We start from the raw sequence: 47,894 nt of genomic DNA on the forward strand, positions 1-47,894 counted from the left end.
CGGACGCCGCCCCGCGCGCGTACGCCCGGCGGCGCGTACGCCCGGCAGGCGCACGCCCGGGACGCGCGCCCGGGCCACCCCGCCGGCCGCGCCGGCGCCCCGCCGCCTGCCCATGGCGCGAACTGATCGATCGAGGCCCAGGGCCGCACTCCCCAGCGGAGTGCGGCCTACCGCTTTTCCGCAGGTGAGGCGCGCGGGACGGGCACGGCCGGGGCCCTGCGTCAGAGATGTGTCAAGAGCGCGCCGATGGCCGTAAAAGAGCCGTCAACGGCAGCGGCGCCGCCCTCCCGCGAGAGGTTTCCTCAAAGGGTCCGTACCCGCACCGCGCGGGCCGGTCCCGCCGACGTGCCACCCGGCCCGCCGGCCCGGCCCCGCCGACCCCAAGGAGCCCACGATGGACGACGTGGCCTTCGTCGCCGTCACCCTGGCGGTGTTCGCCCTGGTGGCCCTCGCCGCCAAGGGAGTGACGAGACTGTGACCGCAGAGAACGTCGCCGGCCTGATCGTGGCCGTGGCCCTGCTGGGCTACCTGGTCCTCGCCCTCGTCTTCCCGGAGAGGTTCTGAGCGACCCGATGAGTCCCGTCCTCGCCGACGTGCTCCAGGTGTCCGTGCTCGTCGCGGCGCTCGTCCTGGTGCACCGTCCCCTCGGCGACTACATGGCCGCCGCCTACACCTCCGGCCGGCATCTACGCGTGGAGCGCTGGATCTACCGCTGTATCGGCGCCGACCCCGACGCCCAGATGCGCTGGCCCGCCTACCTGCGCGGCGTGCTCGCCTTCTCCGCCGTGGGCGTGCTGTTCCTCTACCTGCTGCTGCGCCTCCAGGACCACCTGCCGCTCTCGCTCGGTTTCGCGGCGATCAGCCCGGACCAGGCGTTCAACACCGCCGCGTCCTTCGTGACCAACACCAACTGGCAGTCGTACTCGGGCGAGTCGGCCATGGGCCACCTGGTCCAGACCGGCGGCCTGGCCGTGCAGAACTTCCTGTCGGCGGCCGTCGGCATGGCCGTGGCCGTCGCGCTCGTCCGCGGCTTCGTCCGGCACCGCACCGGCGACCTCGGCAACTTCTGGACCGACCTGGTGCGCGGCACCGTGCGCATCCTGCTGCCGCTGTCCGTGGTCGCCGCGATCCTGCTGGTCGCCGCCGGAGCGGTGCAGAACTTCTCCGACATCCACCACGTCACCACGCTCACCGGCGACCACCAGGCCATCACCGGCGGCAACGTCGCCTCCCAGGAGGCCGTCAAGAACCTGGGCACCAACGGCGGCGGCCCCTACAACGCCAACTCCGCGCACCCGTTCGAGAACCCGACCGGCTTCAGCAACCTGCTGGAGATCTTCCTGATGCTGGTCATCCCGTTCTCGCTGCCGCGCACCTTCGGCCGCATGGTCGGCAGCGTGCGCCAGGGCTACGCGATCGTCGCGGCCATGGCCGTCATCTGGTTCGCCGCCGTCGTCGCCGTCACCGTCCTGGAGTACCGGCACCCCGGCACCGCCGCGCGGCTGGCGGGCGGCGCCATGGAGGGCAAGGAGCAGCGGTTCGGCGAGGGCCCGTCCTCGCTGTTCGCGGTGTCCACGACCATGACCTCCACCGGCGCGGTCGACTCCTTCCACGACTCCTTCGGGGGCTTGAGCGGCGGCGTGCTGCTGCTGGGCATGATGCTCGGCGAGATCGCGCCCGGCGGCGTCGGCTCCGGCCTGTACGGCATGCTGGTCATGGCCGTCATCGCGGTGTTCATCGCGGGCCTGATGGTCGGCCGTACGCCCGAGTACCTGGGCCGGAAGATCGGCCCCCGCGAGATCAAGCTGGCCGCCTGCTACATCCTGGTCACTCCGGCGCTGGTGCTCACCGGCACCGCCGTGGCCATGGCCCTGCCGGACGGCAAGGACGCGATGACCAACATCGGGCCGCACGGCTTCTCCGAGGTGCTGTACGCCTTCACCTCGGCGTCCAACAACAACGGCAGCGCCTTCGCGGGCCTCGGTGCCAACACCGTCTTCTTCAACACCGCCCTCGGCCTGTGCATGCTCGTCGGCCGCTTCCTGCCGATGGTGTTCGTGCTGGCCCTGGCCGGATCGCTGGCCGGACAGCAGCCCGTGCCCGCCACCGCTGGCACCCTGCGCACCGAGAAGCCGCTGTTCACCGGGGTGCTGGTCGGCTCCATCGCGATCGTCACCGGGCTCACCTTCTTCCCGGCGCTCGCGCTCGGCCCCCTGGCGGAAGGACTGGCGGCATGACCACCCGGACCTCGAAGATCACGGAGAGCGCCGGGACCACCGTGCACACCGCCGCCCCGCACGCCCCCTCGCCCGCGCCGCACGACGACCCGCCGGGCGGCCGCGGGAAGGGCGGCGCCCGGGTGGGCGGCGGCCTGTTCGACCCCCGGCAACTGCTCGCCTCGCTGCCGGAGGCGCTGCGCAAGCTCGACCCGCGCGTGCAGGTGAAGTCCCCGGTGATGTTCGTGGTCGAGATCGGCTCGGCGCTGACCACCGCGCTGGCCGTGAAGGACCCCGGCGACTGGTTCGGCTGGGTGATCGCCGCCTGGCTGTGGCTGACCGTGGTGTTCGCCAACCTCGCCGAGGCCGTCGCCGAGGGCCGCGGCAAGGCGCAGGCCGACACCCTGCGCAAGGCCAAGACCGACACCGTCGCCCGGCGGCTGGCCGGCGACGGCGAGGAGCGGGTGCCGGGCACGGACCTGCGCGTCGGCGACCGGGTGGTGTGCGAGGCGGGCGACGTCATCCCCGGCGACGGCGACGTGGCCGAGGGCGTGGCGTCCGTGGACGAGTCCGCCATCACCGGCGAGTCGGCGCCGGTCATCCGCGAGTCGGGCGGCGACCGGTGCGCGGTCACCGGCGGTACGAGGGTGCTGTCCGACCGCATCGTCGTGAAGATCACCGCCAGGCCGGGCGAGACGTTCATCGACCGCATGATCGGCCTGGTGGAGGGCGCCGCCCGGCAGAAGACGCCGAACGAGATCGCGCTGAACATCCTGCTCGCCTCGCTCACCGTCGTCTTCCTGCTCGCCGTCGTCACCCTCCAGCCGTTCGCGGTCTACGCCGGCGCCGAGCAGTCCCTCGTCGTCCTCACCGCGCTGCTGGTCTGCCTGATCCCGACCACCATCGGCGCGCTGCTGTCCGCGATCGGCATCGCGGGCATGGACCGGCTCGTGCAGCGCAACGTCCTGGCCATGTCCGGCCGGGCGGTGGAGGCGGCGGGCGACGTGTCCACGCTGCTGCTGGACAAGACCGGCACCATCACGCTCGGCAACCGGCAGGCCGCGGAGTTCGTGCCCGTCCGCGGCACCACCGCGGCCGAGGTGGCCGACGCCGCCCAGCTGTCCTCGCTGGCCGACGAGACGCCGGAGGGCCGGTCCGTGGTGGTCCTGGCCAAGACGGCGTACGGGCTGCGCGAGCGGCACGGGGGCGAGCTGGCCGGCGCCGCGTGGGTGCCCTTCACCGCCCAGACCCGCATGTCCGGCGTGGACCTGCCGGACACCGGCGTACGCATCCGCAAGGGCGCCGCGGGCGCGGTCCTCGCCTGGGTCGCCGAGCGCGGCGGCGCCGTCGCGCCGGACGCGCGGCAGCTCGCCGACGACATCTCGGCCGCGGGCGGCACGCCGCTGCTGGTCGCCGCCGAGGACGGGGCGGGCGCCCGGGTGCTGGGCGTCATCCACCTCAAGGACGTGGTCAAGGAGGGCATGCGGGAGCGGTTCGAGGAGCTGCGCCGGATGGGCATCCGCACGGTCATGATCACCGGGGACAACCCGCTGACCGCCCGGGCCATCGCCGAGGAGGCCGGCGTGGACGACTTCCTCGCCGAGGCCACGCCCGAGGACAAGATGGCCCTCATCCGGCGCGAGCAGGCCGGCGGCAAGCTCGTGGCCATGACCGGCGACGGCACCAACGACGCCCCGGCGCTGGCGCAGGCGGACGTGGGCGTGGCCATGAACACCGGCACCTCGGCCGCCAAGGAGGCCGGGAACATGGTGGACCTGGACTCCAACCCCACCAAGCTCATCGAGATCGTGGAGATCGGCAAGCAGCTGCTCATCACACGCGGCGCGCTGACCACGTTCTCCATCGCCAACGACGTCGCCAAGTACTTCGCGATCATCCCGGCGATGTTCGCCGCCGCCTACCCCAGCCTCGACAGGCTCAACATCATGCGGCTGGCCTCGGCGGAGTCCGCCATCCTGTCCGCGGTGATCTTCAACGCGCTGGTCATCGTCGCGCTGGTGCCGCTCGCCCTGCGCGGCGTGCGCTACCGGCCGATGACCGCCGACCGGATGCTCCGCCGCAACCTGGCCGTCTACGGCCTCGGCGGCCTGATCGCCCCGTTCATCGGCATCAAACTCATCGACCTGCTCCTCTCGCTGATCCCGGGAATCGGGTGACCTGGCATGAACGCCTCCCTGCGCGGCACCGGCCGCCTGCTCGCCGCCTCCCTGCGCGCCCTGCTCGCCCTCACCGTCGTGTGCGGCGTGCTGTACCCGCTGGCCGTCACCGGCGTGGCCCAGACCGCCTTCCACGACAAGGCCAACGGCTCCCTGGTGGAGGCCGACGGCCGGCAGGTCGGCTCCCGGCTGGTCGGCCAGCGCTACGACCTGCCGCCCGCCAGGGGCGAGCAGGACCCCCGGCCCGACCCCCGCTACTTCCAGGGCCGCCCCTCCCACAGCGGCTACGACCCGCTGGCGACCGGTTCCAGCCAGCTCGGCGCGTCCGACCCCCGGCTGGTGGCGATGGTCCGGGCGGCCCGGAAGCAGGTGGCCGAGTTCAACGGCGTACCGGAGCCGGCGGTGCCCAAGGACGCCGTCACCGGCTCCGCCTCCGCGATCGACCCGGACATCTCCGAGGCGTACGCCCGCTTGCAGACGCGGCGGGTCGCCCGCGCCAACGGCCTGCCCGCCGCCGCCGTCGCGCGGCTGGTGAAGGACCACACCGCAGGCCGTGACCTGGGCTTCCTCGGCGAGCCGCACGTCAACGTGCTGGAGCTGAACATCGCGGTGCGCCGGCTCGCCGAGCGCTGACCGCCCCCGCCCGCCGGACGCGGACGTCCGGCGGGCGGTCCGGGGCCGTACAGTCGGGAGAACGGGGCGTGGGACACGGGAATCGGTCAACGAGCGAAAGCGGTGGTGCGCGGGCGCGCACCCGGATCCGGCAGGGCGGTCTTCCGGCCCGGGCAAGAAAATGGGGCCATGGCACGCGGCAAGTTCCGGATCTACCTGGGCGCGGCACCGGGCGTCGGCAAGACGTACGCGATGCTCTCCGAGGCGCACCGGCGCGTCGAGCGGGGCGCGGACGTCGTCGTCGGCTTCGTGGAGCACCACGGCCGCCCGCGCACCGAGGTCATGCTGCACGGCCTGGAGGAGGTGCCCCGCCGCGAGCTCGCCTACCGGGGCGCCGTCTTCACGGAGATGGACGTGGACGCCGTCCTGGCGCGCCGCCCCGCCGTCGCGCTCGTGGACGAGCTGGCGCACACCAACGTGCCCGGCTCCCGCAACGCCAAGCGGTGGCAGGACGTCGAGGAGCTGCTGCGCGCGGGCGTCGACGTGGTCTCCACGGTCAACATCCAGCACCTGGAATCGCTGGGCGACGTGGTGGAGTCGATAACCGGCGTGCGGCAGCGCGAGACCGTGCCCGACGAGGTGGTCCGCCGCGCCGACCAGATCGAGCTGGTCGACATGTCGCCCCAGGCGCTGCGCCGCCGCATGGCGCACGGCAACATCTACGCCCCCGACAAGATCGACGCCGCCCTGTCCAACTACTTCCGCCCCGGCAACCTCACCGCCCTGCGCGAGCTGGCCCTGCTGTGGACCGCCGACCGGGTCGACGAGTACCTCCAGCAGTACCGCTCCGAGCACAGCATCCGCTCCACCTGGCAGGCCCGCGAGCGGATCGTGGTGGGCCTGACCGGCGGGCCGGAGGGCAGCACCCTCATCCGGCGCGCCGCGCGCATCGCCGCCAAGGGCTCCGGCAGCGAGGTGCTGGCCGTCTACGTCGCGCGCAGCGACGGCCTCACCTCGGCCTCGCCCAAGGAGCTGGCGGTGCAGCGCACCCTCGTGGAGGACCTGGGCGGAACGTTCCACCACGTGATAGGGGAGGACATCCCCCGCGCCCTGCTCGACTTCGCCCGCGGCGTCAACGCCACCCAGATCGTGCTCGGCTCCAGCCGCCGCAGGCCCTGGACCCAGGTCTTCGGACCCGGCGTCGGCGCCACCGTCGCCCGCGAGTCCGGGCCCGACCTCGACGTGCACATCGTCACCCACGAGGCGGTCGCCAAGGGCCGCGGCCTGCCGGTGGCGCGTGGCGCGCGGCTCGGCCGCGCCCGGCGGGCGGCCGGCTGGCTGGTCGGCGTGGCCGGGCCCGCCCTGCTCACCCTGGGCCTGGCCGGCACCGGCACCGGAGGCGGCGACACGGGCCCCGGCTTCGCCAACGAGGTGCTGCTGTTCCTGTTCGTCAACGTGGTGGCGGCGCTGGTCGGCGGCCTGCTGCCGGCCCTCGCCTCGGCCGCGGCCGGCTCGCTGCTGCTGAACTACTACTTCACCCCGCCCACCCACACCTGGACCATCGCCGACCCCGAGAACATCGTCGCTATCGCCGTCTTCGTCGCCGTCGCCGTGTCGGTCGCCTCCGTGGTCGACCTCGCCGCCCGCCGCACCCACCAGGCCGCCCGGCTGCGCGCCGAGTCCGAGGTGCTGTCCTTCCTGGCCGGCAGCGTGCTGCGCGGCGAGACGTCCCTGGAGGCGCTGCTGGAGCGGGTCCGGGAGACCTTCGGCATGGACGCGGTCGCGCTGCTGGAGCGGGAGAGCGACGTCGCCCCGTGGACCCGCGCGGGCAGCGCCGGCGTCACCGGCGGCCCGCCGCCGCCCGGGCGGCCCGAGGACGCCGACGTCGACATGCCCGTCGGCGACCACCTGGCGCTCGCCCTCACCGGCCGGGTGCTGCCCGCCGAGGACCGCCGCGTGCTCGCCGCCTTCGCCGCCCAGGCCGCCGTCGTCCTGGACCGCCAGCGGCTGGTCGGCCAGGCCGAGCGGGCCCGCGAGCTGGCCGAGGGCAACCGCATCCGCACCGCCCTGCTCGCCGCCGTCAGCCACGACCTGCGCACCCCGCTGGCCGCCATCAAGGCCGCCGTCACCTCGCTGCGCTCCGACGACGTCGCCTGGTCGGAGGAGGACGAGGCCGAACTCCTCGCGGCCATCGAGGAGGGCGCCGACCGGCTCGACCACCTGGTCGGCAACCTGCTCGACATGTCCCGCCTCCAGACCGGCACCGTCACCCCCCTCATCCGGGAGATCGACCTGGACGAGGTGGTGCCCATGGCGCTCGGCGGCGTGCCCGAGGGCAGCGCCGCCCTCGACATCCCCGAGGAACTGCCCATGGTCGCCGTCGACCCCGGCCTGCTGGAGCGCAGCGTCGCCAACATCGTGGAGAACGCCGTGAAGTACAGCCCCGACGGCCATCCCGTCCTGGTCTCCGCCAGCGCCCTGGGCGAGCGTGTCGAACTGCGGGTCGCCGACCGCGGCCCCGGCGTCCCCGACAGCGCCAAGGAGCGGATCTTCGAGCCCTTCCAGCGGTACGGCGACGCGCCGCGCGGCGCCGGCGTCGGCCTCGGCCTCGCCGTCGCCCGCGGCTTCGCCGAGGCCATGGGCGGCAGCCTGGAGGCCGAGGACACCCCCGGCGGCGGCATGACCATGGTGCTCACCCTGCGCGCCGCCGCCGGCCGCGGCCCGGCCCGCCCCGAGATACCCGCCCAGGCCACGTCGTGACCGGCGGCGCAAGAACCGCCGGGCACGGCGACCCCGGCACACCCACCAGGTCCCACGGACCCCACCGGAACGGAAAGGCAGGCCGGACCATGACCCGGGTGCTCGTGGTCGACGACGAGCCGCAGATCGTACGCGCCCTCGTGATCAACCTCCGGGCCCGCAAGTACGAGGTCGACGCCGCCGCGGACGGCACCACCGCCCTCCAGCTCGCCGCCGCCCGCCACCCCGACGTGGTCGTGCTCGACCTCGGCCTGCCCGACATGGACGGCGTCGAGGTGATCAAGGGCCTGCGCGGCTGGACCCGGGTCCCGATCCTCGTGCTCTCCGCCCGGCACACCTCCGACGAGAAGGTGGAGGCGCTGGACGCGGGGGCCGACGACTACGTCACCAAGCCCTTCGGCATGGACGAGCTGCTGGCCCGGCTGCGCGCCGCCGTCCGCCGCGCCGAACCCGTCGGCCAGGCCGACGACGCCGTCGTCGTCAGCACCGACAGCTTCACCGTCGACCTCGCGGCCAAGAAGGTGGGGCGCGGCGGCCGGGACGTGCGCCTCACGCCGACCGAGTGGCACCTGCTGGAGGTCCTGGTCCGCAACACCGGCCGCCTGGTCAGCCAGCGCCAGCTGCTCCAGGAGGTGTGGGGCCCGTCGTACGGCACGGAGACCAACTACCTGCGGGTCTACATGGCCCAGCTGCGCCGCAAACTGGAGGCCGACCCCTCCCACCCGCGGCACTTCATAACGGAGCCGGGCATGGGGTACCGGTTCGAGCCGTGAGAGTACGAGCCGTGAGGGGCGAACCGGGGGTCCGCACAAGCGGTGATACGGTCACAGCCGCCCGGTACGCTGGCCGTATGAGTGCCGTATCCCGTGAGACCAAGCCCGTCAGCCGCTTCCGGCGGATGCTCGACCGGCTGTCGAGCTCCCAGGAGGAGCTGCACTCCGCCGAGCTCCAGCAGGACGCGGAGGCCGCGGGCTGCACCAAGATAGGGGACTGCGGCGACCGGCAGATCGTGACCGTCACCGGTACGCTGCGCACGGTCACCCTGCGGCCCCGGGCCGGCGTCCCGGCGCTGGAGGCGGAGCTGTTCGACGGCACCGCTGCCCTGGACGTGGTGTGGCTGGGCCGCCGTTCCATCATCGGAATAGAGCCGGGCCGCAAGCTGATCGCCAGCGGCCGGATCTCCGTGAGCCACGGCCGCCGGGTGCTGTTCAATCCCAAGTACGAGCTTCGACCGCTCGGGCAGGAGTAGCGGGTGACGTCCCACGACAGGCCGGTCCCGGCCGGCGAGGCCGCCGCGGGCGACGCGGCGGGCAGAGCGGCGGCGGACGCCGCGCTCCTGGAGGCGTTCGGCGGGGTGCGGGGCATGGTGGACACCACCGTGCCCGGCCTGGTCTTCGTCCTCCTCTACACGATCGAGCACGAGATCCGCCTCGCCGCCCTGGCGTCGCTCGGCCTGACGCTGCTGCTCGCGCTGGGCCGGCTGGCCCGCCGCGAGACCCTGAAGCACGCCTTCAGCGGCGTCTTCGGCGTCGCCGTCGGCGCGGTCTTCGCGATGGTCTCCGGCGACGCGAAGAACTTCTACCTGCCGGGCATGCTCTACATCCTGGGCCTGGGCGTGGCCTACGTGGTGTCGGCCCTCGTCCGCTTCCCGCTGATCGGTGTGCTGCTCGGTCCCATACTGCGGGAGAACCTCTCCTGGCGCACCCGCAACCCCGGCCGGCTGCGCGCGTACACCCGGGCCACCTGGGCGTGGGGGATCGTCCTGCTGGCCAAGTCGGCGGTCCTCTTCCCGCTCTACTGGTGGGGGGACGCCACCCAGCTCGGCTGGATGCGGATCGCCCTGGGCGTGCCGCCGTTCCTGCTGTGCGTCTACCTGACCTGGATACTGCTGGCCAAGGCCCCGCCGCCGATCGACGTCGTCGCCGAGCTGGAGGCCGCGGAGCGGGCCGAGCGGGAGCGGGCCGAGGGGGCGCGGCGCGAGCAGGCCGCGACCGCGGAGGTCGGGGCCGTCACCGAGCCGCTGCTGGCGGAGTGGACCGACCAGATCGTCCGCGAGGCGGACTCCGAACCGGCCGACCGCCGCCCGCCCGGCACCTGAGCGCGCCGGCGCGCACTGCGGCGCGGCGCCGGCCGTACGGGCCCGCCGCCGCCCGGCGCCCGCCCCGGTGGGGCCCGGCCGGGCGGCCCGCCCTCGCCGTCCGGCGGACGCACCCGGCGGCCGTCCGGTCCGCGGGCCGCCCGCCGCGTACGGGCACAGGCGCGCCGCCCGCGACGTACCGACCAGGCCCGTACGCGGCGGCGCGGCGCACCGCGCACCCCCGGCCGGGTCCGGGCCCGCGCGGCGGGCCGGCAAGCCCCGCGCGCCACGACCGCGCCCGGCCAGGGGGCCTCAGCCCGCCGCGTCCTCCCGCCGTACGGACAGCAGGATCTCCAGCTGCTCCTCGCGCGCCTGCGCCGCCACGAACAGCAGCTCGTCGCCCGCCTCCAGCACGTCGTCGGGGCTGGGCGTCAGCACGCGCGTGCCGCGGATGATGGTGACCAGCGTGGTGTCCTCCGGCCACGCCACGTCGCCCACGCGCGTGCCCGCCAGCGCCGACTCCGGCGGCAGCGTCAGCTCCACCAGGTTCGCGTCGCCGTGGCTGAAGCGCAGCAGCCGCACCAGGTCGCCGACGCTCACGGCCTCCTCCACCAGGGCCGACATCAGGCGCGGCGTGGACACCGCGACGTCCACCCCCCACGACTCGTTGAACAGCCACTCGTTCTTCGGGTTGTTGACCCGGGCGACCACCCGCGGCACGCCGTACTCGGTCTTCGCCAGCAGCGAGACGACCAGGTTGACCTTGTCGTCGCCGGTCGCCGCGATCACCACGTTGCAGCGCTGGAGCGCCGCCTCGTCCAGCGAGGTGATCTCGCACGCGTCCGCCAGCAGCCACTCGGCCTGCGGCACGCGCTCCACCGAGATGGCGGTCGGCGCCTTGTCGACCAGCAGCACCTCGTGCCCGTTCTCCAGCAGCTCGCCCGCGATGGAGCGCCCCACCGCGCCGGCCCCGGCGATCGCGACCCTCATCACGCGCCTCCCTCGGGGCCCTCGTCGAAGGCCGCCTCGACCTTCTCGACCTCGTCGGTGCGCATCACGACGTGCACCAGGTCGCCCTCCTGGAGGACCGTCTGCGAGGTCGGCACCATGGCCTCGCCCAGCCGGGTCAGGAACGCCACCCGCACCCCCGTCTCGTCCTGCAACCTGCTGATCTTGTGTCCGACCCACGCGGGCGAGGTGTGCACCTCCGCCAGCTGGACGCCACCGCTCGGATCGCGCCACAGCGGCTCGGCGCCGGACGGCAGCAGCCGCCGCAGCATCTGGTCGGCCGTCCACCGCACGGTGGCCACGGTCGGGATGCCCAGCCGCTGGTAGACCTCGGCGCGGCGCGGGTCGTAGATGCGGGCCGCGACGTTCTCCACGCCGAACATCTCCCGTGCCACCCGGGCCGCGATGATGTTGGAGTTGTCGCCGCTGCTGACCGCGGCGAAGGCCCCGGCCTCCTCGATGCCCGCCTCGCGGAGGGTGTCCTGGTCGAAGCCGACCCCGGTCACCCGGCGCCCGCCGAAGCCCGCGCCGAGCCGGCGGAAGGCCGTCGGGTCCCGGTCGACCACCGCGACCGTGTGGCCCTGTCGTTCCAGCGTCTGGGCGAGGGCGGCGCCCACCCGGCCGCAGCCCATGATCACGACGTGCATACGCCCCTTACCTCAGCCCTTCCTGTACAGCTGTGACCTGGGCAGACATCGTGCATCACCTTTCCGGGGGACCGTGCCGGGCCGCTTCGAACGGCTCCGGCGTCAACGCTACCGGGCGTACCCGCGCCCGCGCCCACTCCGTTCCCCGCGGGAGGCCGCTTCGCGCGTTAAGAACGCGGTAAGACGGCGTAAGGATCGCGAAGATTCCGTGGCGGGACCCGTCCGGAGGGCTCCGCACGGCGCGGCGGCGAATTTGTGACGGACGTCGGACAGCCGGTCACGGCCGTGGCTAAGATGATCCGCCATATTCCGTTCACGGACAGGACGCGTTCGGCGGGCGGGACTCCGGCACCAGGCGACTGAATCGTTCCTTCCGCCCCCCACGCCCCACCACGGCCCGAGGTTTCCTGATGACACATCACATATTAGAGGCGGTGACCTGGGCGCTGGCCGCCGCCGTCCTCGTGGCCCTGCTGCTCCTGCTGCGCCAGCGGGGGATCGCCGCCCGCGCCCGCCGGCGCGCCGCGGAGCTGGAGGAGGACGTGCGGGCCCGGGACGCGGAGCTGCGCCACCTGGTGGCCGTGCGCCTGCCGGCCGCCGCCGACTCCGTCACCCGCGCCACCCCCGTCCCCGGCCCGCGCGAGGCGGGCCTGGAGGGCAGCACCTACGCGCAGAGCACGCAGGCCGTGCTCGACCTGTTCACCCGCTCCCTGGAGAAGGCCCACGGCCGCGCCGACGTGGCCACCCGGGCCGCGCTGAAGTCCACGATGCGAGCGTTGCAGGGCCTCGCCCACGAGCAGCAGGCGGCCATCTCCGCCATGCAGGAGCGGCACGACGACCCCGACGTCCTCCAGGACCTGCTGGAGATCGACCACACCAACTCCCAGTTCGGCCGGCGCGCCCAGGCCATCTCCGTGCTGTGCGGCTCCTGGCCCGGCCGCCAGCGGGCCGTCTCCTCGCTGATCGAGGTGGTGCGCGGGGCGACCTCCCGGATCCGCGACTACCGGCGCGTACGGGTGCACAGCGAGATCGACATCGCCGTCACCAGCCGGGCCGTCGAGCCGGTGGTGCTCACCGTCGCCGAGCTGCTGGACAACGCCGCCCGCCACTCCCAGCCCAACACCACCGTCGAGGTCCAGTGCCGGCCGGTGCACAACGGCGCGTGCGTGATCGTCGACGACGCGGGCGTGGGCCTCGGGGAGCAGGACATGCGGCGGGCCGCCGAGCTGCTGTCCGGCGAGCGGCCCGTGGACGTCTCCCGGCTGGGGGATCCGCCGCAGTTCGGCTTCGCCGCCATCGGCGTGCTGGCCGCGCGCTACGGCTTCACCGTCTCGGTGGACACCCGCTCGCCGTACGGGGGCGCGCGGGCCGTCGTCTTCCTGCCCAGCGCCCTGCTCACGCCCTTCGGCGCCGACGGGCCCTCGGTCTGGCCGACCCGCCGGCCGCCCGGCGCGCCGCGCAGCCACGCCGGGCGGGAGCGGCCCGTGCTCTCGCCGCTGGCCCACCCCGCCGTGGACGACGAGGAGGAGGACGACGTCTTCCCGCGCGCGCCCGGGCGGCCGTACGAGTCGACCGCGGGCGGCCTGCCCAAGCGCCGCCGCAGACCGCGCCACGGGCGGGACCCGGGCGGCCACGCCCGGCCGGGAGCGGAGGAGGGGGAGCCTTCGGGCGCCTACCGCGTCCGGTCGGCGGAGGAGGCCGCCCAGCGCATGGGCGCCTTCGCGCGCGGCACCCGGTCCGGCCGGGCCGCCGCCGAGGACCCCGCTCACCACCACGACGAAGGGAACCACGAGGCATGACCGACCACGTGACCACCACCACGACGGACAACGGGCTGGGCTGGATGCTCGACGAGGTGGTGCGGGTCCCCGAGGCGCGCCACGCCATCCTGCTGTCGGCGGACGGGATGCTGCGCGCCTACTCCGAGGGCATCCACCGGGACGAGGCCGAGCGGCAGGCCGCCGCCCTGTCGGGGCTCCAGTCGATCAGCCGCAGCACCGCCGAGTTCTGCGAGGGGGAGGAGAGCCCCTGGCAGCAGACCCTCGTGGAGTTCGCGGGCGGGTACGTCTTCCTCATCGCCGCGGGCCCCGGCGCGTACCTCGCGCTGTCCGCCACCGCCGAGGTGGACATGGAGGCCATCACCTACCGGATGCAGAAGCTGGTCGACCGGCTCGGCCGGGAGCTGACCGCCCCGCCGCGCCAGGACCTCAGCCGCCAGGGCATAGGCAGTCCGGTATGAGCCGCTCACCGTGGTACGAGCGGGGCCTGGTCCGCCCGTACGTGGTGACCGACGGCCGCGCCCACCCCAGCCGCAACACCCTGGACCTGGTCACCCTGGTCGTCGGGCAGCGCGACCGGCCGCTGGCCGGCCTCAGCCCGGAGAAGCGCGAGGTGATGGAGCTGTGCCTGGGCGGGCCGCTGTCCGTGGCCGAGGTCGCCGGGCGGCTGCGGCTGCCCGTCAGCGTCGTACGGGTGCTGATCGGCGACCTGGTGGACAGCGGGCACATCACCGCGCGGTCCCCCGTCCCCCCGGCCGACCTGCCCGAGACCCGGCTCCTTCAGGAGGTGCTCGATGGACTCCGTGCTCGCCTCTGAGGACGCGGTCTACCTGCCCCAGACCGTGCGCGCGGCGGTGAAACTGCTGATCGTCGGGCACTTCGCCGTCGGCAAGACGACCCTGGTCGGCACCCTGTCGGAGATCGAGCCGCTGCGCACCGAGGAGACGATGACCCAGGCGGGCAGTTACGTCGACGACCTGTCCGGCACCGAGGAGAAGACGACGACCACCGTCGCCATGGACTTCGGCCGGCTCACCCTCAGCGACTCCCTGGTGCTGTACCTGTTCGGCGCGCCGGGCCAGCAGCGGTTCACCCGGCTGTGGCAGGACATGGCCCAGGGCGCGCTCGGCGCGCTGGTGCTCGCCGACACCCGCCGCCTGGAGCGGTCCTTCGACGTGATGGGCCTGCTGGAGGACCACGACCTGCCGTACGCGGTGGCCGTCAACCTCTTCGACGGCGCCCCCCGCTACCCCGAGGAGGAGGTCCGCGAGGCCCTCGACCTGCTGCCCGACACGCCGCTGGTCACCTGCGACGCCCGCGACCGGACCTCCTCCACGCACGCCCTCATTTCCCTGGTCCAGTACCTCCAGACCCACCCCTCCCGCGCCCGCCAGGAGCCCGCGTGACCCACCGCCCCGACCCCGGCGGCCCGCCGCCCGGCTGTCCCGCGCACACCGCCACCACCGCGACCGCCGGTGCCACGGCCGCCGCCGCGCCCGCCGCGAGCGGCAGGCCGACGTACCGGATCCCGATGTACGGGCCGGAGTTCGCCGCCGACCCGCACGCCGCCTACCGGCGGATGCGCGCCTACGGGCCGGTCGCCCCGGTGGAACTCGCCCCGGACACCGACGCGATGCTGGTGACCTCCTACCAGGCGGCGCTGGAGGTGCTGCGCAGCCCGGAGCGGTTCGTCCGCGACCCGCGCCGGTGGAAGGCGCTCGCCGAAGGCCGCATCGGCTACGACAACCCGGTGGTGCCGATGCTGCACTACCGCCCCAACGCCCTGTTCGCCGACGGCCCGGAGCACCAGCGGCTGCGCCGGGTGATCAACGACGGCCTCGCCCGGGTGGACCCGAACGCGCTGCGCGGGTACGTCGAGCGCATCGCCGACACGCTCATCGACCGGTTCGCGGGCGACGGCGAGGCGGAACTGCTCAGCGCCTACGCGCGCGTCGTGCCGCTGATGGTCTTCGACCAGCTCTTCGGCTGCCCGCCGGCGCTCGGCGACCGGCTGATGGAGGGCATGTCGGGCATCTGGGACGGCGTCGACGCGGAGCGGAAGAACGCGCTGCTCACCGAGACCCTGGTGGAGCTGGTCACCATCAAACGGCGGCGGCCCGGCGCCGACGTCACCTCCTGGATGCTGGCCCACCCCGAGCGGCTGACCGACGAGGAGATGGTCCACCAGGGCATCCTGCTGATGGGCGGGGGCACCGAGCCGCAGTCCAACCTCATCGCGGGCGCGCTGCGGCTGCTGCTGTCCGACGACCGGTTCGCCGGCAGCCTCTCCGGCGGCAGCCTGCCGGTCGAGGACGCCCTGGACGAGGTGCTGTGGCTCGACCCGCCCGCCGCCAACTACGCCGCCCACTACCCCGTACGCGACCTGGACTTCCACGGGGTGCGGCTGCTGGCGGGCGAGCCGGTCCTGATCAGCTTCGCGGCCGGCAACACCGACCCGGCCCTCGCCTCCGTCCGGCGCGCCGGCAACCGCGCCCACCTCGCCTGGGGAGTCGGCCCGCACGCCTGCCCCGCCCGGGGCCCGGCCCGGCTGATCGCCTCGGTCGCCGTCGAGAAGCTGCTCGACCGCCTCCCCGACCTCGAACTCGCCGTGCCCGTCGAAGAACTGGAGTGGCGACCCGGTCCGTTCCATCGCGCGCTGACGGCGCTGCCCGTACGATTTCCTCCGGCGACCACGGCCGCGCCGCCTCCCGCGCGCGCCGCCGTGTCCGTGCCCGTGTCCGTTTCACTCCCTGCACGTGACCGCATCGACGAGTCAGCTGGAGAACCATGGAACACGACCTCCGCCAGGCACCGCCCGCCCGCCCCTACGTCCTCGACCCGGCCGGACACGACGTCCACGCCGAGGCCGCCCGCCTCCTCGCGCAAGGGCCCGCGACGCCCGTGGAGCTCCCTGGCGGCGTGGTGGCGTGGGCGTTAACCCGCCAGTCCGTCATCAAGCAGCTGTTCACCGACCCGCGGGTGTCCAAGGACCCGCGCCGCCACTGGCCCCGGTGGATCAACGGCGAGATCGCCCCCGACTGGCCGCTGATCACCTGGGTCGCCGTCCAGAACATGTTCACCGCCTACGGCAGCGACCACACCCGGCTGCGGTCCCTGGTCGCCACGGCCTTCACCGCCCGCCGCACCGCCGCCATGCGCCCCCGGGTCGAGCGCATCACCACCGGCCTCCTCGACACCCTCGCCGCCACCCCGGACGGCGCGGTGGTCGACCTTCGGGAGACCTACGCCGTGCCGCTGCCCGTCCAGGTGATCTGCGAGCTCTTCGGCGTGCCCGACGGCACGATGCGCGACACCCTGCGCCGCTGCGCCGACAGCATCTTCCACACCGCCGCCGCGTCCGCTGAGGTCACCGCCACGTACGAGGACATCTACGCGGTCCTGGCCGAGCTGGTCGCCTACAAGCGCGCCCGGCCGGACGACGACCTGACCAGCGGGCTCATCGCCGCCCGCGAGAACGGCACCTCGCTGAGCGAGCAGGAGCTGGCCGACACCCTGCTGCTGGTGATCAGCGCGGGGTACGAGACCACCGTCAACCTCCTCGACAACGCCGTGCACGCCCTGCTGGCCGACCCCGAGCAGCTCGGCCACGTCCACGCCGGCCGCGCCACCTGGAACGACGTCATCGAGGAGACCCTGCGCCGGCAGCCCCCGGGCGCCACCCTGCCGCTGCGCTACGCCGTGGAGGACATCGAGCTGGACGGCGGCGTGGTGATCCGCAAGGGGGACGCCATCATCGCCGCCCTGGCCTCGGCCGGCCGCGACCCGGACGCGGTCGGCCCGGACGCCGACCGCTTCGACGTCACCCGGCAGGTCAAGGACCACCTCGCCTTCGGCCACGGCGTGCACCGCTGCCTGGGCGCGCCGCTGGCCCGGCTGGAGGCCGCGGTGGCCCTCCCGGCCCTGTTCGAACGCTTCCCGGCACTCGCCCTGGCCGCGCCGGCCTCGGACCTGCTGCCGCTGGAGTCGTTCATCTCCAACGGCCACCGCACGCTGCCCGTTCGGCTGCGCTGACCTCCCGCGCCGCGCGCGGACCGCGTGCTTCCACCCGCCGCCCGGTGAGCGGGGGCGGCGGGTGGGCGGGCGGCAGGCCCACCGCTTACGATCCTCAGCGTGTCCAAACTGACCGACGTCCCGAAACGGCTCCTGATCGGGCGGGCGCTGCGCAGCGACAAGCTGGGCGAAACCCTGCTGCCCAAGCGCATCGCCCTCCCCGTCTTCGCGTCCGACCCGCTGTCCTCCGTGGCGTACGCACCGGGCGAGGTGCTGCTCGTCCTGTCCGTGGCGGGCGTGTCGGCCTACGACTACAGCCCGTGGATCGCGGTCGCGGTCGTCGTACTGATGTTCACGGTGGTCGCCTCCTACCGCCAGAACGTGCACGCCTACCCCAGCGGCGGCGGCGACTACGAGGTCGCCACCACCAACCTCGGCCCCAAGGCGGGCCTGACCGTGGCCAGCGCCCTGCTCGTCGACTACGTCCTGACCGTGGCCGTGTCCATCTCCTCCGGCGTGGAGAACCTGGGCTCGGCCGTCTCCTTCATCGCCGACCACAAGGTGCCGTGCGCGATCGGCGTCATCGTGCTGCTGACCCTGATGAACCTGCGCGGCGTGCGCGAGTCGGGCAAGCTCTTCGCCATCCCCACCTACGTCTTCGTCGCCGGCGTCTTCCTGCTCATGCTCTGGGGCGCCTACCGCGGCATCGTACGCGGCGACCACATGAGCGCGCCCACCGCGGACTACGACCTGCACGCCGAGCACTCGGGCCTGGCCGGATTCGCCCTGGTCTTCCTGCTGCTGCGCGCCTTCTCCTCCGGCTGCGCGGCGCTGACCGGCGTGGAGGCGATCAGCAACGGCGTGCCCGCCTTCCGCAAGCCGAAGAGCAAGAACGCCGCCACCACGCTGGCGCTCATGGGCGGCCTGGCCGTGACCATGTTCTGCGGCATCATCGCGCTGGCCATGGCCACCGACGTGAAGATGGCCGAGGAGCCGGCCAGGGACCTGCTCAAGGACGGCGTCGCGGTCGGCGACGACTACACCCAGAACCCGGTGATCTCGCAGGTCGCGGCGGCCGTCTTCGGTGACGGATCGTTCCTGTTCGTGGTGCTCGCGGCGGCCACCGCGCTGGTGCTGTTCCTGGCCGCCAACACCGCGTACAACGGCTTCCCGCTGCTGGGCTCCATCCTCGCCCAGGACCGCTACCTGCCCCGCCAGCTGCACACCCGCGGCGACCGGCTGGCCTTCTCCAACGGCATCCTGATGCTGGCCTTCGCCGCCGCCGTGCTCGTCTACCTCTACGGCGCCGACTCCACCAAGCTCATCCAGCTCTACATCGTCGGCGTGTTCGTGTCCTTCACCCTCAGCCAGACCGGCATGGTCCGGCACTGGAACCGCCACCTGCCCGCCGAGAAGGACCCGGCCAAGCGCCGGCACATGATCCGCTCCCGGGCCATCAACGCCTTCGGCGCCTTCTTCACCGGCCTGGTGCTGGTGGTCGTGCTGCTGACCAAGTTCACCCACGGCGCGTGGGTCGCCCTGCTGGGCATGGTCATCTTCTACGTCACCATGACCGCGATCCGCCGCCACTACGACAGCGTCTCCGACGAACTGGCCATAGACGGCGAGCCCGGCGAGGAGAGCGTCCGCCCCTCCCGGGTGCACTCCATCGTCCTCGTATCCAAGATCCACAAGCCGACGCTGCGCGCCCTCGCCTACGCCAAGCTGATGCGGTCCGGGTCCCTGGAGGCGCTGAGCATCAACGTCGACCCGGCCGAGACCAAGGCGCTCCAGGCCGAGTGGCACGAGCGCGGCCTGGACGTGCCGCTGAAGGTCCTCGACTCGCCCTACCGCGAGATCACCCGCCCGGTCGTCGACTACGTCCGCGGCCTGCGCCGGGAGAGCCCGCGCGACGTGGTCTCCGTCTACATCCCCGAGTACGTCGTCGGCCGCTGGTACGAGCACCTGCTGCACAACCAGAGCGCGCTGCGGCTGAAGGGCCGGCTGCTGTTCACCCCGGGCGTCATGGTCACGTCCGTGCCCTGGCAGCTGGACTCCTCCGAACTGGCGAAGAAGCGCGCCCGCAAGCGCGCCGAGTGGAGCGCGCCGGGCGCGGTGCGGCGCGGCCCGGTGACGCCGCCGAAGCGGGAGAAGACGGGCGGCGGCCGGCCGCCGGCGGGGACCTGAGTCCAACCGGCGCCCGGCTCGGACCGGGCGCCGGTACGATCCGGCCCGCCACGGGACGTAGACTGGCAGGCTGGTGTCCCACCCGCCGCCCGGTATGCCCGACTGGTGTTCCCGACCGGTGTGACGTGGCCACCCGACCGCCATTCCCTGCCATCCCCCCGGAGCCGCGTCCCCATGCCGTCACAGCCGCAGGCAGCATCCCAGTCAGCAGATCGGACGGCGGAGCGGGAGTCGCTGGTCGGCGAGGAGTACGAGGTCGAGGTCGGGCCGGTGGCGCACGGCGGCCACTGCGTGGCGCGCACCGCGGAGGGCCGGGTGCTGTTCGTCCGGCACACGCTGCCCGGCGAGCGGGTCGTCGCCAAGGTCACCGAGGGCGGCGCCGGCTCCCGCTTCCTGCGCGCCGACGCCGTACGGGTGCTGGACGCCGCCAAGGACCGCGTCGAGGCGCCCTGCCCGTTCTCCGGCCCCGGCCGGTGCGGCGGCTGCGACTGGCAGCACGTGGCCCCCGGCGCCCAGCGCCGCCTCAAGGGCGAGGTGGTCGCCGAACAGCTCGCCCGGCTGGCCGGGCTCACCCCCGAGCAGGCCGGCTGGGACGGCACCGTGGAGCCCGCGCCCGGCGACAAGGTCGCCAAGGGCGAGGTCCCGGCGTGGCGCACCCGCGTGACGTACGCGGTGGACGACCAGGGCCGCCCCGGCCTGCGCCGCCACCGCTCGCACGAGGTCGAGCCGGTCGACCGCTGCCTGATCGCCGCGCCGGGCGTGTCGGAGCTGGGCGTCGAGACGCGCGCGTGGCCGGACATCGCGACCGTCGAGGCGATCGCCGCCACCGGCTCCTCGGACCGGCAGGTCGTCCTCACCCCGCGCCCGGGCGGCCGGCTGCCGCTGGTGGAGCTGGACCGCCCGGTGTCCGTGCTGCGCGTCGGCGAACGCGACGGCCGGGTGCACCGCGTGCACGGCCGCCCCTTCGTCCGCGAGCGCGCGGCGGACCGCACCTGGCGGGTCGGCGAGGGCGGCTTCTGGCAGGTCCACCACAAGGCCGCGGACCTGCTGGTGGAGGCCGTCATGCGGGGCCTGACCCCGCACAAGGGCGACACGGCCCTGGACCTGTACTGCGGCGTCGGCCTGTTCGCCGGCGCCCTGGGCGAACGCGTCGGCGAGCGCGGCGCCGTGCTCGGCATCGAGTCCGACGCCCGCGCCGCCGACGACGCCCGCCACAACCTGCGCGACCTGCCCCGCGTCCGCGTCGAACACGGCACGGTCGAACGCGTCCTGCCCGCCACCGGCATCACCGCCGCCGACCTGGTCGTCCTGGACCCGCCCCGCGCGGGCGCCGGCCGCGAGACGGTCGCCCGCGTCGCCGCCCTCGGCGCCCGCCGCATCGCGTACGTCGCCTGCGACCCGGCGGCGCTCGCCCGCGACCTGGCGTACTTCCGCGAGGGCGGCTACGCGCCGCGGTGGCTGCGGGCGCTGGACCTGTTCCCGATGACGCATCATGTGGAGTGCGTGGCGATCCTGGCGCCGGTGGGGAAGGGCTCCTGACCCTGGGTTCGCCGGGTGTGCGGGAGGCTTCCGCCGTCATGGGGTCGGCAGAAGCCCCGCAGCCCGTTCTATGCGCGCGCGGCTCGGTTCCTGGCGGTCCGGATTCTCGACGGAACCTCCTCCCGCGCGCGCTCCCACAGGGCCCGAGCGTGGTGGTTCCGGGCATAGGGCTTCAGCATGCGGAGCATTTCAGTGATGCGGTCGTCGCATCGGCCGGAGTGGACGAGTTTGTAGCTGTCCAACACCTTGTTCCACGTTGCACATGCCCCTTCAAGGTGTCCCATTTCGCACTGGCGCTCTGCGAGTCGGGCCGTGTCGAGCAGTTCGCTGCGCGTGTGCGTGGTGTGTGAGCCGCTGCGTAAGGTGACGGACTCCTGCATGGACCTGACCGACTCGCGCACCTTGCCCAAACTGTAGTGAACCTGCGCCTCGTAGCGAGCCAATGTGGACGGGCCGAAGTGGCCGACCACCGCTTTTTCCTCGGGCTGCGCCCTGGCCATAAGCGCTTCAGCGTTGCTGAGCAGCGAATGAGCGCCGGACACGTCTCCGGTTGCTGCGGCGGCATATGCCTTTTGGACGGTCAGGTGTGCCCGAATGTTCGGGCTTTCCTGCGCGGATACCGGGATCGCCGAATCCGCCAGACGTAGCGCGGGGGCGCCATGACCCAGGTTCACGGCCTGAGAACTCATAGCGCACAATGTGACAACGTACATGGAACGGTCTTCTGCTTCACCTGCCAGCTCAAGGGCCTTGAGGTAGTATCGCTGTCCCATTCCGTGAATTCCCTCGTCAACGGCCATATAGCCTGTCAGGTAGCAGAGATCCGAGGCGGCGGACAGCATTGCCTTGCGTACGGCTTCCGGCGCGTTGGCCCGGAGGAATGGGACGACCGTGTTCACGATGAATGCGGCGGCTTGCGGGCGAGTGTGGCGGCCGCCCTGCCTGTAGTCGAGATCGGAAAAGCGCTGGATCGCGTCCTTGACCAATTCGACTTCCGGCTGGCCGATTTGGTTGGTGCGGCCAGACCGGATGGCGGAAACTCGGTCGGCTAGGTCTTCCAGCTTGGGAATCCCCAACGCCGAAGAGAACAGGGCCGTGTTGACAACGCTGCGGCGCGAGGGGTCCATGTCACTCCTGGCTAGGTCGGCCAACCCTTCAAGGGTATCCATACTCCCGTTCGGGCTGTCATCCTTCGGTGGGGCCATCCCAAGATCCGCATATGTGATCGACCGGTCCAGCTTACGCGCGAACGCCTCACGGATCAGGGGCCGGTTCTCCTCCATGGGGACGTGTCCGTTGAGCCAGTGCACCACGCTCTGACGCTTGTACGTCGTCGGTGTGCGGCGCTCGGTGCCCACCTTGTTCACCTCATCGGCCAGCTGTCGCGGACTCCATCCGGTCTCGCTCAGCAGCGCCCTCAGCGCCCCGTTCGGCTCGAAGCTCCCCATAGCGCGCCTCCTGCGCTTGCATCCATGTGCACGTCCCGATCACCGCACACGGTACCGCGCCGCGTGACCACCCAGTTACATGGAGCACCCAGCCCCCCCGAGTCAACCGGAGGCGCATCCCTCGTGGCTGATACCCCGTCAGTGTCCGAAGAACTCGAACGGCTGATCGATCTCGCCCGCGCGTTAGCGGATCAGCTCGGAGCCCTCGTGCCGGACGCACACGAGCATCCGGAACTTGAGGAGCGCGTGCCGGAGCCGCGGGCGGGGACGGCCCTGGTGACCGCCGAGGACCTTACGCGTGACGCGGAAAAGGCCAAGCAGGACTTGGAAATGGCCCTGACAGAGCTTGGCGTGGTCCTTCCGGACATCAAAGTGGTAGCGCCCTGTGCTCCCTGCGGCCGTACCGACTCGTCCATCTCGCTGGGAGCGATCAGCCCCAGCGACGCCCGGGACTTCGCCCTCGCGATCCGAAGGGAGGTCAAGCGGCGGTGAGTGGCGTGCCCCGGGCGGTTTTCCGCTTCGTTGCCTACGACCTGGTACAGGACCAGACGGCCGAAGTGGTCCGTTCGATCATGTGCGTGACGGGAGGCGACAGCGACTGCGGCGCCACGAGCGGATTCGTCGGCAGCGAGGACGAATGCGTGGAGTGGATCCGGAGGCACGCCCGGGACAACCCCGGACACCACCGCTTCCAGCGGGCGTACGTGGACTACGCCGTACTGGTCCTCGCGGAAAAGGACTCGACCTGATTTCCATGATCGGCCGGTTCGTCGTCGGCGCGCTCCTGTTCGCCGCTTCGGCGGCAGTGGGATTTCTGCTCTCCGTCGCTTTCACCGGCACCCTGTAAACCCCTCGCCCTCACCGGATGACTCCCCTTCTCATCCGGCAGGCGGGGCGCATCGAAAGGAACCACTCGTGAGTGGACCGATCGAAGTCCGCCAGACGAAACGCAAGGGCAAGACCACGGCGGCCCGGGCGAAGGACGATGCGGACGCGCTGCGACAGCGTGACCGCAAGGCCGAGTTGATCGGGCGCTTCCGCGAAAAGCTGGGCGCTGGGCCCGCCGTGGTCCGCACTCCGCCCGTCGCGGACGACGACGACCCGGTCCTCGTCGTCCCGCCGCCCGGCGGCTGGACCGTGACGGTCGGCCAAGACCTGGAGACCGTGCACAGGCCCGGGCCCGGTGGCGCGGCGTGCGGCGCGTCCGGAGTGACGACGGAATGGCACCGGCCCGTGAACTGCCCCGGGTGCCTCGCCCCCTAGAGACCCCCGCTCCGGCCGCGGGGACGCGACCGGAGCGGGCCNCCTAGAGACCCCCGCTCCGGCCGCGGGGACGCGACCGGAGCGGGCCCCGGCAGGTGGCGACGACGGGCACCTGCCGGACGTCGTGAACCGATACCCGACAGAAGGAGGAACGACCTTGGCAGTCAAGCCGGTGAACCCCGACGACGTGCCCGATGACGACCTGTTCCGCGACATCCGGGCCCTGGCCGAGGCGGCGCAGACCGCGCAGGACCCGGACCAGCCGGACGACATCCGGGCCCTGGCGAGCGGCCTCACCGAGAACGCCGCCGATTACCTGTCCCGCAAGTACAACCGCTAGTCCCCGTTCCAGCTCGCTGGGACGGCGGGTCGTCCCTCGGCGGGGCGAGCCCGGCCGGTGTCCGGGCCCCGCCCCCGCCTGCCCGTAGCCGCGCGGCCGGAACCGCGCACCGGGCGCCACGCCCCCGTCGGTGATGAGGGACACGGGGGCCGACGTGTGCGGAGAGGCAGGCGCGGCACACGTCGGCCCCCCGCGCCGCCCGCCCGGCGGGATCGGCGCGGCAGCCGGTCAGACGGCGGCCGGTGCGGGGGCGTCGGCCGGGAGTTCGACCAGTTCCAGCAGGATGCCGCCCGCGTCCTTGGGGTGGACGAAGTTGATGCGGGACCCGGCCGTGCCGGTGCGGGGGGTGGGGTGCAGCAGGCGTACGCCGCGGGCGCGGAGGGTGTCGGCCGCCGCCGTCACGTCCCGTACCACGCAGGCCACCTGCTGCACGCCCGGGCCCGAGCGGCCGAGGAAGGCGGCGATCGGGGAGTCGGGGGTGAGCGGTGCCAGGAGTTGCAGGCAGCCGGTGTCCGGGGTGGGGCCCACGGACAGCATGGCCTCGCGTACGCCCTGTTCGAGGTTGTCCTCGCGGTGGACGCAGCGCATGCCGAAGGACCGCTCGTAGTGGTCGACCGCCGCGTCGAGGTCGGGGACCGCGATCCCCACGTGGTCCAGCCGGACCAGGCCGATGCCCTCGGTGAGCGGCTGCGCCGGTGCGTGTGTCATGTCTGGCCTTCTTCCTGCGAGTCGGTGGTGGCCGCGGCGAGCTTCACTGCCGCTCCGGCGCCGGGGAGGCCGGCCGGAAGGTCGTGTGCCAGGTCGGTCCTGATCTCCCGCCACACCGCCGCGGTGGCCGTGTGCAGGAAGAAGTGGTCGCCCGGGAGCATCAGCAGCCGGGTGCCCGCGGCGCCGTGCCCGCGCCAGGGGTACAGCTGCGGCAGCCGGACCGACGGGTCGGATCTGCCGCCGAAGACCGTGATCGGCACCGGCAGCGGCGGCCGGACGCGGTACTCGTAGGTCTCCAGCAGCGAGAAGTCGGCCCGCAGAGCCGGCAGCACCAGGTCCATCAGCTCGTCGTTCGCCAGCAGTTCAGGCGGCGTGCCGCCCAGGGACCGCAGCTCCTCGCGGATCTGTGCGCCCGTGGCGTGCCGCAGCCCGGGGCGGTGGCGCGGCACCTCGGGGGCCGCCGAGCCGGAGACGAACAGCCGGACCGGGGGCGGGAGTCCGCGCTGCCGCAGCGCCCGTGCCAGTTCGAAGGCGATGAGCGCACCCATGCTGTGGCCGAAGAGCGCGTACGGCCGGTCCAGCACCCCGGCCAGGTCTTCGGTCAGCGACCTGACCAGCGGCGCCAGCCGGGTGAACGGGGCCTCCAGCAGCCGGCGGCCCCGGCCCGGCGGCTCCAGCGGGCACACCCGCAGGCCGCGCGGCGCGGCGGCCTGCCAGCCGCGGTAGGCGGACGCCCCGCCGCCCGCGTACGGCAGGCACAGCAGCCGCGCCGCGGCCGGGGCGGCGCGGTCCGCGTCGGTCAGCCAGGTGCCGGTCACCGGGGCTCCCCGTCCCCGAGGCCCAGCGGGACCTGGAGCAGGCGGCGGCGCAGTTCGGCGACCGGCGTGTCCGGGTGCGCGGTGGCCATGGCGACCAGCGGGGCCCACTGGTGCGTCAGGGCGGCGACGGCCCGGGCGTCGAAGCGCTCCAGGGAGTACAGCCACATCCCGCGCAGCTCGCCGCCGTCCTCGCGCATCATCAGCGACAGGTCGACCGCCTGCGCCTCCATGGTGATGACGACCTCGGAGAAGACGTAGTCGTCGCCGATGTCCATCTCCAGCGGGGCGGCCTTCACCCCGGCCAGGTCCAGGTCGGCGACCGCGGCGTTGAGCAGGTTGAAGGAGAGGGAGAACGGGTCGTGGTCGTGGCCCGCGACCTCCGGCAGCGTCCACAGCGGCGCGCTCTGGTGCGCGTAGCCGCCCAGGATCTCCTCCCGCAGCCGTCCGACCAGCTCGCGGAACGTCGGGCCGTCGGACAGGTCGCTGCGGGCGATCAGGTGGTTGACGAAGAAGCCGATCAGCGGGTGCGTCTCCTCGCGTTCGCGGCCGGCCAGCGGGTAGGACACCGCGATGTCGTCGCTGCCGGAGTAGGCGGACAGCAGCACGTGGTAGGCGGCCATCAGGACCATGAAGAGGCTGGCGCCCTCGCTGCGGGCCAGCCCGTGCAGGGCCCGCGTGGCGCCGGAGTCCAGCGCGAAGCCGCGCGTGGTGCCGACCGCCGCGGGCAGGGCCTGGTGCGCGGGCGCGGCGAGGTCCAGCCGCCCGGGCAGGCCGGCGAGCCGGCGGCGCCAGTAGGCCAGGTCCGGCTCCAGCGCCCCGCCGGTCAGTCGGCCGTGCTGCCACGCGCTGACGTCCGCGTACCCGACGGGCAGGGGCGGCAGGCCCGGTGCGCGGCCGGCCAGGCGGGCCGCGTACAGCTCGGCCAGCTCCCGCAGCAGCACCCCGTAGCTCCAGTTGTCGGTGACCAGGTGGTGGATCACCCACACCAGGACGCTCTCGTCCTCGGCGGTACGCACCAGGGTGCCGCGCAGCAGCGGCTCCTCGGCGGTGCGGAACGGCCGGCGCTCCTCCCGGGCCAGCAGCGCGCGCAGCTCCCGCTCCCGCGCCGCCTCGTCCAGCCCCCGCAGGTCCAGCGACGCAAGCGGCCAGCCGCCGTCCGGGTGGACGTGCTGCGTCCAGCGGCCGTCCTCCTCGCGGACCACCCGCACCCGCAGCGCCTCGTGGCGGCGCACCACGTCGTCCAGCGCCGCGCGCAGCGCCGCCTCGTCCAGGCCGCCGCGCAGCACCAGCGCCGTGGGCACGTTGTGGAACGGGTCCTCGACGGGCACCGGGTTGTACTGGCACAGCCAGCCCTGGGCGAACGACACCGGCACCGGCCCTGACCGGTCCGCCACCGGGATCGGGGCGGCCGCGGCGCCGTCCGGCGTGGCGGCCTGGTCGGTCAGCCAGTCCGCCAGGAGGGCGGGGGTCGGGTGCTCGAACAGGGCGCGGATGGGCACCGGCACCCCGGTGGCGGTGCGCAGCCGCGCCACCAGCCGGGTGACCATCAGCGAGTTGCCGCCCCGCTCGAAGAAGTCGTCGTGCACCCCCACCCGCGGCACGCCCAGCACCTCGGCGAACGCCTCGCACATCCGCCGCTCGCCCGCCGTGCGCGGCGGCGCGGACGGGGCCGGGCCGGGCGCGGCCGGGGCGGGCAGGGCCCGCCGGTCGACCTTCCCGTTCGCGGTCAGCGGCAGCGCCGCCAGCACGGTGACGGTGTCGGGCACCTGGTAGCGCGGCAGCCGCTCGGCCAGGAACGCCCGCAGCTCCGCCGGGTCGGGCGCGTCGGCGCCGGCGGGCGTGGCGTAGCCGGCCAGCCGCCGGTCGCCGGGGCGGTCCTCGCGCACCACGACGGCGGCCTGGGCGACGCCGGGGTGCGCCAGCAGCGCCGCCTCGACCTCGCCGGGCTCGATGCGGAAGCCGCGGATCTTCACCTGGTCGTCGGCGCGGCCCAGGAACTCCACGAGCCCGTCGGAGTGCTGCCGCACCAGGTCGCCGGTGCGGTACGTCCGCGCGCCGGGCGGGCCGAACGGGTCGCCCGTGAACCGCTGCTCGGTCAGGTCGGGGCGGCCCAGGTAGCCGTCGGCGACGCCGTCGCCCGCGACGTACAGCTCGCCGGGCGCGCCCGGCGGCACCGGCCGCAGCCGCGCGTCCAGCACGTACACCCGCGTGTTGTCCATGGGGCGGCCGATGGGCACCGTGTCGCCCACCGGGCCCGCCACCGGGTGGCAGGTGGCGAACGTGGTGGTCTCCGTCGGCCCGTAGACGTGCACCAGCCGGGTGTCCGGGCAGGCGGCCAGGGCGCGGGCGAAGGCGCGCGGCGAGGCGGCCTCGCCGCCGGTCCACACCTCGCGCAGCGCCCCCAGCGCCGCCGGGCGCTGCTCGGCCAGCAGGTTGAACAGGGCGGTGGTGAAGAACGCGGCGGTCACGCCGTGCCGGGTGACGGTGTCGGCCAGCACGTCGAGGTCCACCGGGCCGGGCGGCGCGGTGACGACGCGGCCGCCGGACAGCAGCGGCACCCACAGCTCGTAGGTGGAGGCGTCGAAGGCGGTGGGGGAGTGCATCAGCACCGCGCTGTGGTCTCCTTCCGCGAACCGCCGGTCCCGGGCCAGCGCGACGACGTTGCGGTGGCTGACCACCACGCCCTTGGGCGTGCCGGTGGAGCCGGAGGTGAACATCACGTAGGCGGTCCGGGACGGGTCCGGCTCCGGCCACGGCGCCGCGCCGTCCGTGTCGGCGGCGAGGGCGCCGGCCGCGTCCAGTACGCGCAAGCCCTCCCGGGCCGGGTGCTCGGGCGCGGCGTCGTCCACCAGCAGCACCGACGCCCCGGTCAGCTCGGTGATCAGCCGCATCCGGGCCAGCGGCGCCCGCGGGTCCAGCGGCACGTACACGCCGCCGGCCTTCACCACCGCCAGCACGGCCGCGACCAGTTCCGGCGAGCGCTCCAGCAGCAGGGCCACCGCACCGCCGGGGCGCACGCCCAGGTCCGCCAGGCGCCGGGCCAGCCGGTCGGACGCGGCGTCCAGCGCGGCGTAGGTCCACGCGCGGTCCTGGCAGGTCACCGCCTCCCGGTCGGGGGTGCGCGCCGCCTGGGCGCGGAACAGCTCGGCCAGGCCGCCGTCGGGGAGCGGGCGGGCGGTGCCGTTCCACTCGGTCACCAGCCGGTGCCGCTCGCCGGGGGCCAGCAGGTCCAGGTCGGCCACCGGCCGGTCCGGGTCGGCCACCGCCGCCCGGAGCAGCCGGTGCAGCCGGTCGGCCAGGGCCCGTACGGTGCCGGGGTCGAACAGGTCGGCGCTGAACTCGACGGTGCCCTCGATGCCGCCGGGCGCGCCGCCCGGCTCGCGCCGCTCGGTGAGCATCCACGCCAGGTCCATCCGAGCGGTGCCGGTGGGCGCGGTGAGCGGTTCGGCCCGTACGCCGGGCAGGTCCAGCGTGCCGCCCGGCCCGGTCTGCCAGGTCACCACGGTCTGCACCAGCGGGTGGTGGGCCAGCGAGCGGGCCGGGGCGAGGGCGTCCACCAGGTACTCGAACGGGACGTCCTGGTGCGCGTAGGCGTCCAGCGCGGTCTCCTTCACCCGGGCCAGCAGCTCGCGGAAGGCCGGTTCGCCGGAGGCGTCCACGCGCAGCACCAGGGTGTTGACGAACAGGCCGACCAGGTCCTCGGTCGCCCGGTCGGTGCGGCCGGCGACGGCGGCGCCCAGCGGGATGTCCTCGCCCGCGCCCAGCCGGGCGTACAGCGCGGCCAGGCCCGCGGTGAACACCATGAACGGCGTCGCGCCGCAGCCGGCGGCCAGCTCCGCGAGCCGCCCGTGCAGCTCCCGGTCCCAGGTGAAGGCGTGCAGGCCGCCGGCGTGCGTGGCGCGGGCCGGGCGCGGCCGGTCGGCCGGCAGCGGGATCCGGTCCGGCAGGCCCGCCAGGGCCGTACGCCAGTGGTCCAGCGTGCCGCGCAGCAGCCCGCCCGGGTCGTCCTCGCCGCCGAGCAGCTTCCGCTGCCACAGCGCGTAGTCGGTGTACTGCACGGCCGGCGGCTCCCAGCCGGGCGCCCGCCCGGCCAGCCGCGCCGTGTAGGCGGCGGCCAGGTCCCGGGCCAGGGGGGCCAGCGACCAGCCGTCGGCGGCGATGTGGTGGACCACGACCACCAGCGCGTGGTCCTCGGGGCCGAGGGCGAACAGCCAGGCCCGTACGGGGATGTCGCGCGCCAGGTCGAACACGTGGCCCGCGGCGTCCGCCGCCGCGCCCGGCAGCTCGTCCGCGCCGAGCGGGACCACCGTCAGCTCCGGGCGGGCGCCCTCGGGCGGCAGGACGTGCGCCCCGGGCTCGCCGCCCACGGCCGGGTAGACGGTGCGCAGCGCCTCGTGGCGGGCCGTCACGTCGGCCAGCGCGGCGCGCAGCGCGCCCGCGTCCAGAGGCCCGGTCAGCCGCAGGCCCAGCGGGATGTTGTACGTCGCGGACGGCCCGTCCATCTCGTGCAGGAACCACATGCGGTGCTGGGCGAACGACAGCGGCAGCACCTCGGGCCGGGGCCGCGGGACCAGCGGCGGGCGGGCCGCCCCGGCGTCCGCCAGCCGCCGGGCCAGACCCGCGGGCGTGGGCGCCTCGAACAGGGTGCGCACCGCGGGTTCGGCGCCCAGCTCCGCGCGGATCCGGGACACCAGGCGGGTGGCGAGCAGCGAGTGCCCGCCCAACTCGAAGAAGCTGTCCTCCGCGCCGACCTCCGGCACGCCCAGCACCTCCGCGAACAGCGCGCACAGCGCCGCCTCGGCGGGCGTGCGCGGCGCCACGCGCGCGGCCCGCCCGCCCGCGCCGGAGGCAGGGGCGGGCAGCGCCCCGCGGTCGGTCTTGCCGTTCGGCGTCAGCGGCAGCGCGTCCAGCGGGACGAACACCGACGGCACCATGTAGCCGGGCAGCATGCGGCCCAGCCGCTCGCGCAGGAGCCCCGGCAGGTCCCCGGCGGGACCGGCGTGCGGGCCGGGCACCACGTACGCCACCAGCCGCTGGTCGCCCGGGGTGTCCTCGCGGACCACGACCGCGGCGTGCGCGACGGCGTCCTCGCGGGCCAGCAGCGACTCGATCTCGCCCAGCTCGATCCGGTAGCCGCGCAGCTTGACCTGGTGGTCGAGGCGGCCCAGGAACTCCACCGACCCGTCGGCGCGGCGGCGCACCAGGTCGCCGGTGCGGTACAGCCGCGCGCCGGGCGCGGCGGAGAACGGGTGCGGCACGAACCGCTCGGCCGTCAGCTCGGGCCGGCCCAGGTAGCCGTCGGCCAGGCCCGCGCCGCCGATGTGCAACTCGCCGGGCACGCCGGGCGGCACCAGGCGGCCGGCGGCGTCCAGCACGTGCAGCTCGGTCTCGGCGATGGGCTCGCCGAGGACCACCGGGCCGCCGTCCAGCCGGGCCGTCGCGGACCAGATGGTGGTCTCGGTGGGCCCGTACATGTTCCACGCCTCAAGGCCCAGGCCCAGCAGGCGGTCGGCCAGCGCGGCGGGCAGGGCCTCGCCGCCGACCAGCGCGCGCAGCCCCGGCCGGCCGCGCCAGCCGGCGTCCAGCAGCATCCGCCAGGTCGCCGGGGTGGCCTGCATGACGGTGGCCTCGCAGGCGTCCAGCGCGGCCGCCAGGCGGGCGCCGTCGGCGGCGGTCTCCCGGTCGGCCAGCACCACCCGGCCGCCGGTGGCCAGCGGCAGCAGCAGCTCCAGCAGCGCGATGTCGAAGGACAGGGTGGTGACCGCCAGCAGCGTGTCGGCGTCCGTCAGGCCCGGCGTCTCGGCCATGGAGGCGAGGAAGTTGGCCAGCGCCCGGTGCGGCACCTGCACGCCCTTGGGACGGCCGGTGGAGCCGGAGGTGTAGAGGACGTACGCCGGGTCGTCCCCGGTGGCCCGCGCCTGCGGCGGGCCGTCCGGCTCGGCGGCCAGGGCGGCGCGCTCCCGGTCCAGGCACAGCACCGCCGCGCCCTCGGCGGGCACCAGCCCCAGCAGCGGACTGTGCGTCAGCAGCACCGCGAGCCGGGAGTCCTCGGCCATGTACGCCAGCCGCGCGGCGGGCAGCGCCGGGTCCAGCGGCACCCACGCGCCGCCCGCCTTCCACACCGCCAGCAGCGCCACCACCATGTCCGGGCAGCGCTCCACGCAGACGCCGGTCAGCGCCCCCGGGCCCACGCCGAGGCGGCGCAGCCGGTGCGCGAGCCGGTCGGCGCGGCGGTCCAGCGCGGCGTAGTCCAGCGCCTCGGCGCCGTGCCGCAGCGCCTCGGCGCCCGGGGTGCGCGCGGCCTGCTCCGCGATCCGCAGGTGGGCGGGCGCCGGGTCGCGCCAGGCGCGCGGGGCGGCGGTGCCCAGGGCGCGCAGCCGCTCCTCCTCGGCGCCGGTCAGCAGCCTCGCCCGGCCGATCGGCTCCGCTGGCCGGGCGACCAGGTCCGCGACCAGGGTCCGCAGGGCGTCGGCCATGCCCGCCACGGTGGCCGCGTCGAACAGGTCGCTGTTGTACTCGAACCACCCGGTCAGCCCGTCGGGCCGGTCGAAGACCTGCAACTCCAGGTCGAAGCGGGCGCTGGCGCTCGCCACCTCCAGCGTCTCCAGGCGCAGACCCCCGGCGGTGAACTCGGGCAGCGGGATGTTCTGGAAGACGAACGACACCTGGAACACCGGCGTACGCGACAGGTCGCGGCCCGGCCGCAGCTCCTCCACCAGCCGCTCGAACGGCAGCTCCTGGTGCGCGAAGCCGTCCAGGCACACCTGGCGCACCCGGGCCAGCAGCTCCCGGAAGGACGGGTCGCCGGACAGGTCGGTGCGCAGCGCGAGCATGTTGACGAAGAAGCCGATCAGCGGCTCGGTCTCGGGGCGGCCCCGGCCGGCCACCGGCGCGCCGACCACGACGTCCTCCTGCCCGCTGTAGCGGTGCAGCAGCACCTGGAAGGCGGCCAGCACCGTCATGAACGGGGTGACGCCCTCCCTGCGGCTCAGCTCCCGCACCGCGTCCATCACCGGGGCGGGCAGCCGGAACGGCAGGGAGCCGCCCCGGGTGGACAGCACCGCCGGACGGGGCCGGTCGGTGGGCAGCTCCAGGGCCGGCGGCGCGCCCGCCAGGGCCTGCCGCCAGTACGCCAGGTCGCCGTCCACGGCGCCGCTGTCCACCCGTCCGCGCTGCCAGACCGCCCAGTCGGCGTACTGGATGCGCGGCGCGGGCAGCTCCGGCGCCCGCCCGGCGGCCATCGCCCCGTACAGCTCGGCGAGTTCGCGCAGGAACACGGAGGTCGACCACAGGTCGCCGACGATGTGGTGCATCGTCAGCAGCAGGACGTGCTCCTCGGGCGCCAGCCGCAGGAACGTCATCCGCAGCAGCGGCCCCGCCGCCAGGTCGAAGGGCCGGGCGAACTCCTCCCGGGCCAGCTCCGCCAGGCGCGCCGCGCCGTCCGGTCCGCGCAGGTCCGGGCGGTCGGCCACGGTCACCGACGGGCCGCCGTCCTCGCCGACGACCTGCACCGGCCGGCCGTCGGCCTCGCGGAAGACGGTGCGCAGCGCCTCGTGCCGCCGGGCGATCTCGGCCACGGCCCGCCGCCACACGCCGACGTCCAGCGGGCCGAGGACCCGCAGCGCGCCGGGCACGTGGTAGGAGGCGCTGCCGGGGGTGAGCCGCTCCAGGAACCACAGGCGCTGCTGGGCGTACGAGGCGGGGAACTCCCGGCGCGCCGGCTGCCGGGCCGCCGCGGCCCGCAGCCGCTCGGCCAGCAGGGCCCGCTTCTCGGCGGCCGTCATGCCGCGCAGGTCAGGGGTGGTCATGCCGGGTTCTCCTGTTCGTCGGCCTCGGCGGCTCCGCCGGCCTCGTCAGACTCATGGGCCTCGATGGCCCCGTCGGCCTCGGCCGCCTCGGCGGCGAGCAGTGCGCGCAACTGCGCCTCCACCTCGGCGTCGGACAGCTCCGCCATCTCCGCCGTCGCGTCGGGGCCGTCCGCCGCGCCGCCGTGGCGGTCCAGGACCGGGATCGGGTCGTCCCCGCCGGACCCGGCGTCCGCGCCCGGGGCAGGCCCGTCCGCCAGCAGGACGGCGGTGTGCGCCACGGTGGGCGCGCGGAAGAAGTCCCGCAGCTCCAGGTCGGCTCCGAACCGCTGCCGGAGCTTGGCGCCGATCTGCACGGCGGACAGCGAGTGCCCGCCGAGCGCGAAGAAGTCGTCGTGCAGTCCCACCCGGTCGATGCCCAGCACCTCCTGCCAGACCTCGGCGACCGCCCGCTGGAGGTCCGTCTCCGGCGCCGTGTAGGGCGTGTCGAGGTCGGGGCGGGGATGGCTGCCGCCCGGCGGGGCCAGCCCGGCCAGCTCGCCGGCCAGCCGCTCGGGGGTCAGCGAGCGGGCCAGCCGCAGCAGGGCAGGCAGCGGGCGGCGGGTGACGGCCAGGTGCGCGGGCAGGGCGGGCGCGGCCAGCAGGCGGGCGAACGCCGCCCGGCCCTCCGCCTCGCTCATGCCCTCGGCGAGCAGCCGCAGCGGGCCCGCCTCGTCCGGTCCGGCCGCCGCGTCGGCCACGGCCCGCCGCACCTGCTCGTGCAGCGCCCCCAGGTCGGTGATGCGCTTGATGGTGAAGTCGCCGATGGCCACCAGCAGCCGGCCCTCGGGGTCGTATACGTGCGTGTCGCAGGTCAGGGTCTCGCCGTCGCCGGGCGGGCCCTTCAGCTCCACCCGGCAGTGCACCGTGCCGGTCAGCGGCGCCTCGATCCGCAGGCTGCCGTAGCTGAACGGCAGGTAGTACACGTCCGGCGCGCGCAGCCGGGCCGCGGCGCCCGCCACGTCCAGCAGCGCCGGGTGCAGCGGGTAGTCCGCCAGGTCGCCCAGGAACGCGTCGTCCAGGCGCAGCGTCGCCAGCAGCCCGCGCTCGCCCGCCTCGATGGCCCGCAGGCACTGCCAGCGCGGCCCGAAGGCGAACTGAAGCGGCCCGCCGTGCTCGATGCGGTCGATCCCGAAGCGGCGCCTGATCTCCTGCTCGGAGTCGATGACCTCGGCCGGGCCCACCTCCGCGCGCAGCCCGGCCAGGTCCCGTACGGTGGCCGGGCCGCGCTCGTGGAAGACGACGCGGCCGCCGGCGTGCTCCCGCCAGGCGGGCTCCCCGCCGGGGCCCGCGACGCGGCTGCGCACCGTGAACCGCAGCCGGTCGCCGTCCGGTTCGACCGTGGTGTACACCTCCCGGGAGCCGCCGTCGGGCACGATCACCGGCGCGCTGAACAGCACCTCGGTCAGCTCGGTGACCCGGCCCGCGGCCTGCTCGGCCACGGCCGCGCGGACCAGCTCCAGGTAGGTCGTGCCCGGCAGCAGGCCGTGGCCCATCAGGCGGTGGTCGGCCAGCACCCAGTGCCCGGTGTCCAGGGTGGTCCGGTAGGTGCGCCGCCCGTCGCGGTCCTCCACCAGCCGCAGCAGCGGGTGCCCGGCCGGCCCGCCGCCGCCCGGCCCGGTGCCCAGCCGGGTGCCGAGCCCGGCGGCCATGCCGACGCCGCGCCAGGTGTCCCACGCGATCGCGGTCACGGGGGCGCCGGTGTGCTGCCGCTTCCACTGCGCGAAGGCGTCGAGGAAGGCGTTGGCCGCGGCGTAGTCGCTCTGCCCCGGCCCGCCCAGCCGGGCCGTCACCGACGAGCACAGCAGCAGGAAGTCCAGCGGGTCCTCCCGGCACACCGCGTCCAGCACCAGCGTGCCGGTGGTCTTCGCCGCCAGCACCTCGTCCGCGTCCTGCGCCGACTTGCCGGCGATCATGCCCCGGGAGGGCAGGCCCGCCGCGTGGACGACGCCGTTCAGGGGGCCGTGCCGGTCGCGCAGCGCGGCCACCGCCGCGGCCGTGGCCGCCGCGTCCGTGACGTCGGCGCGCAGCACCTCGACCCGGGCGCCGCGCCCGGCCAGCCGCCGCAGGCGGCCGATGCGCGCGCTGACCGGGTCGTCGGCGCCGTGCGCGGCCAGCCAGCCGTCCCACTCGTCGGCCGCCGGGAAGGGCGAGCGGGCCAGCAGGCCGAGGACGGGCCGCTCGGCGGCGTCCGCCAGCGTCTCGGCCAGCGCCAGGCCGACGCCGCCGAGCCCGCCGGTGACCAGGTACACCCCGCCCGGCCGGACCCGCACCGGCAGCCCGCCGTACGGGCCGTCGGCGCCGGTGCCGTCCGCCTGCGGAGCGTCCAGCGGCACGGCGTCGTCCTCCCGCCGCCAGCCGTGCGTGCCGCGCAGCGCCAGCTCCCGGTCGGCCACCGGCCGGTCCAGCAGCGCGCGCAGCGCCCGCACCGGCGCCGGGCCCGGGTCGTACGGGTCCAGGCCGGTGACGTCCACGCTGCGGCAGGCGACGCCGGGCACCTCCTGCGGGATCACCGCGCAGGCGCCCAGCAGGACGGCGTTCTCCGGCTGGAGCGCCTCCTCGCCGGTGACGCTGTGCACGCCGCGGCACAGCACGTCGAGCGTGACCGGCCCGTCCCGCCGCGGCTCGCCCAGGGCCTGGGCGAGGGCGAGCAGGCTGTCGAAGCCGGTCCGCCGGGCCGCGCGCAGCGCGTCGGCGTCCGGCTCCCCGCCGGGGGCGCGGCCGGTGCTCCACAGGTGCACCAGCCGCAGCGGGCCCGGCCGGTCGGCGTCCAGGCCCTTGAGCAGGTCCGCCAGGTGCTCCCGGTCGGCGGGGTCCACCCGCCACGACCCGTCCGGGCCGTGGTCGAGCGCCGCGCCCGCCTCGACCCGTACGACCGGGTGCCCCTCGGCGGCCAGCAGGTCGGCGAGCGCGGCGCCCAGCGGCAGGTCGGCGCCGAGCACGGCCCACAGCTCGCGGTCCGCCGCGCCGGGCGCGGGCGCGGGCCGGGCGGCGGGCTCGGGCAGCCGCTTCCAGCCGGGCGCCCAGAAGCCCCCGGCGGTCTCCTGCGGCTCCTCCCCGGCGCCGACAGGTGAGGAGTCCGGCCGCACCCAGTAGCGCTGCCGCTGGAAGGCGTAGCCGGGCAGCCGCAGCGCGGGCCCGCGTCCGGCCTGCCCGCCGAGCGCGGGCCGCCAGTCCACCGGCACCCCGGCCGCCCACAGGCCGCCCAGCGCCTCCAGCAGCGCCTCGTGGTCCTCGCGCTCCTCGCCCGGGTGCCGCAGCGAGGCCGGCGCGGTGCGGCCCGGCCGCCAGGACCGGTGGGCGCGGGCGAAGTCGCCCAGCGTCCGGCCCGGCCCGGCCTCCAGCAGCACCAGGTCCTCGTCGGCGAGCAGTTCCTGGAGCGCGGCGGCGAACAGCACCGGCTCGCGCAGCTGGCGGCCCCAGTACGCGGGGCTGGTGGCCTGCTCGGCGGTGATCCAGGTGCCGGTCACGCAGGACAGGAACGGTACGGCGGGCGCCTCGCGCGGCACCCGTGCCACCGCGGCCACCAGCGGCTCCACGGCCGCGTCCATGCTCGCGGAGTGGAAGGCGTGCGAGGTGCGCAGCCGCCTGCACCCGGTGCCCTCGGCGGTCAGCCGCCGCTGGAGCGCGGCGATGTCCTCCTCGGGGCCGCTGACCACGCTCAGGCCGGTGGAGTTGACCGCGGCGACCTCCAGCGGGCCGTCCGCCGCCAGCGCCCGGGCCTCGGCCTCCGGCAGGAACACCGACAGCATCGCGCCCGGCGGCATGGCCTCGGCCAGCCGCCCCCGGACGGCCACCAGGCGCACCGCGTCGGGCAGCGAGAAGACGCCGGCCAGGCAGGCGGCCACGTACTCGCCGACGCTGTGCCCGGCCATCGCCCGCGGCCGCACGCCGAACTCCTCCCACAGCCGGGCCAGCGCGTACCCGACGGTGAACAGCGCGGGCTGGGTGGTGCCCGTACGGGCCAGCCGCTCGCCGGCGCCCTCCGCCGCGCCGTCGAACAGCAGCGGCCGCAGGTCCTCGCCCAGGTGCCCGGCGAACAGCTCCGCGCACCGGTCGACCGCGGCGGCGAAGGCCGGGTGGCGCGCGTACAGGCCGCGGGCCATGCCCGGGTACTGGGCGCCCTGGCCGGGGAACAGCAGCGCCACCGGGGCGTTCTCCGCGGCCCGTACGGCGTCGGCGGGCGCGAGGCGGCGCAGCGCGGCGACCGCGTCCGCCGGGGTGGCGGCCAGCACCGTCCGGCGCCGCTCGAACGCCTTCCGCCGGTACGCGAGGGTGTGCGCCACCTCGGCCAGCGGGGTGTCCGGGTGCGCCGCCAGGTGGTCGGCGAGCCGGTGCGCCCCGGCCGCCAGGGCGTCGGCGGAGCGGGCGGACAGCGGCAGCGGCAGCGGCACCGGCCCGTCGGCGGCCGGTGCGGGAGCGGGCTCGGCGGCCGGCGCCTCCTGGAGGATCAGGTGCGCGTTGGTGCCGCCGATGCCGAAGGAGCTGACGGCGGCCCGGCGCGGCGCGCCGCCCCGCGGCCAGGGCCGCCGCTCCCCGGTGACGTAGAACGGCGTGGTCTCCAGGGACAGCTCCGGGTTCGGCGCGGTGAACCCGGCGGTGGCCGGAATGGCCTCCTCGCGCAGCGCGAGCACCGCCTTGATCAGGGCGGTGACCCCGGCGGCCGCGTCCAGGTGGCCGACGTTGCTCTTCACCGAGCCGATCGCGCAGTAGCCCGTCGCGGGGGTGTACTCCCGCCAGGCGCGGGTGAGGGCGGCGATCTCGATGGGGTCGCCCAGCGCGGTGCCGGTGCCGTGCGCCTCGACGTACCCGATGGTGGCCGGGTCCACGTCCGCCACCGCCAGCGCCTCGGCGATCACCTCGGCCTGGCCGGTGACGCTGGGCGCGGTCCAGCCCACCTTGTCGGAGCCGTCGTTGTTGACGGCCGTGCCCAGGATGACGGCGTCCACCCGGTCGCCCGCCGCCAGCGCGTCGGCGAGGCGGCGCAGCACCACCAGGCCCACCCCGTTGCCGGGCACGGTGCCGTCGGCGGCGGCGTCGAAGGGGCGGCAGCGGCCCTGGGCGGACAGGATGCCGCCCTGCTCGTGCGGGTAGCCGGACGTCAGCGGCACCGACACCGACACCCCGCCGGCCAGCGCCAGGTCGCACTCGCCGGCCAGCAGGCTCTGGCAGGCCAGGTGCACGGCCGTCAGCGAGGTGGAGCAGGCGGTCTGGACGGTGACGGCCGGGCCGGTCAGGCCGAAGGCGTACGCCGCCCGGGTCGCCAGGAAGTCCTTGTCGCCCGCCAGCAGCGCGCGGTAGGCGCCGGCCGACTCGAACACCCGGCGGTTGCCCAGCAGGTTGAACATCAGGTACGAGTTGAGGCTGGCGCCGCCGAAGACGCCGATCCGGCCGCCGAACGAGCCCGGGTCCACGCCCGCCGACTCCAGCGCCTCCCAGGCGCACTCCAGGAACACCCGGTGCTGGGGGTCCAGCAGCTCGGCCTCGCGCGGCGTGTGGCCGAAGAAGCCCGCGTCGTACCGGTCGGCGTCCGCGAGCACGCCCTTGGCCCGCACGTAGCGCGGGTCGGCCGCCTCCGCGGGCACCGGGCCGGACTCCCGCAGGTCCCGCTCGGTGAGCGCCGACACGCTCTCCCGGCCGTCGGCCAGGTTGCGCCAGAAGGCGTCGACGTCGGGCGCGCCGGGGAACCGGCCGGCCAGGCCCGTGACGGCGATGCGGGTGCTGTCCGCGTCTGTGGCTGACATCGTCGGTCACCTACCGTTTCGTGCGCGCGTGCGGCGCTCGGCGGAGTGCCGGCGCCGGTCGTGGGTGAGCCGCCGGGCCTCGCCCCGGCCGCGGGAGGCCAGGGCGGGGGCGGCGTCCCCGGCGGAGCCGAGGTACGCGGCCAGGGCGGCGACGGTGGGGTACTGGAACAGGTCCACCATCTCCACCCGGTGTCCGAGCCGGTCGGCGAGCCGGGCGCGGAACTCCACCATCAGCAGCGAGTGGCCGCCGAGGTCGAACACGTTGTCGTGGACGCCGACGCGCGCCACGCCGAGCAGGTCCCGCCACAGCTCGGCCAGGTCCCGCTCCAGGCCCTCGCCGGGCGCGACGTACGCGGCGGCCAGGTCCGGGCGCTCGCCGTCCGGCTCGGGCAGCGCGGCCCGGTCCACCTTGCCGTTGGGGCCCAGCGGCAGGGCGGGCAGCGTGACGAAGGCGGACGGCACCATGTAGTCCGGCAGCCGCTCCCGCAGGTGCGCCGCCAGCTCCGCGGCGGTGGGCGCCGGGCCGTCCGCCGCGGTGAGGTGGGCGACCAGCCGCACGTCGTGCGCGGCCCGCGCGCGGGCGCTGACCACGGCCTGCCGCACGCCCGGGTGCTCGGTGAGCACCGACTCGATCTCGCCCGGCTCGATGCGCAGCCCGCGCACCTTCACCTGGTGGTCCATCCGGCCCAGGAACTCCAGCACCCCGTCCGGCCGCCACCGGGCCAGGTCGCCGGTGCGGTACAGCCGCGCGCCGGGCGCGGCGGAGAACGGGTCGGGGACGAACCGCTCGGCGGTCAGCTCCGGCTTGTTCAGGTAGCCGCGGGCCAGGTTCCGGCCGCCGACGCACAGCTCGCCCACCACGCCCACCGGCACCGGCCGCAGCCGCCCGTCCAGGACGTACGTCTGCGTGTTGGCGATCGGCCGGCCGATGGGCACCGGGCCGGGCCCGTCGCCTCGGCCGCAGGCCCAGGCGGTGACGTCCACGGCGGCCTCGGTGGGCCCGTAGAGGTTGTGCAGCTCGGCGGTGGACGCGGCCAGGAAGCGGTCGCGCAGCGCGTCGGGCAGCGCCTCGCCGCTGCAGAACACCCGGCGCAGCCCGGGCAGGTCCGCGGCCCGCGGCTCGGTGAGGAACACCTGGAGCATGGACGGCACGAAGTGCGCCGTGGTGACGCTCTCCGCGCGCATGACCTCCGTCAGGTAGCGGGCGTCGCGGTGCCCGTCCGGCCGGGCCACCACCAGCGTCGCGCCGGTCATCAGCGGCCAGAAGAACTCCCACACCGACACGTCGAAGGAGAACGGCGTCTTCTGGAGGATTCGGTCGCCCGGCCCGACGGGGTAGGCGTCCTGCATCCACAGCAGCCGGTTGCGGATCGCGGCGTGCACGTTCATCACGCCCTTGGGCCGCCCGGTGGAGCCGGAGGTGTGGATCACGTACGCCAGGTCCTCGCCGCCGACCTTCACGTCCGGGTCGTGGTCGGGCCGGCCCGCCACCGCTTCGGGCTCGTCCACGTACAGCACCCGGGTGCCCTCCGGCGGGGTGACGGCGGTCAGTCCGCGCCGGGTCAGCAGCACCGGCGCCGCCGCGTCCGCCATCACGTACGCCAGCCGGGCCGGCGGGTGGCCCGGGTCCAGCGGCACGTACGCGCCGCCCGCCTTCAGCACCGCCAGCAGGCTGACCACCAGCTCCGGCGAGCGCTCCAGGCACACCCCGACCAGCACGTCCCGGCCCACGCCCAGGCCGGTCAGGTGGTGGGCGAGCCGGTTGGCGCGGCGGTTCAGCTCGGCGTAGCCGACCGACCGGCCCTCGAAGCGGACCGCCTCGGCGTCCGGCCGCAGCCGGGCCTGCTTCTCGAACTCCTGGTGGATCCAGCCCGCGCCGGGCCACTCGCGCGCGGTGGCGTTCCACTCGGCCACCAGCCGGTGCCGCTCGTCGGCGTCCAGCAGCTCCAGGCCGCCCACGGGCACGTCCGGGTGGCGGGCCACCAGCTCGGCCACCCGCCGGAAGTGGCCGGCCAGCCGGGCCACGGTGGCCGCGTCGAACAGGTCCCGGTCGTACTCGAACCAGCCGGCCAGCGCCCCCGCGTCGTCGAACGCCTGGAGCTCCAGGTCGAAGCGGGCGCCCCGGGCGGCCAGCGGCAGCTGCCGGATCTCCACGTCGCCCATGGCCAGCGCGGGCAGCGGGTCGCTCTGGTAGGACAGGCACGCCTGGAACACCGGCGGCCGGCTCAGGTCGCGGGGGACGCGCAGCTCCTCCACGATCCGCTCGAAGGGCAGCTCCTCGTGCGTGTACGCGCCCACGCACGCCTCGCGGACCCGCTCCAGCAGCTCGGCGAAGGCCGGGTCGCCGCTCAGGTCCGCCCGCACCGGCAGGGTGTTGACGAAGAACCCGATGAGCGGTTCCACCTCCCGGCGGGTCCGGTTCGCGGTGGGCACGCCGATCACCACGTCGTCCTGGCCGCTGTAGCGGTGCAGCACGGTGTGCAGCACCGCCAGCAGCGCCATGTACGGCGTGGCGCGGTGCCGCCGGGCGACCTCGGCCAGCTCGCGCATCAGCGGCTCGGGCAGCCGCACCGGCACCGAGCCGCCGCGGAAGCCCTGCACGGCGGGGCGGGGCCGGTCGGTGGCCAGGCCCAGCACGTCGGGGGCGCCCGCCAGGTGGCCCCGCCAGTACGCCACCCCGGCGGCGATGTCCTGCTCGGCGAGCCGGCGCTGCTGCCACACCGCGAAGTCGCCGTACTGGATGCCCGGCTCCGGCAGCGGCGAGGGCCGGCCCGCGCGGAACGCGGCGTACAGCTCGGTCAGCTCGGACACCAGCACCCGCACCGACCAGCCGTCGGAGACCAGGTGGTGCATGGCCAGGGCCAGCACCCGGTCCGCCGGGCCCAGCCGCAGCAGCCGCACCCGCAGCAGCGGCCCGGCCGCCAGGTCGAACGGGCCGCCGAGCGCGGCGAACACCCGCCGCTGAAGCTCCTCCCCGGTCGGCTCGTCCCACGGGACGCCGTCGGCCGGCAGATCCGTCTCGGGCAGGTCCAGCTCCAGGGCCGGGTGCACCACCTGCACCGGGCGGCCGTCGCGGACCTCGAACGTGGTGCGCAGCGCCTCGTGCCGCCGCACGATCTCGTTCAGCGCCCGCAGCAGCACGCCCGCGTCCAGCGGCCCGCGGATGCGCAGCGCGGCGGCGATGGTGTACGCGGGGTTGCCCGGCCGCAGCTGCTCCAGGAACCACACGCCGCGCTGGGCGGCGGTCAGCGGGAAGGCGTCCCGTACCACGCCGCGCTCGCGCAGCCGCCGCTCGAACACGGCCCGCTGGTCCGGGGGCAGCGCCGCCAGGGCCGCCGCCAGCTCCGCGGCCGCAGTCGACGTCGTCGGATCCGTCATGCCCGTCCCTCGCTCTCCACCGCGGTCCCGGCCTCATGCCCGGACAGGCCGCGCAGTTCGGCCAGCAGTTCGGCCGCCACGTCCGCCGGCAGCCCCGTACGTCCCACGCGGGCCACCCGCTCGATGCCGCCGCCGGCGCCGTCCTCCTCCTGCGCGAGGCGGTCCAGGATCAGCCCGGCCAGGTCGCGCACGCAGGCGCCGTCCAGGAACGCGCCGACCGGCAGCGTCACGCCCAGGCCGCTGTCGATGCCGTTCTTCAGCTCCACCGCCATCAGGGAGTCCACGCCCAGGTCGACCAGCGGCTGGTCCGGCCCCGGCCGCGCGTCGCGGTCCTCCAGCGTGGCCGCCAGGGTCTCCAGCAGGCGGTCGGCCAGCAGCGCGGGCCGCGCCTCGGGCGGCCGCCCGAACAGCTCCTCGCGGGTGAGGAACGACCGGCCGGCCCGCGCGGCGGGCTCGGCCGGTCCGGCGGCCGGTGCGCCGATCAGCTCGTCCAGCAGCGCGGACCCGGACGCGTCCCGGTACCGGCGGCCCCAGTCGGACCAGTCCACGGGTACGGCCGCGAGCTGCGCGGCGTCCGACCGCAGCAGCTGGTGGAACACCCGCACCGCCTGGTCGGGCTCCAGCGTGCCCATGCCCCGGCTCAGGCCCGGGCCCGCGCCGGGCGCGCGGGCGGCCATGCCGGTGTCCCGCCAGATGCCCCAGTTGACGCTCAGCCCCGGCAGCCCGGCGTCCCGGCGCTGGTGGGCCAGGGCGTCCAGGTACGCGTTGGCCGCGGCGTACGCGCCGAAGGAGGGCGAGCTGAGCACCGAGCTGGTCGAGGAGCACAGCACGAAGAAGTCCAGCGGCCGCCTGGCCAGGTGCCGGTGCAGCGCCCAGGCCCCCAGCGCCTTGCCGCGCCACTGGCGCTCCAGGTCCTCGCGTCCCAGCTCGGCCAGCGGGATCACCGCGCCCTCGCCGGCCGCGTGCACCACGCCGCGCAGCGGCGGGCGGCCCTCGCCGTCCCAGCGGTCCAGGAAGCCGGCCAGGGCGGCCTCGTCGGCGACGTCGAACGCCTCGGCGTGGACCTCCGCGCCCAGCGCCTCCAGTGCGCGCACCGCGGCCACCCGCGCCGTCGCCGGGTGGTCCCCGGGCAGGCCCGCCCACGCCGCGCGCGCTGGCAGGGGCGTGCGGCCGACCAGCACCAGCCGGCGCGCCCCGGCCCCGGCCAGCGACCGGGCGATGGCCAGGCCCACGCCGCTCAGTCCGCCGGTGACCAGGTAGGCGGCGTCGCGGCGCAGGCCCGCCGTACGCCGGGGGGCGGCGTCGCCGGCGGCGGCCACCAGCCGGGGGACGTACGCGCGGCTGCCGCGCAGCGCGACCTGGTCCTCGCCGCGCCGGTGTGCGACCTCCCGCAGCAGCCCCTCGGCCAGCTCCGCGGGCGCCTGGCCGGGGTCGAGGTCCACCAGGCCGCCCCACAGCGCGGCGTGCTCCTGCTGGAGCGACCGGCCCAGGCCCCACAGCGCGGCCGCGGGGGCGGCCACCGGCCGCGGGCCGGGCGGCCCGGCGGGCACCGCGCCCCGGGTCACCAGCCACAGCCGGGCCGCACGGCCGGCGCCGGCCAGCGCGCCGACCGCGCGGGCCACCTCCAGGCAGCCGCCTTGCGCCTGGCCCGGGTCCCGCCAGTCCAGGCTGGAGAGGTGGACGGCCGTCAGCTCCTCGCTGTCCGCGAGGTCCAGCCCGGCGAGCAGGTCCCGCAGGTCGCCGGGGTGACCGGGGCGCACCGCGGCCCGGCCCTCCGCGTCCCGCGGCCGGTACTCCGGGCCGGGCGTGACGAGCACGCACCGCCGGCCCCGCTCGCGCAGGCGCCCGGCCAGCGCGTCGGCCACCCCGGAGGCGTCCGCGAACAGCAGCCACCCGCCCGGCGCCTCGCCGCCCGTACGGTCACCGGCCGTACGGTCACCGCTCGTACGGTCACCGGCCGGTGGCGCCGGCCGCCAGTCGAGCCGGTACAGCAGCTCCTCGTCCGCGGGCCCGCCCTCCGCCGCGCCGCCGTCGGGCAGCGGCTCGACGCCGCCGCCGGCCGCCGCGCTGCCGGGCTGCCGCGGCTCGCGCCAGCACACGGTCTTCTCGAACGGGGTGGCGGGCACGGCCACCCGGGTCCTGCGGTAGTCCCGGTCCCAGCCCCGCCAGTCGATCTCGCCGCCCGCCGCGTACAGCCGGGCGACGGAGTCGGTGACGACCTGCCAGTCGTCCTGCCGGGGCCGCAGGCTGGGCAGCAGCACGGCGCCGCGCTCGGGCGGCACCACGGCGTCCACCAGGCCCAGCAGCACCGGGGCGGGGCCGGTCTCGACGAAGTGCCGGGCGCCCAGGTCCAGCAGGGTCGCCACGCCCGCGGCGAACCGCACCGGCCGCCGGGCGTGCTCGCACCAGTAGTCGGCGTCGGGCGCGGCGTCCCACGCCAGCGCCCGGCCGTCCAGGTTCGAGACCAGCGGGATGCGGGGCGGCTGGAAGCGGATCGCGGCGGCGGCCTCGCGCAGAGGCTTCAGGATCGGCTCGACCAGCGGCGAGTGCGAGGCCGTGGTGATCGCCAGCTGCTTGACCCGCACCCCGCGGGCGGCGAACGCCGCGCACACCTCCGCCACCAGCTTCCGGTCGCCGGAGACGGTGGTGGCCACCGGGCCGTTGACCGCGGCGATGGAGACCGCCTCGGGGTGGTCGGCGATCTCCTCGGCCACCACCAGCTCCGGCGCGGCGATCGCCGCCATGGCGCCGTGCCCGGACAGCGTCGCCATCAGCCGGGAGCGGGCCACGGTCAGCGCCAGCCCGTCCTCCAGGCTCATCACGCCCGCGACGCACGCCGCCACGTACTCGCCGAAGCTGTGGCCGAGGACCGCGGCCGGCTCCACCCCCCAGGAGCGCCACAGCTCGGCCAGCGCGTACTCGACGGCGAAGACCGCGGGCTGGGCGTACCCGGTCTCCTCCAGCCGGGCCGCCGCCTCCGGCGACCCGGGGTGTTGCGGGTAGAGCACGGACAGCAGCGGCCGCTCCAGGTCCGGCCGCAGGATCTCCTCGCAGCGCTCCAGCGCGGCCCGGAAGGCCGGCTGCGTCTCGTACAGGCCGCGGGCCATGCCGACCCGCTGCACGCCCTGCCCGGCGAAGACGAAGACGGTCTCGCCGCCCGGCCCCTCGCCGGCGGCCGTGCCCGCGCCGTCCGGGTCGCCCGCCGCCCAGGCGGCCAGCCGCCCGGCCACCTCCTGCCGGGTGCGGCCGGTGACGGCCAGCCGGTGGTCGAAGCGGGCGCGGCCGGTGTTGGCCGCGTGGCACAGGTCGGCCAGCGGCTCGCCGCCCCGCGTCAGGCGGTCGCCGTAAGCGCGGGCCAGCTCGGTCAGCGCGGCGCCGGTACGGGCGGACAGCGCCAGCACCGACGCCGGGCGCCGCTCGTCGGGCTCGGCGGCCGGGCGGGGCGGCGCCTCGCGCAGGACGACGTGGGCGTTGGTGCCGCTGAAGCCGAAGGCGCTGACGGCCGCGGTGCGCGGGTGGCCGGTGTCCGGCCAGGGCGTCGGGGCGGTGGGCACCGCGAAGGTCGTGCCGTCGAAGGAGATGTCCGGGTTCAGCTCGCGGAAGTGGACGTTGCCGGGGATGGTGCCCCGGTGCAGCGCCAGCACGGCCTTGATCAGCCCGGCGATGCCGGCCGCCGCCTCCGGGTGGCCGATGTTGGTCTTGCCCGCTCCCAGGTAGACGGGGGCGCCCTCGGGCCGCCCGTAGACCTCGGCCAGCGCCTCCACCTCGATCGGGTCGCCGAGCCGGGTGCCGGTGCCGTGCGCCTCGACGAACGACACCTCCTCGGGCCGGATCCGGGCGGCGGCCACCGCCCGGCGCAGCACGTCCCGCTGCGCCGAGCCGTTGGGCGCGGTGACGCCCGCGCTGCGCCCGTCCTGGTTGACCGCGCCGCCGAGGACGACGGCCATCACCTGGTCGCCGTCGCGTACCGCGTCGGACAGCCGCTTGAGGACGACGACGCCGCAGCCCTCGCCGCGTACGTAGCCGTCCGCCGAGGCGTCGAACGCCTTGCAGCGGCCGTCCGGCGAGACCATCCGGCCGAACTGGGAGAAGGAGATGCTGGGCAGCGGCGAGAGGATGACGTTGACCCCGCCGCTGAGCGCGAGGTCGCACTCGCCGGCGCGCAGGCCCGCGCACGCCTGCTGCACCGCGACCAGGCTGGAGGAGCAGGCGGTGTCCACCGCGACGCTCGGGCCGCGCAGGTCCAGGGTGTAGGACAGCCGGCCGGCGACCACGCTGTGCGCCGATCCGGTGCTGGCGTACGCGGAGAAGTCCAGCGGGTGGCGCAGCGTCTCCATCGCGAAGTCGGAGCTGCACACGCCCAGGTAGACGCCGGTGCGGCTGCCGGCCAGGGCGGAGGGCGCGAGCCCGGCGTGCTCCACCGCCTGCCAGGCGACCTCCAGGGTCAGCCGCTGCTGCGGGTCCATGAACACCGCCTCGCGGCGGGAGATGCCGAAGAACGCGTGGTCGAACTGGTCGACCCGGTCCAGGAAGCCGCCCCGTTTGGTGGCCAGCTTCCCGGGCGCGGGCTCGGCGCTGAAGAACTCCTCGGCGTTCCACCGGTCGGGCGGTACCTCGCGGACCGCGTCCACGCCGTCGGCGAGCAACTGCCAGTAGCTGTCGGCGTCCACCGCGCCGCCGGGGAAGCGGCAGCCCAGGCCGATCACGGCGATCGGCTCGGCGGCGGCGCGCTCCTGGGCGTCGAGCCGGCCCTGGAGCCGTTCGATGGTCCGGAAGGCGCTTTTCAGCGCGGCGGCCGGGGTCGGGGTGTCGTGCGGCGTGGTCATGCTCAACGCCCTTCGTCGATCTGCTGGGTCCTGGCCATCAGGAGCGCCGCGAGTTCGCTCTCGGACAGCGCGTCGAGCTCGCTGTCGAGCCCGCCGTCCTGCCCGCCGGTGTCTGCGCTGTCGGGTCCGCTGATCTCCGCTCCGGGGGCGGTGCCGTCCGCCGCGCTCTCGGGCGCGGCCTGAAGGGCGATGCCCATCCGCTCGGCGAGGAACGGCACCAGCGCGTCGATCGTGGGGAAGCGCCACATGGCGGTCGCGGGCAGCCGCACCCCCAGCGAGGCCTCCAGCCGCTTGCGCAGTTCGAGGGAGAGCAGGGAGTCGAAACCGAGGGTGGTCAGCGGCGCGGCCGGGTCGACGGCGGCCTCCTCCAGCCGGATCACCCGGGCGGCCTCGGCGCGGCAGTGCCGCTCCAGCAGGGCGCGCCGCCGCCGCCCGGGCTCGACGGCCAGCAGCCGCCGCCGGACCTCGCCACCCGCGTCCCCGCCGGCCCCGGCCGCCGCCCCGGGCCCGCCG

The 47,894-nt window shown here is 75.4% G+C and carries 30 protein-coding genes; 20 read left to right on the plus strand and 10 right to left on the minus strand.

What is annotated here, in order from left to right; genetic code table 11:
• The first annotated feature begins 474 nt into the window (after positions 1–474).
• The 8 genes from kdpF (at position 475) to RKE29_RS04795 (ending at position 9,863) form a co-directional block, all read left to right on the plus strand.
• Positions 475–564, plus strand: a complete 90-nt coding sequence (gene kdpF / locus RKE29_RS04760; RefSeq protein ID WP_312003749.1) for a K(+)-transporting ATPase subunit F — start codon at positions 475–477, stop codon at positions 562–564.
• Positions 565–572: 8 nt separating this feature from the next.
• Positions 573–2,237 carry a potassium-transporting ATPase subunit KdpA gene (kdpA, locus tag RKE29_RS04765; protein WP_312003750.1) on the plus strand — a complete coding sequence of 555 codons (1,665 nt, stop codon included), beginning with the start codon at positions 573–575 and terminating at the stop codon, positions 2,235–2,237.
• Positions 2,234–4,393, plus strand: coding sequence for a potassium-transporting ATPase subunit KdpB (gene kdpB / locus RKE29_RS04770; protein WP_312003751.1), 2,160 nt, complete (start codon positions 2,234–2,236; stop codon positions 4,391–4,393). Before kdpA ends, kdpB begins: the two co-directional genes overlap by 4 nt.
• Before the next feature lie 6 nt (positions 4,394–4,399).
• Entirely contained in the window at positions 4,400–5,026 is a 627-nt protein-coding gene (locus RKE29_RS04775; RefSeq protein WP_312003752.1) for a potassium-transporting ATPase subunit C, read from the plus strand.
• Positions 5,027–5,194: 168 nt separating this feature from the next.
• A complete protein-coding gene (locus tag RKE29_RS04780) occupies positions 5,195–7,765 on the plus strand; it encodes an ATP-binding protein (protein ID WP_312003754.1) in 2,571 nt (856 codons plus the stop codon).
• A gap of 89 nt (positions 7,766–7,854) precedes the next feature.
• Positions 7,855–8,538, plus strand: a complete 684-nt coding sequence (locus tag RKE29_RS04785; RefSeq protein ID WP_312003755.1) for a response regulator — start codon at positions 7,855–7,857, stop codon at positions 8,536–8,538.
• A gap of 77 nt (positions 8,539–8,615) precedes the next feature.
• Positions 8,616–9,014 carry an OB-fold nucleic acid binding domain-containing protein gene (locus RKE29_RS04790; protein WP_312003756.1) on the plus strand — a complete coding sequence of 133 codons (399 nt, stop codon included), beginning with the start codon at positions 8,616–8,618 and terminating at the stop codon, positions 9,012–9,014.
• 3 nt (positions 9,015–9,017) lie between these two features.
• Positions 9,018–9,863 (plus strand): DUF3159 domain-containing protein, encoded by an 846-nt coding sequence (locus tag RKE29_RS04795; RefSeq protein WP_312003757.1) that lies wholly within the window; start codon positions 9,018–9,020, stop codon positions 9,861–9,863.
• 291 nt (positions 9,864–10,154) lie between these two features.
• Here RKE29_RS04795 and RKE29_RS04800 read toward each other — a convergent pair whose 3' ends face one another.
• Complete coding sequence (locus tag RKE29_RS04800) at positions 10,155–10,832, minus strand: TrkA family potassium uptake protein (protein ID WP_312003758.1); 678 nt, start codon at positions 10,830–10,832, stop codon at positions 10,155–10,157.
• Positions 10,832–11,497 (minus strand): TrkA family potassium uptake protein, encoded by a 666-nt coding sequence (locus RKE29_RS04805; RefSeq protein ID WP_312003759.1) that lies wholly within the window; start codon positions 11,495–11,497, stop codon positions 10,832–10,834. The genes RKE29_RS04800 and RKE29_RS04805 overlap by 1 nt, the downstream gene beginning before the upstream one ends.
• 410 nt (positions 11,498–11,907) lie before the next feature.
• Between RKE29_RS04805 and RKE29_RS04810 the strand changes: the two genes are divergently transcribed.
• From RKE29_RS04810 to RKE29_RS04845, 8 genes are all read left to right on the plus strand, one after another.
• On the plus strand, positions 11,908–13,296 hold the full coding sequence (locus RKE29_RS04810; RefSeq protein ID WP_312003760.1) for an ATP-binding protein: 1,389 nt from the start codon (positions 11,908–11,910) through the stop codon (positions 13,294–13,296).
• Complete coding sequence (locus RKE29_RS04815) at positions 13,293–13,736, plus strand: roadblock/LC7 domain-containing protein (RefSeq protein ID WP_312003761.1); 444 nt, start codon at positions 13,293–13,295, stop codon at positions 13,734–13,736. Before RKE29_RS04810 ends, RKE29_RS04815 begins: the two co-directional genes overlap by 4 nt.
• Entirely contained in the window at positions 13,733–14,092 is a 360-nt protein-coding gene (locus RKE29_RS04820) for a DUF742 domain-containing protein (protein WP_312003762.1), read from the plus strand. Before RKE29_RS04815 ends, RKE29_RS04820 begins: the two co-directional genes overlap by 4 nt.
• Complete coding sequence (locus RKE29_RS04825; RefSeq protein ID WP_312003763.1) at positions 14,070–14,681, plus strand: ATP/GTP-binding protein; 612 nt, start codon at positions 14,070–14,072, stop codon at positions 14,679–14,681. The genes RKE29_RS04820 and RKE29_RS04825 overlap by 23 nt, the downstream gene beginning before the upstream one ends.
• 125 nt (positions 14,682–14,806) lie before the next feature.
• Positions 14,807–16,213 carry a cytochrome P450 gene (locus tag RKE29_RS04830; protein ID WP_312003779.1) on the plus strand — a complete coding sequence of 469 codons (1,407 nt, stop codon included), beginning with the start codon at positions 14,807–14,809 and terminating at the stop codon, positions 16,211–16,213.
• Entirely contained in the window at positions 16,195–17,307 is a 1,113-nt protein-coding gene (locus tag RKE29_RS04835; protein ID WP_312003780.1) for a cytochrome P450, read from the plus strand. Before RKE29_RS04830 ends, RKE29_RS04835 begins: the two co-directional genes overlap by 19 nt.
• Positions 17,308–17,406: 99 nt before the next feature.
• Positions 17,407–19,473 carry an APC family permease gene (locus RKE29_RS04840; protein ID WP_312003764.1) on the plus strand — a complete coding sequence of 689 codons (2,067 nt, stop codon included), beginning with the start codon at positions 17,407–17,409 and terminating at the stop codon, positions 19,471–19,473.
• Between the two features lie 174 nt (positions 19,474–19,647).
• The gene (locus RKE29_RS04845; RefSeq protein ID WP_312003765.1) at positions 19,648–21,012 is read left to right on the plus strand and encodes a TRAM domain-containing protein; all 1,365 of its coding nucleotides are present in this window, start codon (positions 19,648–19,650) and stop codon (positions 21,010–21,012) included.
• A gap of 68 nt (positions 21,013–21,080) precedes the next feature.
• Here RKE29_RS04845 and RKE29_RS04850 read toward each other — a convergent pair whose 3' ends face one another.
• Positions 21,081–22,460: a tetratricopeptide repeat protein gene (locus tag RKE29_RS04850; RefSeq protein ID WP_312003766.1), complete on the minus strand. Its 1,380-nt coding sequence runs from the start codon at positions 22,458–22,460 to the stop codon at positions 21,081–21,083.
• Between the two features lie 141 nt (positions 22,461–22,601).
• On the opposite strand from RKE29_RS04850, the gene RKE29_RS04855 reads away from it, so the two are divergent.
• The 4 genes from RKE29_RS04855 to RKE29_RS04870 all read left to right on the plus strand — a co-directional run bounded on the left by RKE29_RS04855 (position 22,602) and on the right by RKE29_RS04870 (position 24,063).
• Positions 22,602–22,952 carry a hypothetical protein gene (locus RKE29_RS04855; RefSeq protein ID WP_312003767.1) on the plus strand — a complete coding sequence of 117 codons (351 nt, stop codon included), beginning with the start codon at positions 22,602–22,604 and terminating at the stop codon, positions 22,950–22,952.
• Complete coding sequence (locus RKE29_RS04860) at positions 22,949–23,209, plus strand: hypothetical protein (protein ID WP_312003768.1); 261 nt, start codon at positions 22,949–22,951, stop codon at positions 23,207–23,209. The genes RKE29_RS04855 and RKE29_RS04860 overlap by 4 nt, the downstream gene beginning before the upstream one ends.
• Before the next feature lie 166 nt (positions 23,210–23,375).
• The gene (locus RKE29_RS04865) at positions 23,376–23,723 is read left to right on the plus strand and encodes a hypothetical protein (protein ID WP_312003769.1); all 348 of its coding nucleotides are present in this window, start codon (positions 23,376–23,378) and stop codon (positions 23,721–23,723) included.
• A gap of 157 nt (positions 23,724–23,880) precedes the next feature.
• Positions 23,881–24,063 (plus strand): hypothetical protein, encoded by a 183-nt coding sequence (locus tag RKE29_RS04870; RefSeq protein WP_312003770.1) that lies wholly within the window; start codon positions 23,881–23,883, stop codon positions 24,061–24,063.
• A 228-nt stretch (positions 24,064–24,291) separates the two neighbouring features.
• Here the strand turns inward: RKE29_RS04870 and mce are convergent, their stop codons facing one another.
• The 7 genes from mce to RKE29_RS04905 all read right to left on the minus strand — a co-directional run.
• On the minus strand, positions 24,292–24,771 hold the full coding sequence (gene mce / locus RKE29_RS04875) for a methylmalonyl-CoA epimerase (protein WP_312003771.1): 480 nt from the start codon (positions 24,769–24,771) through the stop codon (positions 24,292–24,294).
• Positions 24,768–25,589, minus strand: a complete 822-nt coding sequence (locus RKE29_RS04880) for an alpha/beta fold hydrolase (RefSeq protein WP_312003772.1) — start codon at positions 25,587–25,589, stop codon at positions 24,768–24,770. Before RKE29_RS04880 ends, mce begins: the two co-directional genes overlap by 4 nt.
• Entirely contained in the window at positions 25,586–33,397 is a 7,812-nt protein-coding gene (locus RKE29_RS04885) for a non-ribosomal peptide synthetase (RefSeq protein ID WP_312003773.1), read from the minus strand. Before RKE29_RS04885 ends, RKE29_RS04880 begins: the two co-directional genes overlap by 4 nt.
• Positions 33,394–39,177: an SDR family NAD(P)-dependent oxidoreductase gene (locus RKE29_RS04890; RefSeq protein WP_312003774.1), complete on the minus strand. Its 5,784-nt coding sequence runs from the start codon at positions 39,175–39,177 to the stop codon at positions 33,394–33,396. Before RKE29_RS04890 ends, RKE29_RS04885 begins: the two co-directional genes overlap by 4 nt.
• A 6-nt stretch (positions 39,178–39,183) precedes the next feature.
• Positions 39,184–42,555 carry an amino acid adenylation domain-containing protein gene (locus RKE29_RS04895; protein WP_312003775.1) on the minus strand — a complete coding sequence of 1,124 codons (3,372 nt, stop codon included), beginning with the start codon at positions 42,553–42,555 and terminating at the stop codon, positions 39,184–39,186.
• On the minus strand, positions 42,552–47,381 hold the full coding sequence (locus RKE29_RS04900) for a type I polyketide synthase (RefSeq protein ID WP_312003776.1): 4,830 nt from the start codon (positions 47,379–47,381) through the stop codon (positions 42,552–42,554). Before RKE29_RS04900 ends, RKE29_RS04895 begins: the two co-directional genes overlap by 4 nt.
• A gap of 2 nt (positions 47,382–47,383) precedes the next feature.
• Positions 47,384–47,894, minus strand: a 511-nt coding sequence (locus RKE29_RS04905; protein WP_312003778.1) for an acyl carrier protein, incomplete at its 5' end; no start/stop codon positions are given.

Origin of the sequence: Streptomyces sp. B1866 (assembly GCF_031932565.1) — a bacterium.
Taxonomy (GTDB): domain Bacteria; phylum Actinomycetota; class Actinomycetes; order Streptomycetales; family Streptomycetaceae; genus Streptomyces.

Bases quoted from the DNA above. Each gene is read 5' to 3' on its own strand.
- RKE29_RS04850 (WP_312003766.1), bottom strand. From the start codon at position 22,460: ATGGGGAGCTTCGAGCCGAACGGGGCGCTGAGGGCGCTGCTGAGCGAG.
- kdpA (WP_312003750.1), top strand. From the start codon at position 573: ATGAGTCCCGTCCTCGCCGACGTGCTCCAGGTGTCCGTGCTCGTCGCG.
- RKE29_RS04825 (WP_312003763.1), top strand. From the start codon at position 14,070: ATGGACTCCGTGCTCGCCTCTGAGGACGCGGTCTACCTGCCCCAGACC.
- RKE29_RS04790 (WP_312003756.1), top strand. From the start codon at position 8,616: ATGAGTGCCGTATCCCGTGAGACCAAGCCCGTCAGCCGCTTCCGGCGG.
- RKE29_RS04830 (WP_312003779.1), top strand. From the start codon at position 14,807: ATGTACGGGCCGGAGTTCGCCGCCGACCCGCACGCCGCCTACCGGCGG.
- mce (WP_312003771.1), bottom strand. From the start codon at position 24,771: ATGACACACGCACCGGCGCAGCCGCTCACCGAGGGCATCGGCCTGGTC.
- RKE29_RS04775 (WP_312003752.1), top strand. From the start codon at position 4,400: ATGAACGCCTCCCTGCGCGGCACCGGCCGCCTGCTCGCCGCCTCCCTG.
- RKE29_RS04780 (WP_312003754.1), top strand. From the start codon at position 5,195: ATGGCACGCGGCAAGTTCCGGATCTACCTGGGCGCGGCACCGGGCGTC.
- RKE29_RS04805 (WP_312003759.1), bottom strand. From the start codon at position 11,497: ATGCACGTCGTGATCATGGGCTGCGGCCGGGTGGGCGCCGCCCTCGCC.
- RKE29_RS04845 (WP_312003765.1), top strand. From the start codon at position 19,648: ATGCCGTCACAGCCGCAGGCAGCATCCCAGTCAGCAGATCGGACGGCG.
- RKE29_RS04815 (WP_312003761.1), top strand. From the start codon at position 13,293: ATGACCGACCACGTGACCACCACCACGACGGACAACGGGCTGGGCTGG.
- RKE29_RS04890 (WP_312003774.1), bottom strand. From the start codon at position 39,177: ATGTCAGCCACAGACGCGGACAGCACCCGCATCGCCGTCACGGGCCTG.
- RKE29_RS04800 (WP_312003758.1), bottom strand. From the start codon at position 10,832: ATGAGGGTCGCGATCGCCGGGGCCGGCGCGGTGGGGCGCTCCATCGCG.
- RKE29_RS04900 (WP_312003776.1), bottom strand. From the start codon at position 47,381: ATGACCACGCCGCACGACACCCCGACCCCGGCCGCCGCGCTGAAAAGC.
- kdpB (WP_312003751.1), top strand. From the start codon at position 2,234: ATGACCACCCGGACCTCGAAGATCACGGAGAGCGCCGGGACCACCGTG.
- RKE29_RS04785 (WP_312003755.1), top strand. From the start codon at position 7,855: ATGACCCGGGTGCTCGTGGTCGACGACGAGCCGCAGATCGTACGCGCC.
- RKE29_RS04885 (WP_312003773.1), bottom strand. From the start codon at position 33,397: ATGACCACCCCTGACCTGCGCGGCATGACGGCCGCCGAGAAGCGGGCC.
- RKE29_RS04810 (WP_312003760.1), top strand. From the start codon at position 11,908: ATGACACATCACATATTAGAGGCGGTGACCTGGGCGCTGGCCGCCGCC.
- RKE29_RS04820 (WP_312003762.1), top strand. From the start codon at position 13,733: ATGAGCCGCTCACCGTGGTACGAGCGGGGCCTGGTCCGCCCGTACGTG.
- RKE29_RS04895 (WP_312003775.1), bottom strand. From the start codon at position 42,555: ATGACGGATCCGACGACGTCGACTGCGGCCGCGGAGCTGGCGGCGGCC.